47 protein-coding genes (1 of these 47 running past the window's edge) are annotated in these 57671 nt (G+C 62.5%); 26 read left to right on the forward strand and 21 right to left on the reverse strand.

Translation table 11 applies throughout. The annotated features are described in order from the left end of the window. Window positions 1–325 precede the first annotated feature (325 nt). On the forward strand, window positions 326–1213 hold the full coding sequence (rhtA, locus tag HYE77_RS23605; protein ID WP_003210146.1) for a threonine/homoserine exporter RhtA: 888 nt from the start codon (window positions 326–328) through the stop codon (window positions 1211–1213). 167 nt (window positions 1214–1380) lie between these two features. Further along, complete coding sequence (locus HYE77_RS23610) at window positions 1381–1662, forward strand: hypothetical protein (RefSeq protein WP_003210144.1); 282 nt, start codon at window positions 1381–1383, stop codon at window positions 1660–1662. Between the two features lie 12 nt (window positions 1663–1674). On the opposite strand, the gene HYE77_RS23615 is transcribed toward HYE77_RS23610, so the two are convergent. Beyond that, the gene (locus HYE77_RS23615; protein ID WP_008430866.1) at window positions 1675–2235 is read right to left on the reverse strand and encodes a TetR/AcrR family transcriptional regulator; all 561 of its coding nucleotides are present in this window, start codon (window positions 2233–2235) and stop codon (window positions 1675–1677) included. Between the two features lie 89 nt (window positions 2236–2324). On the opposite strand from HYE77_RS23615, the gene HYE77_RS23620 reads away from it, so the two are divergent. After that, window positions 2325–3056 carry an SDR family oxidoreductase gene (locus tag HYE77_RS23620; RefSeq protein WP_003210139.1) on the forward strand — a complete coding sequence of 244 codons (732 nt, stop codon included), beginning with the start codon at window positions 2325–2327 and terminating at the stop codon, window positions 3054–3056. A gap of 35 nt (window positions 3057–3091) precedes the next feature. Further along, a complete protein-coding gene (locus HYE77_RS23625) occupies window positions 3092–3682 on the forward strand; it encodes a 2-hydroxychromene-2-carboxylate isomerase (RefSeq protein ID WP_177028803.1) in 591 nt (196 codons plus the stop codon). On the opposite strand, the gene HYE77_RS23630 is transcribed toward HYE77_RS23625, so the two are convergent. The 3 genes from HYE77_RS23630 to HYE77_RS23640 all read right to left on the reverse strand — a co-directional run bounded on the left by HYE77_RS23630 (window position 3679) and on the right by HYE77_RS23640 (window position 7182). Continuing rightward, window positions 3679–5487, reverse strand: a complete 1809-nt coding sequence (locus HYE77_RS23630; protein WP_177069474.1) for an aminopeptidase P family protein — start codon at window positions 5485–5487, stop codon at window positions 3679–3681. The genes HYE77_RS23625 and HYE77_RS23630 overlap by 4 nt on opposite strands. A 36-nt stretch (window positions 5488–5523) precedes the next feature. Beyond that, window positions 5524–6684 (reverse strand): cysteine desulfurase family protein, encoded by a 1161-nt coding sequence (locus tag HYE77_RS23635; protein WP_087695274.1) that lies wholly within the window; start codon window positions 6682–6684, stop codon window positions 5524–5526. Between the two features lie 228 nt (window positions 6685–6912). Continuing rightward, complete coding sequence (locus HYE77_RS23640; RefSeq protein WP_003210133.1) at window positions 6913–7182, reverse strand: hypothetical protein; 270 nt, start codon at window positions 7180–7182, stop codon at window positions 6913–6915. Between the two features lie 397 nt (window positions 7183–7579). Here HYE77_RS23640 and msuE point away from each other — a divergent pair, with 397 nt between their 5' ends. Genes msuE through HYE77_RS23660 form a run of 4 tightly spaced genes read left to right on the forward strand, consistent with a single transcriptional unit; the run spans window position 7580 to window position 11648 of the window. After that, window positions 7580–8143, forward strand: a complete 564-nt coding sequence (gene msuE, locus HYE77_RS23645; RefSeq protein WP_003210131.1) for an FMN reductase — start codon at window positions 7580–7582, stop codon at window positions 8141–8143. A 9-nt stretch (window positions 8144–8152) separates the two neighbouring features. Further along, window positions 8153–9298 carry an FMNH2-dependent alkanesulfonate monooxygenase gene (gene ssuD, locus HYE77_RS23650; protein WP_177069475.1) on the forward strand — a complete coding sequence of 382 codons (1146 nt, stop codon included), beginning with the start codon at window positions 8153–8155 and terminating at the stop codon, window positions 9296–9298. Window positions 9299–9345: 47 nt separating this feature from the next. Beyond that, on the forward strand, window positions 9346–10533 hold the full coding sequence (locus HYE77_RS23655; RefSeq protein ID WP_003210129.1) for an acyl-CoA dehydrogenase family protein: 1188 nt from the start codon (window positions 9346–9348) through the stop codon (window positions 10531–10533). Between the two features lie 11 nt (window positions 10534–10544). Continuing rightward, a complete protein-coding gene (locus HYE77_RS23660) occupies window positions 10545–11648 on the forward strand; it encodes a sigma-54-dependent Fis family transcriptional regulator (RefSeq protein ID WP_003210127.1) in 1104 nt (367 codons plus the stop codon). Here HYE77_RS23660 and HYE77_RS23665 read toward each other — a convergent pair. Then, window positions 11640–12008: an antibiotic biosynthesis monooxygenase gene (locus HYE77_RS23665; RefSeq protein ID WP_371321566.1), complete on the reverse strand. Its 369-nt coding sequence runs from the start codon at window positions 12006–12008 to the stop codon at window positions 11640–11642. The genes HYE77_RS23660 and HYE77_RS23665 overlap by 9 nt on opposite strands. Before the next feature lie 84 nt (window positions 12009–12092). On the opposite strand from HYE77_RS23665, the gene soxR reads away from it, so the two are divergent. Beyond that, window positions 12093–12536 carry a redox-sensitive transcriptional activator SoxR gene (gene soxR / locus HYE77_RS23670; RefSeq protein ID WP_008430848.1) on the forward strand — a complete coding sequence of 148 codons (444 nt, stop codon included), beginning with the start codon at window positions 12093–12095 and terminating at the stop codon, window positions 12534–12536. A 146-nt stretch (window positions 12537–12682) separates the two neighbouring features. Here soxR and HYE77_RS23675 read toward each other — a convergent pair whose 3' ends face one another. Genes HYE77_RS23675 through HYE77_RS23685 form a run of 3 tightly spaced genes read right to left on the reverse strand, consistent with a single transcriptional unit; the run spans window position 12683 to window position 15375 of the window. Continuing rightward, window positions 12683–13453, reverse strand: coding sequence for a MetQ/NlpA family ABC transporter substrate-binding protein (locus tag HYE77_RS23675; RefSeq protein WP_102369600.1), 771 nt, complete (start codon window positions 13451–13453; stop codon window positions 12683–12685). Window positions 13454–13482: 29 nt separating this feature from the next. Continuing rightward, window positions 13483–14148: a methionine ABC transporter permease gene (locus HYE77_RS23680; RefSeq protein ID WP_008430846.1), complete on the reverse strand. Its 666-nt coding sequence runs from the start codon at window positions 14146–14148 to the stop codon at window positions 13483–13485. 3 nt (window positions 14149–14151) lie between these two features. After that, window positions 14152–15375, reverse strand: coding sequence for an SfnB family sulfur acquisition oxidoreductase (locus HYE77_RS23685; protein WP_087695269.1), 1224 nt, complete (start codon window positions 15373–15375; stop codon window positions 14152–14154). 235 nt (window positions 15376–15610) lie between these two features. On the opposite strand from HYE77_RS23685, the gene HYE77_RS23690 reads away from it, so the two are divergent. The 4 genes from HYE77_RS23690 (at window position 15611) to HYE77_RS23705 (ending at window position 19695) form a co-directional block, all read left to right on the forward strand. Next, window positions 15611–16072 (forward strand): VOC family protein, encoded by a 462-nt coding sequence (locus HYE77_RS23690; protein WP_003210114.1) that lies wholly within the window; start codon window positions 15611–15613, stop codon window positions 16070–16072. Between the two features lie 238 nt (window positions 16073–16310). Then, window positions 16311–17186 carry an alpha/beta fold hydrolase gene (locus HYE77_RS23695; RefSeq protein WP_177069477.1) on the forward strand — a complete coding sequence of 292 codons (876 nt, stop codon included), beginning with the start codon at window positions 16311–16313 and terminating at the stop codon, window positions 17184–17186. 98 nt (window positions 17187–17284) lie between these two features. Further along, a complete protein-coding gene (dctA, locus tag HYE77_RS23700; protein ID WP_003207293.1) occupies window positions 17285–18589 on the forward strand; it encodes a C4-dicarboxylate transporter DctA in 1305 nt (434 codons plus the stop codon). Between the two features lie 191 nt (window positions 18590–18780). Then, window positions 18781–19695 carry a LysR substrate-binding domain-containing protein gene (locus tag HYE77_RS23705; RefSeq protein WP_177047776.1) on the forward strand — a complete coding sequence of 305 codons (915 nt, stop codon included), beginning with the start codon at window positions 18781–18783 and terminating at the stop codon, window positions 19693–19695. Between the two features lie 353 nt (window positions 19696–20048). On the opposite strand, the gene leuD is transcribed toward HYE77_RS23705, so the two are convergent. Beyond that, entirely contained in the window at window positions 20049–20663 is a 615-nt protein-coding gene (gene leuD, locus HYE77_RS23710) for a 3-isopropylmalate dehydratase small subunit (RefSeq protein ID WP_003208984.1), read from the reverse strand. Continuing rightward, a complete protein-coding gene (leuC, locus tag HYE77_RS23715) occupies window positions 20660–22081 on the reverse strand; it encodes a 3-isopropylmalate dehydratase large subunit (RefSeq protein WP_177069478.1) in 1422 nt (473 codons plus the stop codon). Before leuC ends, leuD begins: the two co-directional genes overlap by 4 nt. Window positions 22082–22332: 251 nt before the next feature. Between leuC and HYE77_RS23720 the strand changes: the two genes are divergently transcribed. The 8 genes from HYE77_RS23720 to HYE77_RS23755 are packed head-to-tail and all read left to right on the forward strand — an operon-like array spanning window position 22333 to window position 28487. Next, window positions 22333–23535 (forward strand): PepSY domain-containing protein, encoded by a 1203-nt coding sequence (locus HYE77_RS23720; protein WP_087695105.1) that lies wholly within the window; start codon window positions 22333–22335, stop codon window positions 23533–23535. Next, window positions 23532–24071 (forward strand): hypothetical protein, encoded by a 540-nt coding sequence (locus HYE77_RS23725; protein WP_008431660.1) that lies wholly within the window; start codon window positions 23532–23534, stop codon window positions 24069–24071. Before HYE77_RS23720 ends, HYE77_RS23725 begins: the two co-directional genes overlap by 4 nt. Next, window positions 24068–24397, forward strand: a complete 330-nt coding sequence (locus HYE77_RS23730) for a hypothetical protein (protein ID WP_003208992.1) — start codon at window positions 24068–24070, stop codon at window positions 24395–24397. Before HYE77_RS23725 ends, HYE77_RS23730 begins: the two co-directional genes overlap by 4 nt. Then, window positions 24394–24954 carry a DUF6162 family protein gene (locus HYE77_RS23735; RefSeq protein WP_102605703.1) on the forward strand — a complete coding sequence of 187 codons (561 nt, stop codon included), beginning with the start codon at window positions 24394–24396 and terminating at the stop codon, window positions 24952–24954. Before HYE77_RS23730 ends, HYE77_RS23735 begins: the two co-directional genes overlap by 4 nt. A 26-nt stretch (window positions 24955–24980) precedes the next feature. Continuing rightward, complete coding sequence (locus tag HYE77_RS23740; protein WP_023659272.1) at window positions 24981–25901, forward strand: metal ABC transporter substrate-binding protein; 921 nt, start codon at window positions 24981–24983, stop codon at window positions 25899–25901. After that, a complete protein-coding gene (locus HYE77_RS23745; protein WP_177069479.1) occupies window positions 25898–26644 on the forward strand; it encodes a metal ABC transporter ATP-binding protein in 747 nt (248 codons plus the stop codon). The genes HYE77_RS23740 and HYE77_RS23745 overlap by 4 nt, the downstream gene beginning before the upstream one ends. Continuing rightward, window positions 26641–27540, forward strand: coding sequence for a metal ABC transporter permease (locus HYE77_RS23750; RefSeq protein WP_003208998.1), 900 nt, complete (start codon window positions 26641–26643; stop codon window positions 27538–27540). The genes HYE77_RS23745 and HYE77_RS23750 overlap by 4 nt, the downstream gene beginning before the upstream one ends. Continuing rightward, the gene (locus tag HYE77_RS23755; protein ID WP_177069481.1) at window positions 27540–28487 is read left to right on the forward strand and encodes a metal ABC transporter solute-binding protein, Zn/Mn family; all 948 of its coding nucleotides are present in this window, start codon (window positions 27540–27542) and stop codon (window positions 28485–28487) included. The genes HYE77_RS23750 and HYE77_RS23755 overlap by 1 nt, the downstream gene beginning before the upstream one ends. A 149-nt stretch (window positions 28488–28636) precedes the next feature. Here the strand turns inward: HYE77_RS23755 and HYE77_RS23760 are convergent, their stop codons facing one another. From HYE77_RS23760 to HYE77_RS23780, 5 genes are all read right to left on the reverse strand, one after another. After that, window positions 28637–28861 (reverse strand): MbtH family protein, encoded by a 225-nt coding sequence (locus HYE77_RS23760; RefSeq protein WP_003209001.1) that lies wholly within the window; start codon window positions 28859–28861, stop codon window positions 28637–28639. An 80-nt stretch (window positions 28862–28941) separates the two neighbouring features. Continuing rightward, a complete protein-coding gene (locus HYE77_RS23765; RefSeq protein WP_003209003.1) occupies window positions 28942–30342 on the reverse strand; it encodes an aspartate aminotransferase family protein in 1401 nt (466 codons plus the stop codon). A 150-nt stretch (window positions 30343–30492) separates the two neighbouring features. After that, window positions 30493–31266, reverse strand: coding sequence for an N-acetylmuramoyl-L-alanine amidase (locus tag HYE77_RS23770; protein WP_177069482.1), 774 nt, complete (start codon window positions 31264–31266; stop codon window positions 30493–30495). 123 nt (window positions 31267–31389) lie between these two features. After that, window positions 31390–32709, reverse strand: coding sequence for an ATP-binding protein (locus HYE77_RS23775; RefSeq protein WP_102369606.1), 1320 nt, complete (start codon window positions 32707–32709; stop codon window positions 31390–31392). After that, complete coding sequence (locus tag HYE77_RS23780) at window positions 32709–33389, reverse strand: response regulator (RefSeq protein WP_003209011.1); 681 nt, start codon at window positions 33387–33389, stop codon at window positions 32709–32711. The genes HYE77_RS23775 and HYE77_RS23780 overlap by 1 nt, the downstream gene beginning before the upstream one ends. A gap of 175 nt (window positions 33390–33564) precedes the next feature. Here HYE77_RS23780 and dsbD point away from each other — a divergent pair, with 175 nt between their 5' ends. The 3 genes from dsbD to dsbG are packed head-to-tail and all read left to right on the forward strand — an operon-like array spanning window position 33565 to window position 36901. Beyond that, window positions 33565–35295 carry a protein-disulfide reductase DsbD gene (dsbD, locus tag HYE77_RS23785; RefSeq protein ID WP_177069483.1) on the forward strand — a complete coding sequence of 577 codons (1731 nt, stop codon included), beginning with the start codon at window positions 33565–33567 and terminating at the stop codon, window positions 35293–35295. Continuing rightward, window positions 35295–36164 carry a TlpA disulfide reductase family protein gene (locus HYE77_RS23790; RefSeq protein ID WP_087695093.1) on the forward strand — a complete coding sequence of 290 codons (870 nt, stop codon included), beginning with the start codon at window positions 35295–35297 and terminating at the stop codon, window positions 36162–36164. The genes dsbD and HYE77_RS23790 overlap by 1 nt, the downstream gene beginning before the upstream one ends. Beyond that, window positions 36140–36901 carry a thiol:disulfide interchange protein DsbG gene (dsbG, locus tag HYE77_RS23795; RefSeq protein WP_003209017.1) on the forward strand — a complete coding sequence of 254 codons (762 nt, stop codon included), beginning with the start codon at window positions 36140–36142 and terminating at the stop codon, window positions 36899–36901. Before HYE77_RS23790 ends, dsbG begins: the two co-directional genes overlap by 25 nt. A 61-nt stretch (window positions 36902–36962) precedes the next feature. Here dsbG and HYE77_RS23800 read toward each other — a convergent pair whose 3' ends face one another. The 3 genes from HYE77_RS23800 to HYE77_RS23810 form a co-directional block, all read right to left on the reverse strand. Continuing rightward, entirely contained in the window at window positions 36963–39551 is a 2589-nt protein-coding gene (locus HYE77_RS23800) for a hypothetical protein (protein WP_177069484.1), read from the reverse strand. A gap of 132 nt (window positions 39552–39683) precedes the next feature. Continuing rightward, the gene (locus HYE77_RS23805) at window positions 39684–52622 is read right to left on the reverse strand and encodes a non-ribosomal peptide synthetase (protein ID WP_177069485.1); all 12939 of its coding nucleotides are present in this window, start codon (window positions 52620–52622) and stop codon (window positions 39684–39686) included. A 60-nt stretch (window positions 52623–52682) separates the two neighbouring features. Next, entirely contained in the window at window positions 52683–53441 is a 759-nt protein-coding gene (locus HYE77_RS23810; protein WP_177023348.1) for a thioesterase II family protein, read from the reverse strand. A gap of 278 nt (window positions 53442–53719) precedes the next feature. On the opposite strand from HYE77_RS23810, the gene HYE77_RS23815 reads away from it, so the two are divergent. After that, a complete protein-coding gene (locus HYE77_RS23815) occupies window positions 53720–54271 on the forward strand; it encodes an RNA polymerase factor sigma-70 (RefSeq protein ID WP_003209024.1) in 552 nt (183 codons plus the stop codon). Window positions 54272–54409: 138 nt separating this feature from the next. Here HYE77_RS23815 and HYE77_RS23820 read toward each other — a convergent pair whose 3' ends face one another. The 3 genes from HYE77_RS23820 to HYE77_RS23830 all read right to left on the reverse strand — a co-directional run bounded on the left by HYE77_RS23820 (window position 54410) and on the right by HYE77_RS23830 (window position 57001). Continuing rightward, window positions 54410–55423, reverse strand: coding sequence for a GNAT family N-acetyltransferase (locus HYE77_RS23820; protein ID WP_003209026.1), 1014 nt, complete (start codon window positions 55421–55423; stop codon window positions 54410–54412). Window positions 55424–55489: 66 nt separating this feature from the next. Next, the gene (locus HYE77_RS23825; RefSeq protein WP_083853176.1) at window positions 55490–56278 is read right to left on the reverse strand and encodes an ABC transporter substrate-binding protein; all 789 of its coding nucleotides are present in this window, start codon (window positions 56276–56278) and stop codon (window positions 55490–55492) included. Window positions 56279–56377: 99 nt separating this feature from the next. Beyond that, entirely contained in the window at window positions 56378–57001 is a 624-nt protein-coding gene (locus tag HYE77_RS23830) for a TetR/AcrR family transcriptional regulator (RefSeq protein ID WP_177069486.1), read from the reverse strand. Between the two features lie 154 nt (window positions 57002–57155). Here HYE77_RS23830 and HYE77_RS23835 point away from each other — a divergent pair, with 154 nt between their 5' ends. Further along, window positions 57156–57671, forward strand: partial view of an acyclic terpene utilization AtuA family protein gene (locus tag HYE77_RS23835; RefSeq protein WP_102369611.1) — the beginning only. It continues 1263 nt past the right edge of the window; 516 of the gene's 1779 nt are visible here — the first part of the coding sequence; it begins with the start codon at window positions 57156–57158; its stop codon lies off the right edge, out of view.

A 57671-nucleotide genomic window follows, 5' to 3' on the forward strand; every position in this document is an offset into this window, starting at 1 on the left:
GTTAATAGAGCCAAACAACACTGCCTTACTAACTCCTTCTGGGCTTCGATAATCTGAAGCAACCCGCTGTCGAAACCTACATAACTCTTTGTTTACCAAGGAGTTTTCCGTTTCGACTGCGCCGGAAGTGGGGCGAATTATAGACTTCCAGAATCTGCCGTCAACCCTTAATTCAGCTTTTCTATCAATCCATCCCGACAATCACGGAATTCGTCTATATAGGAAGGAACCGTTAACTAATTGAGCAATATATTGCCCAACGCTCAACAGTTAAGCATCATAGCCAATCGGTTTCTTTCAATACGACCTCGGACGAATACCCTCAATGACCACTTCCCCGCGTAGCCTGGCTTCGACACTGTTTCCGGTCGGCCTGCTACTCATTGCCATGGCCTCTATTCAATCAGGCGCCTCACTCGCCAAAAGCATGTTCCCCATCGTGGGCGCCCAGGGCACCACCACCCTGCGCCTGATTTTCGCCAGTGTGATCATGCTGCTCCTTTTACGCCCATGGCGCGCCAAGCTGACAGCCAAGTCGTTGCAGACGGTGATCGTCTACGGGATGGCGCTGGGGGGAATGAACTTCCTCTTCTATATGTCGCTGCGCACCGTTCCGCTGGGAATTGCAGTAGCCCTCGAATTCACCGGCCCACTGGCAGTCGCCATCTACGCTTCGCGACGCGCCGTAGACTTTCTCTGGATAGCCTTGGCGATTGTCGGACTTCTGCTATTGATCCCAGTGGGCGAAGCCAGCAGCGGCATTGACCTCACAGGCGCCGCCTATGCACTCGGCGCAGGTGCGTGCTGGGCACTCTACATTCTGTTTGGCCAAAAGGCCGGCGCCGACAATGGCGTTCAGACTGCGGCCCTCGGCGTAATGATTGCAGCGTTGTTTGTTGCACCGATAGGTATCGTCCACGCGGGCGCCGCACTCCTCACACCCTCGCTGATCCCAATCGCCATTGGTGTCGCGGTTTTATCCACCGCCCTGCCCTACACCCTGGAGATGGTCGCCCTGACTCGCCTGCCAGCCCGCACGTTCGGAACCCTGATGAGTATCGAACCCGCGTTCGGCGCCCTGTCCGGGCTGTTTTTCCTTCAAGAGCACTTGTCCCTGGCGCAATGGCTGGCCATCACCTGCATTATCCTGGCCTCGGTGGGTGCAACCCTGACCATGCGTAACGAATCAAAACCACTCGTTCCAGCCGATTGATTCAGGATTTGACGTAGCTATGGCATTTGCCGCTCAATTAGGCCATGTTTAGGTCGTAACCCAGTGTCATTCATGGAGATTTTCGATAAGGACATCATGAACGCTACACTCGAGAGCGAGCAAAGCCAGCTTCGTGCACTTAAGCGAGGCGGCTATTAAGGATAGTAATGAAGCGAATTTTGATGCTGTTCATGATTGTGGCAATCGCAGGTTGTGCCGCGACCACCAAGACCGAAGTAAAACGGGGAAAGAAGGGCCTGCATATCAACTGCTCAGGCCTGTCCTCTTCCTGGGACCAGTGCTACGCCAGTGCAGCTAATTCGTGTGGCGCCAAAGGCTATAAAGTCATCGCCAAGTCGGGGGACAACGCCGAAGACCCAGGCGACTACCCGTTCGGTCTTAACCCCGCCGGCTACACAAGCCGAAGCATGATTGTCATCTGCAAGTAACTGTCGATGACCTCACAGCCTCGACAGCTGCTGGCTGAGCACCTCGTAGTTCGATGACAGGACCTGTGCCTGCACCTGCGGGTCGACCATCATCCGCGCCACCACCAGGGCGCCGATGCATTGCGACAGAATCGACCACGCCAGGGCCTCGCTGCCCAGTGTTGCTGCCCACCCCACCTGCAATCGGCAAATCCAGTCCTGCGCCTGTTGACGAACGGCCACATCAGATCGCGCAATCTCCGCCCCCAGGCTCGGCAACGCACATCCGGCTTCGGATTGCTCCACATGGGCCATGCTCAGGTAGAACTTCAAACAGCGATCCAGCCGCTCACGGCTTTGCACCCCGTCGCCATTCAATCGCTCAAGGCTGTGGCTCAATTCACGCTCGACAATCGAACTGAACAATTCATCCTTCGAAGCGAAGTGGCTATAAAACGCACCGCCACTCAAGCCAATGGCCTTCATCAAGCCATCCACCCCGACACTGGCAAAACCCTCTTTCTTCGCCAGTGCCGCACTGCTGTTCAGAAGCTTTTCCCTGGTTTGCTGCTTGTGACTAGCCGAATATCGCATCGCTTCCTCCACTGTGCTGTCAGCTTGACGCCTGCTGAATCGTAGCATAACGTTCGTTTGGCAAACGATCGTTTACTAAAGGATCTCCCATGACGAACAACAAGAAAATCGTACTGGTAGTGGGTGCCGGCGATGCCACAGGTGGTGCCATCGCCAAGCGTTTCGCCCGTGAGGGTTACGTCGCCTGCGTCACCCGGCGCAGCGCCGATAAACTGCAACCCTTGGTGGATAGCATCCACGCAGCAGGTGGCGAGGCGCATGGCTTTGCCTGCGATGCCCGCAAGGAAGAAGACGTTATCGCGCTGATCGAGCGGATTGAAACCGAGCTGGGCCCCATCGAAGCCTTCGTGTTCAACATCGGCGCCAATGTGCCGTGCAGCATCCTGGAAGAAACCGCCCGCAAGTACTTCAAGATTTGGGAGATGGCCTGTTTCTCAGGCTTCCTCAACGCGCGGGAAGTGGCCAAGCGCATGGTCACCCGTAACCGCGGCACCATCCTGTTTACCGGTGCCACGGCAGGGTTGCGTGGAGCCGCCGGCTTTGCCGCGTTCGCTGGAGCCAAACACGGGATCCGTGCACTGGCGCAAAGCATGGCTCGCGAACTGGGCCCACGGAATATCCACGTCGCCCACGTCGTCGTGGATGGCGCCATCGACACCGACTTCATCCGCGACAACTTCCCGCAAAAATACGCCCTCAAGGATCAGGACGGCATTCTCAATCCGGACCACATCGCCGATAACTATTGGTACCTGCACAGCCAGCCCCGGGACGCCTGGACCTTCGAGCTGGACCTGCGCCCCTGGAATGAACCCTGGTAAGCGCGCCCCATAACAATAAACTGCGAGTATCCAGCATGAGTAAAACAGTAGAATTTTTCTTCGACCTCGGCAGCCCTGCCACCTATCTGGCCTACACCCAACTTCCAGGCCTGTGCGCTGCAACCGGCACCCAGCTGATTTACAAGCCAATGCTGCTGGGCGGGGTGTTCAAGGCCACCGGCAATGCATCACCGGCCACCGTTCCCGCCAAAGGTCGCTACATGTTCCAGGACCTGGCACGCTACGCCCAGCGCTACCACGTTCCGCTCAAGTTCAATTCGCACTTTCCCATCAACACATTAATGCTGATGCGTGCGGTCACCGGCGTCCAAATGCGCCAGCCCGAACGCTTTCTCGACTTCATCGACTGCCTGTTCCACGCACTGTGGGTCGAAGGCCGACACATGGGAGACCTGTCTGTGGTAGCCGCAGTGCTGACCGAACACGGCTTTGATCCTGAAGCAGTCCTGGCGCTGACCAACGATGACGAAGTCAAGACAACCCTCAAGGACAACACCGAACACGCGATTCAGCGTGGCGTATTCGGTGCCCCCAGTATGTTCGTCGGCGACCAGTTGTTCTTTGGCCAGGATCGCCTGGACTTTGTGCGCGAAGCGCTGGGCTAGATCGCAGCCGTGCGCACCTGCAACCACTCCAGCGCTGCACCGCTGAGCAGCGGGCTCAGGCGCTCACGGACGTGTGCGTGGTAATCGTTGAACCACTGGCGCTCCTCCACCGTCAGCAATAACGGCTCCAGGCAACGGGTGTCGATCGGGCACAGGGTGAGTGTCTCGAACTTGAGGAACTCGCCAAACTCGGTCTTGCCCGCTTCACGGTTCAACACCAGGTTCTCGATGCGCACACCCCAACGCCCCGGACGGTAAGTGCCGGGCTCGATGGACGTAATCATGCCGGCCTGCATCGCGGTTTGCGGTGCGGCGACGGCTTGATAGGCGATCACCTGCGGGCCTTCATGCACATTGAGGAAATAGCCGACGCCATGACCGGTACCGTGGCCGTAGTCCACACCCTCGGCCCAGATCGGCGCACGGGCGATGGAATCCAGCAGCGGCGAAAGAATGCCCTTGGGGAAATGCGCGCGGGACAAGGCAATCACACCTTTGAGCACCCGCGTGCAGTCGCGCTTCTGCTCTTCGCTTGGCGTCCCGATAGGCATCATCCGCGTGATATCGGTCGTGCCACCCAGGTACTGGCCACCGGAGTCGATCAGCAGCAAGCCATCGCCTTCGATCAGCGCGTGTTCTTCTTCGGTCGCGTGATAGTGCGGCATCGCGCCATTGGCGTTGAATGCGGCAATCGTATTGAAGCTCAGCGACACATAACCCGGACGACGGGTACGCGCTGCCGTCAGGTGCTCATCAATGGTCAGTTCGGTGATGCGCTCACGGCCCAACGCGCTGTCGAGCCAGGCGAAGAATTCACACAGGGCCGCGCCATCCTGCTCCATGGCCTGGCGAATGTGCTCGGCGTCCGCCAGGCTCTTGCGCGATTTGGCCAAGGTGGTCGGGTTAAGCCCCTCGATCAGCGTGACGCCACTGCCCAGGTTTTCCAGCAAGCCGGCGGTCACCCGGGCCGGGTCGACCTGCACACTCGCGCCCGAAGGAATGTCCTTCAACGCCGCTGCGACTTCGCTGTAATCGCGCAGGGTCACGCCATCCTGTTCCAGCACCGCGCGAAGCTCGGCGTCGACTTTGCTCAGGGCCACAAACAGCGTCGCCTGCTGCTGGCCGATCAAGGCAAACGAGACAAACACCGGGTTGAACGAAACGTCGCCACCCCGCAGGTTAAACAGCCAGGCAATGTCATCCAGGGTCGCGATGAAATGCCAGTCGGCCCCCTTTTCCGTCAAGCTGGCACGCAGGGCTGCGAGCTTCTCGCCACGGCTGACGGTGGCCTGGGGTGGCAGATGTTGATAGATCGGTTGGTTCGGCAAGGTTGGACGGTCTTGCCAGACTTCATTCAACAAGTCGATATCCGTGCGCAAGCGTGCACCACGTGCCTCCAGCTTGCTGCCCAGGGTGCGCGCCGAGGCCACGGCCATGACCGCACCATCAACGGCCACCACGCCGCCTTCCGGCGTTTGCTCCGCGAGCCATTCCAGCGGCCCGGGCTGGCCGGGTTGCAGCTTGACCAACTCGATGCCACTGCCCTTGAGCTCCTTGGTCGCCTGTTCCCAATAGCGGCTGTCTGCCCATACACCGGCAAAATCCGCAGTAACAATCAGCGTGCCCACCGACCCATGGAAACCCGACAACCACTGACGGCCCTGCCAGTAACCCGGCAGGTATTCGGACAAGTGCGGGTCCGCCGACGGCACCAACAGGGCATGAATGCCCTCGCGGCTCATCAGTTCGCGGGTGTGCGCCAGGCGCTGGGGAACCGTTCCATGGGTCAAAGGCTGTGTGCTCATCGTGTCTCCTGCTAACCACTAATAATTGTTATGGGGTCAAACGGCCCAGAAAGCCGGTGCGCTGGCCAGTGCGGCCTTGATCAGCTGTACCGCCTGATCGATATCCTGCTCGGTGGTAAACCGCCCGAGGCTCAAGCGAATGGTGCGACCTGCGCTACGGGCATCATGGCCCAGCGCCAGAAGCACATGGGACGGTGCATTGCTCGCCGAATTGCAGGCCGAAGTGGCCGAGAAGGCAATGCCCGCGCTCAAGGCGGCGGAATTGAACTCGCCTTCGCTGAACGTCAGGCTCAGGGTGTGGGGAATGCGTTGGGTAAGGCTGCCATTAAGGCGCACCCCGGCAATTGTATTCAGCTGTTCCAGCAGGCGCTCGCGCAAGGCAACGATGGTCGCCTTTTCTTCAGCAAAGGACGCTGCCGCCAGGGCAAACGCGGTACCCATGCCGGCAATCTGGTGAGTTGCCAGGGTGCCCGAACGCAAACCACCTTCATGGCCACCGCCGTGAATCTGCGCCAGCACTTTCTGCTGCGCACGTGGGCCGACGTACAACGCGCCGATACCCTTGGGACCATAGAGTTTGTGTGCGGAAAATGACATGAGGTCCACTGGCCATTCGGCCAGGTCAATCTCGACCTTGCCTGCGCCCTGCGCCGCATCCACGTGAAACAGCGCGCCATGCTCGCGCACGCGTGCGCCAATCGCCCGGATATCGTTAAGAGTGCCCAGCTCGTTGTTCACCAGCATCAGCGACACCAGGAAGGTGTCCTCACGCAATGCTTCGCTCACCGCCTCGACACTGATCAAACCCTCGGCGTCCGGCACCAGGTACGTCACGGCAACCCCGGCTTCCTGCAACTGGCGAGCGGTGTCGAGCGTGGCCTTGTGTTCAATCTGGCTGGTGATGATGTGCCCGCCGGCCACGCCGCGCGCCTGGGCAACGCCCTTGATGGCGAGGTTGTTGGACTCGGTGGCACCGGAGGTCCAGACAATCTGTGCCGGCTCGGCGCCGACCAACTCAGCCACCTGGCCCCGTGCCTGCTCAACCGTTTGCCGGGCCTGTTGGCCGAACGCGTGGGAACTGGACGCAGGGTTGCCGAAGTTGGCATTGAAGCCCAGACACTCAACCATCACCTGGATGACCCGCTCATCCACCGGCGTGGTGGCGGCGTAGTCGAAATACAGCGGACGTTTATTCATGACGTTAAAGACTCGCAGAGCAGGTTCCCGAGAACAACGTCTCAGGGGCCGCAATCAGGAAGGAAGATGGTTTACCTGATCCCGTGCCGTTAAAGAAAGACCACTTTATTTAAAAGTGCGTAGGAACGCTCCTGAAATTCAGCTTAACAGGCTCCGGGAAACGGATGGCAAACAAAAAGCCCGAGGTTCCTGTGGGAAACCTCGGGCTTTTCAGACCTCGCCACTGACTCAACTGGGGCGACCGTGCAGCGTCATGCTGCGCTCGGCATTCATCTCGCCCTGACGGTCGAAACCGAAGGTGTTCTGTGGCCGGCCGGTCAGTTCGGCTTTCTTCTGTTGGTATTCATCAAATGACAGGCCTCGACGGCTCAGGGCTTCAAGCGCCAGTTCCTTGCTCTCCTCGGCCGAGTAGCCACGCAGTTCGGGCGACGAATGTGTCGCACAACCGGCAAGGACTGAGGTGACAAGCAATACGGAAATGGCGAGAAAACGGTTCATGGCGAAGGTCCTGCGAAACGGGCTGAAGTCAATGAGTACAGGCTACTCCCGCCCCTGCACGGTGAAAAATCATCAGCCGTGATAGTCGCTATCAACCTTTGCGACACTTCTGATAGTCGCGCCTTATATTCCATGTAGATCTATAAATATGGAAATACGTTCATTTACGGAATAAACACAACCCTCTATAAATGGCCTCAACACTCACGCCACTGTTCGCCTGGCAACTGTTGCCCAGGCAACAGTCATTCAACAAAACACCAGGCAGACAACACCACCATTTTCCAACACCTGGCACAGAGGCCACGCCAGTCAAGGGCTGCACAGCTTGGTACAGCTCTTGCTCAAGCCCTGCTACTGCTCTTGCCCTGAGCCACTGTTGAAAAAGGAACTGTTGATGACCCGTCCACTGAATGTCGTTGCCCTCTCCGGCGGAACCTGGCGTCCGTCCCGCACCCTGGTGTTGACCCAGGCGGTGCTGGCCGAACTGGCCGATCAATTGCCGATCCAGGCCACCCTGATCGAACTGGGCGACATTGCCCGGCCGCTGGGCGGCGCACTGTCCCGCCAGGAATTGCCCGCCGACGTCGAAGCGCAACTGCAGGCCATCGAACAGGCCGACTTGCTGATCGTTGCCGCGCCGGTGTATCGCGGCTCCTACCCCGGCCTGCTCAAGCACCTGTTCGACCTGGTCGACCTCAACGCCCTGATCAACACCCCGGTGTTGCTGGCGGCCACCGGCGGCAGCGAACGCCACGCCCTGGTACTCGATCACCAGTTGCGCCCGCTGTTCAGTTTCTTCCAGGCCCTGACCTTGCCCATTGGCGTGTACGCCACCGAGGCCGATTTCACCGATTACCACATAACCAGTGAGCCCTTGAAGGCCCGCATTCGCCTTGCTGCAGAACGCGCCGCGCCGTTGTTTGCCGCGCATCCCACCTCTCTGCTGAAAATCGCTTAAGGATTTGTCATGGATGTTTTCTGGTTTCTGCCTACACACGGTGACGGCCACTACCTGGGCACCACCCAGGGCGCTCGCCCGGTCACCGTCAACTATTTGAAACAAGTCGCCCAGGCCGCCGACAACCTCGGCTACCACGGCGTGCTGATTCCCACCGGCCGCTCCTGCGAAGACTCCTGGGTGATTGCCTCGGCGCTGGTGCCGTTGACCGAACGCCTGCGTTACCTGGTGGCGATTCGTCCGGGGATCATCTCGCCAACCGTCTCGGCCCGCATGGCCGCCACCCTCGACCGGCTGTCCAATGGCCGCCTGTTGATCAACGTGGTGACCGGCGGCGACCCCGACGAAAACCGCGGCGACGGCAGCTTCCTCGATCACAGCGAACGCTACGAAGTGACCGACGAATTCCTCAAGATCTGGCGCCGCGTGCTGCAAGGCGAATCGGTGGATTTCGAAGGCAAACACCTGCGCGTGCAGAACGCCAAGGCACTTTACCCACCGGTGCAGAAGCCATATCCACCGCTGTACTTCGGCGGTTCCTCGGACGCTGCCCACGACCTCGCCGCCGAACAAGTCGACGTGTACCTGACCTGGGGCGAACCACCGGCTGCCGTCGCCGAGAAACTCGCCGACGTGCGTGAGCGCGCCGCCCGCCACGGGCGCACCGTCAAATTCGGGATTCGCCTGCATGTGATCGTGCGTGAAACCGAAGAAGACGCCTGGAAAGCCGCGGCCAAACTGATCGAGCACATCAGCGACGAAACCATCGCCGCCGCGCAAAAATCCTTCTCGCGCTTTGACTCCGAAGGCCAGCGGCGCATGGCCGCCCTGCACGACGGGCGCCGCGACAACCTTGAGATCGCCCCCAACCTGTGGGCCGGCGTCGGCCTGGTACGTGGCGGCGCGGGCACGGCCCTGGTGGGCAACCCTCAGCAAGTCGCCGAGCGCATCAAGGAATACGCAGAGCTGGGCATCGAAAGCTTCATCTTCTCCGGCTACCCGCACCTGGAAGAGGCGTATCGCTTTGCCGAACTGGTGTTCCCGCTGCTGCCGGAACCCTACGCCAGCCTGGCCGGGCGCGGCGTCACCAACCTCACCGGGCCGTTCGGCGAAATGATTGCCAACGACGTCCTGCCGGCAAAAGCCAAGGCCTGACCTGCCGTCTGCCGGGGCACGCCCCGGCACACCATGAGGAATACCGCGTGACAGCCAAACCCAACAGCGTCCTGCCCTCACCCTTGCAGACCGCCAAACTGCTGGCCGCCGAATTTGCCCTCACTGCCGTCGAACGCGACGAGCGCGGCGGCACACCGAAGACCGAACGTGACGCCCTGCGCCAAAGCGGCTTGCTGGCCCTGAGCATTCCCACCCAATACGGCGGCCTCGGCGCCCGCTGGAGCGAAACCCTGGAGATCGTGCGCGAATTCGCCAAGGTCGACAGCTCTATCGCCCACGTCTTCGGTTTTCATCACCTGATGCTCGCCACCGTTCGCCTGTTCTCGCGCCCGGAGCAATGGCAACCCTGGTTCGAACAAACCGCGCGCAAGAACTGGTTCTGGGGCAACGCCCTCAACCCCTTGGACACGCGCACAGTGGTCAAGGCCTACAACGGCTGGCGCGAATTCTCCGGCAAGAAGAGCTTTTGCTCCGGTGCCAGCGACTCGGAAATGCTGATCGCCTCGGCGGTGGATGAAAGCGCCGGCGGCAAGCTGCTGATTGCGGCCATCCCCAGCGGGCGCAGTGGCATCACCCTGCACAATGACTGGAACAACATCGGCCAGCGTCAGACTGACAGCGGCAGCGCCAGCTTCGAACGGGTACGCGTGGAAGAGTCGGAATTGCTCCTCGATCCCGGCCCGCTGAGTACGCCCTTCGCCTGCCTGCGCCCGCTGATCGCTCAACTGACCTTCACCCATATGTTCCTCGGCATCGCCGAAGGCGCGTTTGCCGAAGCCCGGAATTACACCCTGACCGAAACCCGGCCCTGGCATAAATCCACGGTGCAGGACATTCGCCAGGACCCGTACGTGCTCAACCACTACGGCGAATTCTGGGTCGCGCTGGAAGGCGTGCGCCTGCTGGTGGAACGCGCCGCCGAACTGCTGGACCAGGCCTGGGCCAAGGGCCCGAGCCTCAGTGAAAGCGAGCGCGGCGAGCTGGCCATCGCCATCGCCACGGCCAAGGTCGCTGCCACCCGCAACGGCCTGGAGCTGTGCAGCCGCCTGTTCGAAGTCACCGGCGCGCGCTCCACCCACGCCTCGCTGCGCCTGGACCGGCACTGGCGCAACCTGCGCACGCAAACCTTGCACGACCCGGTGGACTACAAGCTCCACGAACTGGGGGACTGGGCGTTGAACCAGTCCCTGCCGATTCCCACGTTCTACTCCTAGAAGAGGTGCCCATGCAGCTTTTAACCTTACCGCCCTCGCCCGCTCTTGCGACCTCGATCCGCGCCACGGCCCAGGTCTTCGAAGACCCCAAATCCCAGGCGCTGCTGGCGCACATCCAGCAAGTCGCGCCCAGCGAAGCCAGCGTGTTGATCATCGGCGAAACCGGCACCGGTAAAGAGCTGGTGGCGCGCCATATCCACAACCTCAGCGCCCGGCGCAACCGGCCCTTCGTGGCCGTGAACTGCGGCGCGTTTTCCGAATCCCTGGTGGAAGCCGAGCTGTTCGGCCATGAAAAAGGCGCCTTCACCGGCGCCCTCAGTGCCAAGGCCGGCTGGTTCGAAGAGGCGGACGGCGGCACCTTGTTCCTCGATGAAATCGGCGACTTGCCGATGGCGATCCAGGTCAAGCTGCTACGGGTACTGCAGGAACGCGAAGTGGTGCGCCTGGGCTCACGCAAAAGCATTCCCATCGACGTGCGGGTATTGGCGGCCACCAACGTTCAGTTGGAGAAAGCCATCAATGCCGGGCATTTCCGCGAAGACCTGTACTACCGCCTAGACGTGGTCAGCCTCGAACTCAGCCCCCTGCGGGATCGGCCCGGTGACATCCTGCCACTGACCCGGCATTTCATCGAAGCCTACAGCCAGCGCCTGGGTTACGGCCCGATCACCATCAGCCGCGAGGCCGAGCAAAAGCTCAAAAGCTACAGCTGGCCGGGCAACATCCGCGAGCTGGAAAACGTGATCCACCACACCCTGCTGATCTGCCGCAACGGGGTGATCGAGCGCGACGACCTGCGCCTGTCGAACATGCGCATCGAGCGTCAGGACGACAGCCAGCACGGCACCGACAACAGCGCCGAAGCCCTGCTGGAACGCGCCTTTCAAAAGCTCTTCGAGGAACAGGCCGGGGCCCTGCATGAAAAGGTCGAGGATGCGCTGCTGCGCGCCGCCTACCGCTTCAGCCATTACAACCAGGTGCACACCGCCAACCTGCTGGGCCTGAGCCGCAACGTGACCCGTACCCGTTTGATCAAGATCGGCGAGCTGGCGGTGAACAAGCGACGCCCCGGCGAAAACGTACAGGGCGAGCGCATGCTGCACCTGTCAATTTAAGCGGCAGTGCAGAGCGTTGTCATGGCTGCGCTCGATGCTGCGCAGCACCTGGAACGAACCGAAGGTCACCGCCGTGGCCTGGTGGGCGCGTATCAGCGTCCAGAAATCTTCCTCACCGTGCTCAAAACACTTGAAGGCCGCTTCCCCCTCCTCGCGGGAGCGCCATTGCAGGTAGCTGAGCACCCGGCGTCCATCATCACTGACCTGCACGCTGGCATTGATGAAGCCGCCATGGCCCTGGGCCAGGCGCTCGCTCTGGGATGACAGGGCCGCCACCAAAGCCGATTGCTGCTGAGGCTCGATGTGGAATTCGACCATCTGGGTAAAACTCAGACTCTTCTCTAATACCCGCATGAACATTCCCCTCTCACTGTAGGCACAATCTTGCGATTCGATGCCACGCAGGGTAAAACCTCTAGTTAAGTCAAGGTCAAGGGCTTTTTCATGGTCACCAAAGAACTCACCGTCGGCCAATTGGCAGCCCGCAGTGGCGTGGCGGTTACCGCGCTGCACTTTTATGAAACCAAGGGATTGATCAAGAGCCACCGCAACGCTGGCAACCAGCGGCGCTATCCGCGGGATGTGTTGCGCCGGGTGGTGGTGATCAAGATTGCCCAGCGTTTGGGCATTCCCCTGGCGACGATCCATGACGCGCTGCAAACCTTGCCCGATGGCCGCACGCCCAACGCTGCCGATTGGGAGCGCCTGTCTGCGCTATGGCGTGAGGACCTGGACCAGCGCATCGAAAAACTGATGTTGCTGCGGGACAAACTCAACGGCTGTATTGGCTGCGGGTGCCTGTCGCTGGAGGCGTGCCCGCTGCGCAATCACGACGACGTACTGGGTGAGCGCGGGCCTGGGGCACAACTCTTGGAGCCGTCCACATAATGGCGGGGTAAAACTCGATCAATGTGGGAGCGGGCTTGCTCGCGAAAGCGGGGTGTCAGTCGCCAGATGCAGTGGCTGATCCACCGCCCTCGCGAGCAAGCCCGCTCCCACACAAGCCCGCTCCCACATTTTGATCGCCGTCAGACTTAGAATCCCGGGGCAATCTGGCCTTTATAGCGGGTCAGGATGAACTGGCGCACTTCATCGGAGTTCAACGCCTTGGCCAGTTTCTGGATGCCAGGGTCATTGATGTTGTCCGGGCGCGCGACCAGGTACTCCACGTACAGGCTCTTGCCCTTCTCGACGATCAACGCGCTGTTGGTGTCGATCCCCGCTTCCAGGGCGTAGTTGGCAAACACGAACGCCAGGTCCACCTGGCTCACCGAGCGGGCCAGCAACGCACCTTCCAGTTCACGAATTTTCAGGTGCTTGGGGTTTTCAACGATATCCCGCGGCGTGGCCAGGGTGTTGCTCGGGTCCTTGAGCTTGATCAGGCCGGCTTCGTCCAGCAGCACCAAGGCGCGGCCAGTGTTGACCGGGTCGTTGGGGATCGACACTGTCGCGCCGTCTTTCAACTCCGAGATATTTTTGATCTTGGTCGAGTACGCGCCGAAAGGCTCGATGTGCACACCGACCACCGGCACCAGGTTGGTATTCCGGGTCTTGTTGTAGTCATCCAGGAATGGCCGGTACTGGTAGTAGTTGGCGTCGATGTTCTTCAGCGCCAGTTGCTGGTTGGGCTGGATGAAATCGGTGAAGACCTTGATTTGCAGGTCCACACCTTCCTTGGCCAGCACCGGCTTTACGAACTCGAGGATCTCGGCGTGAGGCACGGGCGTGGCGCCGACGACCAGCGTCTCGTTGGCAACGGCATTGAAGGACAAGACAGCGGCCAAGATGGCCAGGGATTTTTTCATGGTTGCTCCGAAGGCATTAGTTATAGGAATCAACGGCGGCTGTAATGCGCCACCAAACGGTCACCGGTCATCTGCAGGGCCTGCACCAGCACCAACAGCAGCAACACGGTGACCACCATCACGTCGGTCTGGAAACGCTGATAGCCGTAGCGGATAGCCAGGTCGCCCAGGCCACCGCCACCGATCACCCCGGCCATGGCGGTGTAGTCCACCAGCACAATCGCGGTGACAGTGACCGCTGCCAGCAGCCCGCCCCGGGCTTCCGGCAACAACGTGTGGCGGATCACCTGCCAGGTGCTGGCGCCCATGGATTGGGTGGCCTCCACCACGCCACGGTCGACTTCGCGCAAGGCGGTTTCCACCAGCCGCGCGAAGAACGGCGTACAGCCCACCACCAACGGCGGAATGGTGCCGGCCACGCCCAGGGAGGTGCCCACCAGCAAGGTGGTCACCGGGATCAGCACAATCAGCAGGATGATGAACGGCAGCGAGCGCAGCACGTTGACCACCACCGACAGCGCCCGATACACCACCAGGGTTTCGTGCAACTGGCGCTTGCCGGTGAGGAACAACAGCACCCCCAGCGGCAACCCCAGCAGCACGGTAAAACCCAGGGCCGCGCTGAGCATGCTCAGGGTTTCCAGGCAGGCTTGGCCGATGTCGGCCCAATAGATGTTTTTAAACAGCTCGGCCATGGGTCAAGACCAATCGTGACGCGGTGGCTTGGCGCCGTTGAGCAGCCAGTTGCCCACCACGTGATACTTCCAGCGCACCGGGTCATGCAGGGTATGCACCCGTGCATTGCGCCAGTGACGGTCGAAGTTGTGCTTCTTCAGGGTGGAGCGGGTGCCGCCGAGTTCGAAGAGCTTGTTGCTGGCTTCAATGGCGATTTCAGTGGTCAGTACCTTGGCTCGCGCGACAGCCAGGGAGGCGTGGGCAACGTTGTCTTCATCGGGTGCCGGGCGCGCGGCGTCCAGGGCCTTTCCGGCCCGCTCCAGCAAGGCTTCCGCCGCTTCCAGGCGAATATCCAGCGCGCCGACCTGGATGATAGTCAGCGGGTCTTCACTGGCGTTTTCCACCCCGGCATCGATCCATGGACGGGCGAATTGCCGGACGAACTGCACCGTGTCACGCAACGCGGCACGGGCGATGCCGGCGTCGATGGCGGCGGTGGTCAATTGGGCGAAAGGCCCGGCCAGGGTCGGCGAATCGTAGGAGCGATGGGTAGGAAACAGATTGAACGCCGGCACCTTCAAGCCTTCGGCCAGCACCGTGCCGCTGGAGGTGGTGCGTTGGCCCATGCTGTCCCAGTCGTCGACCACCACCAGGCCTGCGGTGCCGCGCGGCACGAACGCCAATTGCGCATTCTGCTGTTCATCCAGCGCCAGCACCGCCAGCCAGTGGGCATACAGCGAACCGGTGCAATAACCCTTGCGACCGTTGATCACATAGCCATCGCCTTGCCGGCGAATGGTCGCCTGGATGTCCTGGACGTTCTTGCCGCCGGTTTCCGACAGCGCATTGGCAAACCGATGCCCTTCCAGCGCCAGGCCAAAAAAGTACGCCTGCTGCTCGGGCGTGCCTTGCAGGCGGATATCTTCCAGCAGGCAGTAATGGTTCTGCGGGATTTGCCCCAGCGAAGGGTCGGCCGCCGAGATAATCGCAATCACCTGGGCCAACACCGCGTAGGACACCTGGGCACCACCAAACTCGCGGGGCACGCTGATGCCCCATAGGCCGCTGTTGGAATACAGGTCGACGACCTCCGCGGGCACCTGGCGGGTGCGATCGCGCTCGGCGTCCTGCTCCAGCAACACGGCAGCGACTCGGCGGGCAACGGCCAGTGCGTGGGCCTCGTCGCGGATCAACTCGGCGTGGGGCGTGTGAATCGGGTAATCGGCAGATACAGGCAGTACAGACATACAACGCTCTCGGGCGAATGGTTTGCCAGAGGCATTGCAGCTTCTGTGCCTGAGGCGCCTGGCCTTCAAACACAAGGGTTTGCTCCCGATATACGCGCGGCAGACCGCCCTTGGCGCAGCAAACTGCCGGTTTGCTGTTGCCTGGGCAACACCTCGTCGGCTGCCCGCAAGCCACGGCGCACGTGGCCTATAGTGAAAAAGCCGTCCCTCCACTACCACCATCAAGGAGAACGATATGAGCGTTAAACCCATTCCCGAGGGCTACCACAGCATCACGCCGTACCTGGGCATCGACAAAGCCGCTGAAGCCATCGAGTTCTACAAACGAGCCTTTGGTGCCACCGAAGTCATGCGCCTGGACATGCCCGACGGCAAGATCGGCCATGCCGAACTGCGCATTGGCGATTCGGCGATCATGATGGCCTCGCCCTGTGGCGAAATGTCGTTCGGCAGTCCGGGAAAAGAACACCCCAGCGTGTGCCTGCATCTCTATGTGCAAGATGTCGACCAACAGTTCGCCCAGGCCATCAAGGCCGGCGGCACGGCGATTTCAGAACCCAAGGATCAGTTTTACGGTGACCGTTCCGGGACGCTGAAAGACCCCTTCGGGCATGTGTGGTTCCTGGCCACTCGCAAGGAGGACTTGACCGAGGCGCAAGTTCGCCAGCGGGCCGAGGCGTTGTTCAAGCAAGGATGAAGTCGCCTGGGCGACACAACCCAACGGTAGGAACTGGCTTGCCTGGGATGGCATCACCTCGGTGCGACTGATACATCGAGTTGCCTGCATCGCAGGCAAGCCAGCTCCCACCGTTGAACTGCACTGCCTGAAAGATCGGGCTTCAACACACTTCATGAACAACCCCTCCACGCTTTCCCCCTTGCCCCGGGCGCCGTGTGATTTCAGGATGCAAGCAATCATCACAAGGAGTCATTCCATGTTCGCCGGATTCCAAAAAGACCAGCGCCACGTCAACGGTGTGGACATCAGCTACCGCAAAGGCGGCGCGGGTCCCGGCCTGCTCCTGCTGCACGGGCACCCGCAGACCCACGTCATCTGGCACAAGGTCGCCGAGCAACTGGCCGAACACTTCACCGTGGTCGCCGCCGACCTGCGCGGTTATGGCGACAGCAGCAAGCCCGCCGCCATTGACCATCACACCAATTATTCAAAACGTGAAATGGCCCGCGACGGCGTCGAGCTGATGAAAGCCCTGGGCTTCGACGAGTTCTCGGTGCTGGCCCACGACCGTGGCGCCCGCGTCGCCCATCGCCTGGCCCTGGACCACCCCAAGGCCGTGCAGCGCATGGTGCTGCTGGACATCGCACCAACCCTGTCCATGTACGCCCAGACCGACGAAGCCTTTGCCCGCGCCTACTGGCACTGGTTCTTCCTGATCCGCCCGGCGCCGTTGCCCGAGAGCCTGATTGAAGGCAACCCGGAACTCTACCTGCGCAGCGTCATGGGCAGCCGCAGTGCCGGGCTCAAGCCGTTCACCGATGAAGCCTTCGCCGAATACCTGCGTTGCCTGAAACTGCCGGGCACCGCCACCGGGATCTGCGAGGACTATCGCGCCGCCGCCGGCATCGACCTTGAGCACGACCGCGCCGATATCGACAAGGGCAACCACCTGGAGTTGCCGCTGCTGGTGATGTGGGGCGCCGAAGGCACCGTCGGGCGCTGCTTCGAACCCCTCAAGGAATGGCAGAAAGTCGCGACCGACGTACGTGGCAAGGCCCTGCCGGCCGGCCACTACATCGCAGAAGAAATCCCTGAAGTGCTGCTCGGCGAAGCCCTGACCTTCCTTCGCTGAGCCTTTATGAACCGCTGACCTGACCGATCCCGCCCCGCAGGCTTGAAACAGCCTGCGACGGGATCTGCTTGCCCAAAAAACGTCTCGAGATAATAAAAATGACAATCAGAAAACTGCTGGGAACCCTGTATGTGCAGGTGATCATCGCCATTGTGCTGGGCGTGTTGATCGGCAACCACTGGCCTCAGGTGGGCATCGACCTCAAGCCGTTGGGCGACGGGTTTATCAAGCTGATCAAGATGATCATCGGCCCGATCATCTTCTGCACCGTGGTCTCCGGCATCACCAGCATGCACGACGTGAAGCAGGTGGGCCGCGTCGGCGGCAAGGCGCTGCTGTACTTTGAGATCGTCTCCAGCATCGCCCTGGTAATCGGCATCCTCGCCGCGCACCTGCTGCACCCCGGCGTGGGTTTCAATATCGACGTGAAGACCCTCGATACCTCCGCCATCGCCGGCTTTGTCGGCCAGGCCGAACACGGCGAAGGCGTCACCGGGTTCCTGATGCATGTGATCCCCACTACCTTCTTCGACGCCTTCTCCAAAGGCGAAATCCTCCCGGTACTGTTTGTGTCGGTGCTGTTTGGCCTCGGGCTGGTGATGATCGGCGAGAAGGGCCGGCCCCTGGTCGGCGTGATCAACCAGGCCAGCGAAGTGTTCTTCCGCATCGTCGGGATGATCAGCCGCGTCGCGCCGATCGGGGCCTTCGGGGCCATCGCCTTCACCATCGGCAAATACGGCCTGGGCTCGCTGCTGCCGCTGTTGAAACTGGTGGGCACGTTCTATGTCACCGCGTTTTTCTTCGTCGCCGTGGTGCTGGGCAGCATCGCCCGGTATGTGGGGTTCAGCATCTTCAAGCTGCTGACGTACATCAAGGCTGAACTGTTGATCGTGCTGGGCACCAGCTCCTCCGAATCGGCCCTGCCGCAACTGATCCAGAAACTTGAAAGCCTTGGCGCGTCCAAAGGCGTGGTGGGGATCGTGGTGCCCACCGGCTACACCTTCAACCTGGACGGCACCAACATCTATATGACCCTGGCGGTGCTGTTCCTGGCCCAGGCGACCAATATCGACCTGACGCTGGAGCAACAACTGACCCTGCTGGCGGTGGCGATGCTTACCTCAAAAGGCGCCGGTGCGGTGGTGGGCGCAGGTTTTGTCGCGCTGGCCGCCAGCCTCGCGGTGGTGCCGACGGTGCCGGTGGCGGCGATGGTGCTGATCCTGGGTGTGGACCGGTTCATGGCTGAATGCCGCTCACTGACCAACATCATCGGCAATGCCGTGGCGGCGCTGGTGGTGGCGGCGTGGGAAGGTGAACTGGATCGCGAGAAAATGGCGCCCATCGCCCTCAAGCACGGCCGCCATGCACGGGCCGCCGCCCAGGCGAAGATCGCCGCCGAGTAACCCTTAAACACCAATCCCCTGTGGCGAGGGAGCTTGCTCCCGCTGGGCTGCGCAGCGGCCCCAAGATCTTTGGGAGCGCTACGCACTCCAGCGGGAGCAAGCTCCCTTGCCACAGCAAGCGCCCTCACCACAGAAACTCCTTCGCCATACCGGTGCTATTCTGGCGGTTCATGCCGCCATGCCTGTTTCTGATGAACAACAAGAAAGATACCGTGCCCCTACCTGAAGACCTGCGGGTATTCCTGACCGTGATCCGCAAGGCCGGCTTTGCTGCGGCTGCCGACGAGCTGGGTTTGTCCCCGGCCTACGTCAGCAAGCGTATCCAGATTCTCGAAACCACCCTCGCCACCCGCCTGCTGCACCGCACCAGCCGCCGTATCGCCCTGACCGAAGACGGTGAGCGCGTGCAGCGCTGGGCCGTGCGGATTCTCGAAGACTTCCAGCAGTTGTCCGACGAGCTTTCCGACGCCCACGACAGCCCGCGCGGCCACCTGCATTTGTGCAGCAGCTTCGGTTTCGGTCGTAACCATGTGGCACCGGCCTTGTCGCTATTGGCCGAACAATACCCGGACCTGGAGATTCGCCTGGACCTGTTCGACCGGGTGGTGGATATCGTCAGCGAGGGTTTCGACCTGGAGATTCGCGTGGGCGACGACATCCCCGGGCAACACATCGGTCGCCGGCTGGTGAGTAACCGGCGGGTGCTGTGTGCGGCGCCCGCCTACCTCGAACGCCGTGGTGTGCCGCAGCACTTGAGCGACCTGGAACAGCACGACTGCCTGGTGCTCAAGGAGCGCGACAACGCGTTTGGCATCTGGCACCTGGAGCGCGATGGCGTGCAGGAAAGCGTGCGCGTGCGCGGGCCGTTGTCGTCGAATAACGGCGAGATCGTCTTGCAATGGGCCCTGGACGGGCGCGGCGTGTTGCTGCGTTCGATGTGGGATGTGAAGCCGCTGCTGGAGCAAGGGAAACTGGTGCAGGTGCTGCACGACTACACCCAGAGCGCCAACGTGTGGGCGGTGTACCCGACGCGGCTGGCCTACTCCGGGAAGTTGCGGGCGTGTGTGGAGTTTTTGCAGGAGCACTTCAAGGGGTTGTCGATTTAGCGTGCCGGGTTTGAGTACATATCCGTTGCTGCGGTAACGGCCGCTGACGGTTCTGCTCTTACAGCGGCCTACCGGCCGGCTTGAGTGTTGTAGAGGAAAAAGCCAAATCAAAAGCGGGCACGGTCCAAATATGGGAGCGGGCTTGCTCGCGAAGATCGTTAACGATGATGCTGGCATTCTGGATGAACGCGGCGCTCTCAGGTTTTTCGCGAGCAAGCCCGCGCCCACAGAAAAGCAGATCTGTNNAAGCCGGCCGGGAGGCCGCTGGGCTCTTGATTTTGATCTGACTGCCCCATTCAGCCCGAGGCCGAACGCAGGCAGTGCGGAGCAGCCAACCTGCAACTACAGCCCCATCACCCGAGCCAGGGATTGGCCGCCAAATGCTCACGCTCAAACGCCTTGATCTGCTCACTGCGCTGCAACGTCGTGCCAATAGCATCCAACCCCAACAACAACGCAGTCTTGCGCAACGTATCGATCTGGAACGCAATCACCTGCCCGTCCGCCAAAAGGATCTCCTGCGCCTCCAGGTCCACACTGATCTGCGCCTGCTCAGGCTGACTCACCATCTGCCCCAACCGCTGCAACACCGCCTCCTCCAGCGTGATCAACAACACCCCGTTACGCTGGCAGTTGTCATAGAAAATCCCCGCAAAGCTGCTGCCGATCAACGCGCGAATGCCCATCTGCTTCAGGCCCCACACCGCATGCTCCCGGCTGGACCCACAGCCGAAGTTCGGCCCCACTACCATAAAGCTCGCGCCCTGCCAGGCCGGCTGGTTCAGCACAAATTGCGGGTCAGGCTCACCCGAGGGCAAAAAGCGCAAATCAAAGAACAACCCGCGATCCAGCCCGTTGCGGTCGATGCCCTTGAGAAACTGCTTGGGCATGATCACGTCGGTGTCGATATTGGCCGCCAGCATCGGCGCCGCCTTGCCGGTGATCCGAGTGAAGGGTTGCAAGCTCATGTGCGGTCTCCAAAGTGGCGAATATCCGTCAGCCGGCCAGTGATGGCCGCAGCGGCGACCATGGCCGGGCTCATCAGGTGCGTGCGGGCACCCGCGCCCTGGCGGCCTTCGAAATTGCGGTTGGTGCTGGAGGCGCAGCGGTCGCCCGGCTCCAGCACGTCGTCGTTCATCGCCAGGCACATCGAGCAGCCCGACTGGCGCCATTCAAACCCGGCGTCGATAAAGATCGCGGCAAGGCCTTCGGCTTCGGCCTGGTCACGCACTTCGGTGGAGCCCGGAACGATCATCGCCCGCACATGGTCGGCCACGTGCTTGCCGCGCACCACGCTGGCGGCGTCGCGCAGGTCTTCGATGCGGGCGTTGGTGCAGGAGCCGATAAACGCGTGGCTGATCACAATGTCGCTCAACGGCATGCCCGCTTCCAGGCCCATGTAGTTCAAGGCACGGCGCATGTCCTGGCGCAGGATCAGGTCGCTGATGTCTTGCGGGTCCGGCACGCGGGCACCGATGGGCGCGGCCTGGTCGGGGCTGGTGCCCCAGGTGACCATCGGTTCAAGGGCGCTGGCATCCAGCTGCACTTCGAGGTCGAACACCGCGTCGGCATCCGAGTGCAGTTGGCGCCAGCCCACCAGGGCGCGTTCCCACAACTCGCCCTTCGGCGCGCGTGGCTTGCCCTTGAGGTAGGCGAAGACCTTTTCGTCCGGCGCCATGAAGGCTCCACGTGCACCGGCTTCCACCGCCATGTTGCAGATGGTCATGCGCGCCTCGACGCTCAGGGCATCGATGGTCGACCCACAAAACTCAATGGCGTAGCCGGTGGCACCCGAGGCACCGATCTTGCCGATCAGCGCCATGATCACGTCCTTGGAGGTCAGCCCACGGGCCAGTTCGCCGTCCACGGTCACACGCAGGCTTTTCAGACGCTTGTAGACCAGGGTTTGCGAGGCCAGCAAATGCTCGATTTCCGAAGTGCCAATGCCAAAGCCGAACGCGCCCAAGGCCCCGTAGGTGGTGGTGTGGCTGTCGCCGGCGGCGATCACCATGCCCGGCAGGATAAAACCCTGCTCCGGGGCGATCACGTGTTCGATGCCCTGGCGCTTGTCGAGGATATCCAACAGCTCGATCCCGAAATCCCGGCAGTTTTCCGCCAGGTACGACACCTGGCGCGCGCCGCCCGCATCCGGCATGGTCGCGATGCGCTTGGGCGTGGTGGGGTTCACATGGTCGACCACCGCAAACGCCGTACCGGGCCGCCACACACCACGGCCCGCCTCGCGCAAGCCGCTGAAAGCTTGCGGGCTGGTGTATTCATTGATCACCTGGCGGTCGATGTACAGCAGCACATGGCCCTGGTCATCCAGGCGGCACACCGTGTGGGAATCGATGTGTTTGTCGTAGAGGGTTCTGGCAGAAGTCATTATGGGGCTCGCTCAACGGTATGACCCCATCATAGGCAGCGCCCCCGCCCCATCAATCCCGCCTTGGTGATGGCTCGGAACATGTTTCGTGTTGCATGAATGCGTATCTGAAACATTTACTTTCATATCCGCCTTAGGGTTTTGTGTTTCTCATCCGTCTTAACTTAGATACAGCCGCTCGCGTCAGCAAAAGCTACGGGTGGCGTTTTCCGGGCCTTTACCGCCTCCCTCCGATCAAGACCCTCATTCACATGTCGAAGAAGTCACGCTCAAAACTCTGGTTTCTCGTGCACAGCTGGCTGGCATTGCCCATCTGGTTCTTTGTGCTGATCGTCTGCGTCACCGGCACCCTGGCGGTGGTCAGCCAGGAGATCGTCTGGCTGGCCAACCCGGACATCCGCGCCAGCAAGCCGTCGGACGATGCCGAACCGCTCACCTACGACCAGGTGATCGGCGCCATCAAGCGCGCCGAACCCCAGGTGATCGTCGAATCCCTGAGCCGCCCGGACGAATCGCACTTCGCCCTCAGCGCCGACCTCAGCTACCCCGACGGGCGCTCGCTGGAGGTCTACGTCAACCCATACACCGGGGTGATCCAGGGCATCAGCCCATCGTTCAACTTCCAGCAATTTACCCGTGCCCTGCATGGCTGGTGGCTGGTGCCTTTCACCAATGGCTACAGCTGGGGCTGGTACCTGGTCTCGCTGCTGGGCTTGCCGCTGCTGGCCTCGCTGGTCACCGGCCTCGTGGTCTACAAGCGTTTCTGGAAAGGTTTTTTCAGGCCGACCCTGCGCATTCGTCACGGTGCGCGGATTTTCTGGGGCGACTTCCACCGGTTGAGCGGCATCTGGTCGATCTGGTTTATCGCGGTGATCTCGATCACCGGCACCTGGTTCCTGATCCAGGCGATCCTGGGTGATAACCAGATCACCATTTCCAGCGAGCCGATCGTCCCGGCGATTGCCCGCGACAAAGTGCCGATGTCCGCCCCGGGCGTACCGGCGCCCATGATTCCCCTGGACGAGGCGATCAACATCGCCACCCAGCGCATTCCCGGGCTTGAGGCCAGCTTCGTGAGCCTGCCCAGCAACGCCTACAGCCACCTGCGCATCGGCGGGCGTGGCTGGTACCCGCTGATGTTCCAGACCGCGGAAATCAACCCGTACAACGGCGAAATCGCCGCCTCGCACCTGCTGTCCGACCGTTCGGCCCTGGAGTTCGTCACCGAATCCATGCGCCCGTTGCACACCGGGGACTTTGGCGGGATCTGGATCAAGCTGATCTGGGCCTTCTTCGGCCTGGTGCTGAGCATGATGGTCTTGAGCGGCTTGCTGATCTGGACCAAACGCACGGCTCTGGCCACCCTCAATGCGCTGAAACGCGAAGCCAAGGCAGCCCGTCAACCGGCGAAAACCCAGGCCTTGCAGGCTGAGACCACGGAGGCCAACCCATGAACAAGGCCATGACGGTTCAACCCCCCTCGCCCCTGCGGGCCTTCTGGCTCAAATGGCGCTTCCACATCAATATCCTGCTGTTGCTGGTGCCCCTGGGCTTCATGCCCAAGTACTTTGCCGACGCGGCACTGTTTCGCGGCGACAGCGGCCTGGGCGAACGGGAGATCGGCGAAGTACAGGTCGGCCCCTGGAGCCTGAAGCTCGCCGAGCTACGCAACGAGCCGCCGCGCCCGGACCCGGCAGGCCCGATGAAATCCTTCAACGCTGCCCTGTGTGCCACGTGCATCGACCAGGTCAAGGCGACCTACCTGCGTATCGGCAAGCCCCGCAGCCTGCGGGCGGCCGGGGTGATTTTCTTTGGCACCCCATACCGCATGGGCGCCGCGTTGCCGATCCCTGAGCGCACCCCGCTGGACGCCGAAGTGTGGATCACCATGGAAGGCTGGGACGGCGCCATGCACCAGGCCTCCATTCCCTTGAGCCAGGCATCGCCGGCCACCATCGACTGGCTGAAAAAACGAGGAGTTAAACCATGACTTTGCCGCAACTGGCCCGCACCGTTGGCGCGCTGATCCTCAGTGCCGGTTTCAGTACCGTCGCCCTCGCCCACAACCCGATGTGCGAATGCAAGGAAATCGCCGGCGAGCAGATCCAGTGCACCGGTGGTTTCTCCGATGGCAGCGGTGCCCCCGGCGTGACCCTGGATGTGATCGGCTACGACGAGACCATCCTGGTGCCCGGCAAGCTGGGAGAAGACTCGAAGCTGACCTTCAAGAAACCCTCCGCCGAGTTCTACGTGTTGTTTGATGCCGGCCCCGGCCACGTGGTGGAAATCGACCAAGCGGATATCCAGCCCCAATGAGCCGTACAACCCAAGTCGTGCGCCCGGCCGGTGCCGGGCACGAAACCCTGTATGTCCTGCTGTTGTGCCTGATCATCCTCGCCGTTGCCGGCACGGTGGTGGCCTTGCGCGGTGAAAGCCAGGAGATCGCCGCCGTGCCCAGCCACCAACTGGACGCCCGCCGCGACCTCAGCGCCGCCGAGCAAGGCATCTACGCCGACCTGCGGGTGACCCTGGATGAAATCCACTTGCTGCAGGAGGAACACAGCGCTCTGCCGACGCCTGAACAGCTGGCCGAAGAGGGCTTCGCGCCCTTTGCCCAGGACGCCAGTTCGGTGAGCCGTGGCGACCACCGCTGGCAGTTGCTGGACGCGGCCTATCTGGGCCTGAGCCAGACGCCGGACCTCAGCGGTTCGCTGTTGATGCGCATCCGCGGCGCCGAGCCGGATATCTGGCTCAACCGCAGCGCCCACCTCACCGCCCCCACCGACCTCACTGACCAGGCGCTGATCAGCGCGGGCTGGCAGCAGGTAGTCGCGCAATTCGATGCCGGTGTCACCCGCCAGCATCGTCACTGAATTCACGTTGCAGCCGAGAGAAGACCATGTCTATTTCATCTCCATTATTACGTCTGGTGCTGGTCGGCCTGATCACCGTGCTGCTGGCCCCGTTCGCCAGTGCCGACCCGGCAAAGCGCCTGCGCATCGGCATCACGCTGCACCCGTATTACAGCTACGTCGCCAATATCGTCGGCGACAAGGCTGAAGTTGTCCCGCTGATTCCGGCCGGTTTCAATCCCCATGCCTACGAACCCCGCGCCGAAGACATCAAACGCATCGGCACCCTTGATGTGATCGTGCTCAACGGCGTCGGCCATGACGATTTCGCCGACCGCATGATCGCCACCAGCGAGCGCCCGGACATCCCGGTGATCGAGGCCAACGCCAACGTGCCGCTGCTGGCCGCCACCGGCAACGCTGCGCGCGGTGCGGGCAAGGTGGTCAACCCGCACACCTTCCTGTCCATCAGCGCCTCGATTGCCCAGGTGAACAACATTGCCCGGGAACTGGGCAAGCTCGACCCGGACAACGCCAAGACCTACACCCAGAACGCCCGCGCCTACGGCAAGCGCCTGCGCCAGATGCGCGCCGACGCCCTGGCCAAGCTCACCAGCGCGCCCAACCCCGACCTGCGGGTGGCCACCGTGCACGCGGCATATGACTACCTGCTGCGGGAATTCGGCCTGGAAGTCACCGCCGTGGTGGAACCGGCCCACGGTATCGAGCCGAGCCCCAGCCAGTTGAAGAAAACCATCGACCAACTGCGGGAACTGGACGTGAAAGTGATCTTCTCGGAGATGGATTTCCCGTCCAGCTACGTCGACACCATCCAGCGTGAATCCGGGGTGAAGCTGTACCCGCTGTCGCATATTTCCTATGGCGACTACAGCGCGGAAAAATACGAAGTGGAAATGACCGGCAACCTCAACACCGTGGTGCGGGCGATTCAGGAGTCCGGGGCATGACGGCGGCTGAACACCTCAGTGTGGCCAGCATTGGCCCGACCCTCGACTTCGATAACGTCGCGCTGACCCTGGGCCGTGCGGTGATCCTCGATGCAGTGAGTTTCCAGGTGCAGCCCGGCAGCATCCATGCGCTGGTGGGCCCCAACGGCGGCGGCAAAAGCTCGCTGATCAAGACCCTGCTGGGGCAAACGCCGCACCAGGGCCAGTTGAGCCTGCATTGGCCGGATGCACCCGGCACCATCGGCTACGTGCCCCAGGCGCTGGAGTTCGACCGGGGCTTGCCGATGACCGTCGACGATTTCATGGCCGCGATGTGCCAGCGGCGTCCGGCGTTTCTCGGGCTGTCCAAACATTACGCCGCCGCGATTGGCGACGCACTGGAGCGAGTCGGCATGCAGGACAAGCGCAAGCGGCGCATGGGTGCCCTGTCTGGCGGTGAACGCCAGCGGGTGCTGCTGGCCCAGGGCTTGATCCCGGCACCGCACTTGCTGGTGCTGGACGAACCGATGTCGGCGCTGGACGAAGCCGGGATCCAGGTGTTCGAGCGGCTGCTGAACGACTGGCGCCAGGCCGGGATCACCGTGCTGTGGATCGAACACGACCTGGAAGCCGTCGGCCGCCTGGCCGATCGCGTCACCGGCCTGAACCGCCGTGTGCTGTTCGACGCCACGCCGAAAGAAGCACTGACCCCGGACCGCCTGCTGACCCTGTTCTCCACCCACCCACGGAGCCCGGCCTTATGAGCTATGAAGCCTTTCGCCTGATGGTCCAGGGCTGGGCGTCTTCCGGGTATCTGCCGGAAGCGCTGGCCTATGGATTTGTAGTCAACGCCCTGCTCGCCGGCCTGCTGATCGGCCCGGTGCTGGGCGGTTTGGGCACCCTGGTGGTGGTCAAGCGCTTTGCGTTCTTTTCCGAAGCCGTGGGCCATGCCGCACTGACCGGCGTGGCCGTGGGCATTCTGCTGGGGGAACCCTACACCGGGCCTTACGGCAGCCTGTTCGGCTACTGCCTGCTGTTCGGGATCCTGCTCAACTACCTGCGCAACCGCACCGGCCTGGCGCCGGACACGCTGATCGGCGTATTCCTCTCGGTGTCCCTGGCCCTGGGCGCGAGCCTGCTGCTGATTCTGGCGGGCAAGATCAACGTGCACATTCTCGAAAACGTGCTGTTCGGCTCGGTGCTGACCGTCAACGGCAATGACCTGTTGGTGCTGGCGATTGTCGGCGCATTGGTGATGGCCCTGGCCCTGCCGCTGTACAACCGCATCATGCTCGCCAGCTTCAACCCGCAGTTGGCGGCGGTGCGCGGGGTGGCGGTGAAGACCCTGGACTACCTGTTCGTGATCCTGGTGACCCTGATCACCGTGGCGGCGGTCAAGGTCATCGGCGCGATCCTGGTGGGTGCGTTGCTGGTGATTCCGGCGGCCGCCGCACGCCTGTTGAGCCAGTCGCTCAAGGGCTTCTTCTGGATCTCGGTGGTGATCGCCACCGTCAGCACCCTGTGCGGGATCCTGCTGCCGATCATCTTCGACCTGCCGATTCCGTCCGGTGCCGCGATCATTCTGGTAGCCGGTATCGCCTTCGCCCTCGCCGCCATCGCCCGCGGCACGGTCCCCAGCCTGAAAGGGAATCTTGGATAATGCGCCCGATGTTTCGACCACTGCTTCTGGCCCTGGCCATTGCCACACCGGCATTCGCCGCCGACGGCGTCAAGCCGCTACAGATCACCGCCAACCAAGGCGTTGGCCATGTTGCCTTGAACCAGGCCAAGGCGACAAAACCGGTAAAAGTCCTCGCCGCCTTGCCGATCACCTATGGCTTGGCGCAGGTGTTGCTCAAAGGCACTGACGTACAGCTTGAGCGCGCGGCACCGGCCAACCTGCCCGGCTCGCGGCAAGTCGCCTATTTCACCGGGCGCGGTGCGCAGGCGCTGAACACCCTGGCGCTGGACGCCGATGCAGCCATCGGCCTGCGCTCGCTGTGGCCCGACGACCCGCTGTACCCGGTGACCCGGCGCAGCAATATCCGCATCGTCGAAGTCGACGCCGCGCGCCCGGTGGACGGCGGCTTGCCGGGGATTGCCGTGCAGCCGGGCGCCACCGACGGCCTGAACAGCCAGCCGTGGCAAGCCAGCAACAACATGGGGCGCATGGCCGATGTGATGGCCGCCGACCTGAGCCGCCTGGCGCCCGAGGCCAAGCCGCAGATCGAAGCCAACCTGGCCGCGCTCAAGCAACGCCTGCTCAAGCTCACCGCCGACAGCGAAGCGCGACTGGCCAAGGCCGATAACCTGACGGTGGCCAGCTTGAGCGATCACTTTGCTTATCTCGTCAGTGGCTTGAACCTGGAGCTGGTCAGCACCGATGCAAGGGCGGATACCGAGTGGACACCCGAGGCGTTGCAGCAACTGAGCGAAGGCTTGAAGGAGAATGAGGTGGCCGTGGTGCTGCATCACCGCAAGCCAAGCGATGCAGTGCAGGCGGCGGTCACGGCGGGCGGGGCGAAGTTGCTGGTGCTGGGCACCGATGGCGCCGACCCGGTGGCGGAACTGGAAGGCAATGTGGATCAGGTGATCAAGGCGCTGTAACGCGCCTCTCACCGGCGAAACACAGTAAATGTGGGAGCGGGCTTGCTCGCGAATGCGGTGTGACAGTCAACACATACGGTGACTGAAACAACGCCTTCGCGAGCAAGCCCGCTCCCACATTTGAGTCGGTGTTATGCCCGAGGTCCGGGTCAGCCGGCAAGTGCCTGGCTATCCATCTTCTGGCGCAGGCTCAGCGGGCGCATGTCGGTCCACACTTCTTCGATGTAGGCCAGGCACTCTTTCTTCATCCCGCTCTTGCCCACGGTGCGCCAGCCTTCCGGCACGGCCTTGTAGTCGGGCCAGATGGAATATTGTTCTTCATGGTTGACCACTACCTGAAACAGGATGTCTTCGCGGTCGAATACTGAGGTCATTGCTGTTCTCCGTCGGTGTAAGGCTGGCTGCGCACCACGCACAGCTGATGTAAGAAGGAACGTGCCAGCCCGATAAAAAATTAGAGGCTGGTGACCGACGCCGCCAGGGCACGACCAAAAATCTCGGCCACACGGTCGATTTCTGCGGCAGTAATCACCAGCGGCGGCAGGAAACGCACGACGCTGCCGTGTCGCCCGCCCAGTTCGAGAATCAACCCGCGCTTGAGGCATTCACGCTGCACCAGCGGCGCCAGTTGGCGATGCACCGGCGGGTGGCCCTGGGCATCAGGCGCACCGGCGGGGTCCACCAATTCCACACCGAGCATCAGCCCACGGCCACGAATGTCTCCCAACTGCGGGAAGTCGCGCTGCAGGATGCGCAGGTGCTCGCCGAGGCGCTCGCCCATGGCGGCCGCGTGGGCGGGAATGTCGTGGTCCTTGAGGTAACGCATCACCGCCGAGCCGGCCGCCATGGCCATCTGATTGCCACGGAAGGTCCCGGCATGGGCGCCCGGCAACCAGGTGTCGAGCCAGTCGCGATACACCACCACCGCCAGTGGCAGGCTGCCGCCGATGGCTTTGGACAGCACGACCACGTCCGGGACAATGCCGGCATGTTCGAAGGCAAACATCTTGCCGGTGCGACCAAAGCCGCTCTGGATTTCGTCGACAATCAGCGCCACGCCAGCCTGCTCGGTAATGCGCCGCAGGCCGCGCAGCCAGTCGAGATCAGCCGGGATCACGCCGCCCTCGCCTTGCACCACCTCGACGATCACCGCCGCCGGCAGCAATACACCGGCCTCGGGATCGTTGAGCAGGTTTTCCAGATAATGCAGGTTGACCTTGACCCCTTCCGCGCCGCCCAGCCCGAACGGGCAACGGTAGTCGTACGGGAATGGCAGGAATTGCACGCCATTGCCGAGCAACGCGCCCAGTGGCTTCTTCGGCCCCAGGCTGCCCATCAGGCTCAGGGCGCCCTGGCTCATGCCGTGATAACCGCCCTGGAATGACAACACCGTGCTCCGCCCGGTGGCGGTGCGCACCAGTTTCAGCGCGGCTTCCACCGCATCGGTGCCGGTGGGGCCGCAGAACTGGATCTTGGCTTCCCGCGCCAGCGCCGGCGGCAGCAGGCCGAACAGGTCCTGCACGAATTGGTCCTTGACCGGCGTGGTCAGGTCCAGGGTGTGCAACGGCAATTCATCGCTCAGCACCTGGCGAATGGCATCGATCACCACCGGGTGGTTGTGCCCCAGCGCCAGGGTGCCGGCACCGGCCAGGCAATCGATAAAGCTGCGGCCTTCGACGTCCTCGACATAGATCCCTCGGGCGCGCTTGAGCGCCAGGGGAATGCGCCGTGGGTAGCTGCGGGCATTGGATTCCTGCTGGCGCTGGCGGGCCAGCAGCGGGGTTTCATCGAACTGGTAAAGCGTTTCCGCAGGGACCGCCTGGGTCTCTTCGATACGGCTGGTAGCGACTGACATCTCTCGATCCCTCAATACGCTGATGATGGTGACCAAACTGCCCACCCGTTGGCGCCAGGCCCAAGGGCCGCGCACGGATTTCCTGTTCTGGAAACGCATCAGCGAAGGGAGGATTTACACCTGTGGTCGTTAAAAACAGCTTTAGCGGATTTACCCGGCCACCCCGGTGTATTTTTCATTCAACGCATACAGGATCGCGCAGGTCTGCGCATCCAGCCGCCCACTGTAGTCAGAGGGCCGAAAATGCATCTGGAACGCACGGACACGTTGCTGGAAACCCAGGCGATTTTTCGCCGGGGCATAACCGTAGCGCTGGAACGCCCGCTCCACCTCAACCTCTGGCGGCAGGCCGATGTCGAACCGACGTTGATAGGCCATCTTGGCCACCTCTTCATACCAGGCCCCCACGCCCGCCTCGAACAGGCAGCGCCATGGCAAGCGGGGGCCGGGGTCGCTCTTGCGCCAATAGGCAATGTCGGAATGCCCGAGGATGTCGGTAGGACCGATCGCCGGGTAACGCACCTGAATGTCACGAATCAAGGCGATCAACACGTCAATCTGCTCTGCGCCATAGGCCGGGAAGGTCAACACACCGGCGTCATCCCGGGCCTGGTTGACGATTTCAATGCCGATGGAGCGGCTGTTGAGGTTATCGCGCCCGGCCCAGTGGCTGGTGCCGGCGTGCCAGGCGCGTTGCGCTTCGTCCACCAGGCGAAATACCCGCAACTCGTCATAGCCGGCGGCGCGGTAGCTGGCGTCATTGGGGTCGGCCAACAGGTAGTGGGCACTGAAACCGTCGCGGGTCAGTGCACGCAATGACGAGGCAAAGGGCGCGGCGGTGTAATGCACAATCACCTGGCGCACGGCCTGGCCATTGCGCTCATTGAAGTCGTTTGCGGGATACGTGGAATCGATAACCAACATAGGGGCTGTCCTTTTCAACACAGGCCGAGTCATTCAGCCGGTTCAAACACAAAAAAATGACCGCCATCCTGAAGCGTTGCGCTTGAGGATGGCGGTAGCTATGTGTGCTGTGAAAAGAAGGTTTCAGCGCCGCAACGGCATGCCCAGGTCGACGCGCATGCCATCGGCCTGGCTGTCGAATTTCAGGGAGCACGAGCAGCGCTGCACGATGGCCTGGACGATCGCCAACCCCAGGCCGCAACCCGGGCTGTTGCCGTTGCGCCAGAAGCGCTGGGTCAAGTGTTGCAAGTCTTCGCTGGAAATCGGCGCGCCATGGTCACGCACCCGGAACACCACGTTGTCACCCGTGCTGGACACACTCAGCTCCACCCGGGTATCGGCCGGGGTGTGGCGCAACGCGTTGTCCAGCAGGTTGCGCAGGGCGGCGACGGCCAGGCCCACCGGCATTTCCAAAGGTTTTTCGGACAAACCGTCTGCCAGGATCAGGTCAATACGCTGATTGTCGCCGCCGTTGGCATCCTGGATCGCCAGTTGCGCAACTTGCTCGGCACTCGATTGCAGGCCGTCATCAAACGACAGGCTGCCTTCGACCCGCGCCAGCAGCAGTAACTGCTCAAGGGTGCGGTGCAAGCGGTCGGCGCCCTCTTCAGCGTGGGCCAGGGACTGGTCACGGGCGGCGCCTTCGGTCATGCGCGCCACTTGCAGGTGGGTCTTGATCGCGGTCAACGGGCTGCGCAGTTCGTGGGCCGCGTCACCGGTCAAGCGGCGTTCGCGTTCGATGGTCTTGGCGATGCGCTGCAGCAACTGGTTCTGGGTGTCGAGCAGTGGCTTGAGTTCGCTGGGCAGCGGGCTGATCTGCAACGGTTCGAGGGAGTCGGCACTGCGGCGCATCAAGGCGTCACGCATGCGGTTGAGCGGCAACAGGCTCTGGCCGATCCCCAGCCACAACAGGCACAGGCAGCCCAACAATGCCACGCCCACCGGCACCGAGGCGGCCAGCAGGATCGACAGGTTCAACGCTTCACGCTCCACCTGCCGGTCGGCGGTGGTGATAAACAAATCGCCACGGGACAGGGTAAAGCTGCGCCAGCCCACGCCATCAATCATCTGGTCGCGAAAGCCGCTCTTGCGCGACTCCAGGCCCTGGTCCGGCGTGGTGTGGCTGCGGGCCAAAACCACGCCGCGCAAGGAACTGACCTGGCACGCCATACCGCCTGGCACGTTCAATTGTTCGGCGCTGAAGTGCGCGCCCTCCCCCGTGCTGGAAAGGCCGGGCATCTGCTCCATCAGGCCCGCCACCATGCGTGCCGACGCCACCAGGCGCTGGTCGAGGGAAAACATCATCTGGTTGCGCAGGTCGTTGAGCATCCACGCGGCGGCCAGGACCCAGATCAGCACGAAAGCTGCGCCGAGCTTGAAGGTCAGCCGCAGGCGCAGGCTCATCACGAAGCGTCCTCTCCACCGTCAGCCGGGCCCAGGCGATAGCCCAGGCCGCGCACGGTTTCGACGATGCCGTTGCCGAGTTTGCGCCGCAGGTGGTGGATGTGCACGTTGAGGGCGTTGCTTTCCAGTTCGTCGTTCAGGCCGTAGACGCTGTCCTTGAGCTGCTCGCTGGAGAGCACCCGACCACGGTTTTGCAACAGGGCTTGCAACAGCGCCTGCTCGCGGCGGGACAGGTCCACCGACTCACCGCCCAGCAACGTTTCGCGGCTGCTGGGGTTGTAGGTCAGGCGCCCGTGCTCGATCAGGTTGACGCTGCGCCCAGCCACCCGGCGCAACAGGGTGTGCAGGCGTGCGGCGAGTTCGCGCAGGTCGAAGGGTTTGAGCAGGTAGTCGTCGGCACCGGCCTGCAGGCCGTCGACGCGGTTGGTCACCGAATCCCGTGCGGTCAGGATCAGCACTGGAATCTCCAGGCCCTGGCTGCGCAGTTGCTGCAACAGCTTCAAGCCGTCTTCATCCGGCAGGCCGAGGTCGAGTACCATCACGTCGAATTCCGCCACCTTGAGCATCGCCCGGGCAGCCGCAGCCGTGCCGACGCGCTCGACCGTCAGGCCCTGGGCGCTGAGCCCGGCAACAATGCCGCTGGCGATCAGCTCGTCGTCTTCACAGACCAGTACGTGCATGGTGAACCCTTTGCAAAATGTGAGGGTGATTAAAAAGGCAGTGGATTAAGCGTGCATTATGCCGCCAACGCCAAGAATCCCGGATAATCGCTTCTTTCTAGGATAGCCCGGTTAATCATCGGTTAATCAACGCCACACATTGTGTGTCCCACTTGCTTCGAACTAAGGCTTGATCATGCGGCATCTGTTTATCTTTCTGCTGGTAGTGTTTGCTGGATTCGCCCAGGCCGCGCCTGGCAACAATCCATTCGAGACCAAACCCGACTTCCTCCCGGTAGGCAAAGCCTTCACCTTTACCTCCGAGCGTCTGGCCTCCGGCGAAACCCAGTTGTATTGGCAGATTGCCGACGGTTACTACCTGTACCAGCAGCGCATGAAATTCGATGGCCTGGCCGAAAAGCCGACGTTGCCCCAGGGCGAAGCCCACAGCGACGAGTTCTTCGGCGAGCAGCAAGTCTATCGCCAGGGCCTGGAAGTGAAGATTCCCGCTGGCGCCACCGGCCAGGTCAAGCTCGGCTGGCAAGGCTGCGCCGATGCCGGCCTGTGCTACCCGCCGCAATCGATCACCGTGGACCTGGGCGGCAACCCTGCCGTCGCCGCCACCGGCCAGGCCCAGGACCAAAGCCTGGCGAGCGGCCTGCAACAACGCAGCCTGGGCTGGAGCCTGCTGGTGTTCTTCGGCCTGGGCCTGCTGCTGGCCTTCGCCCCGTGTTCCCTGCCGATGTTGCCGATCCTCGCCGGCCTTGTGGTCGGCAGCGGCGCCAGCCCACGGCGCGGCTTTGCCCTGGCCGCCAGCTACGTGGTGTGCATGGCGCTGGTGTATGCCGCGCTCGGTGTATTGGCTGCGCTGCTCGGCGGCAACCTCGCCGCCCTGCTGCAAACCCCGTGGATCCTCGGCAGCTTCGCTGCGTTGTTTGTGATTCTCGCCCTGCCGATGTTCGGCTTCTTTGAACTGCAACTGCCGGCCTTCCTGCGCGATCGCCTGGACAACGTCAGCCGCAACCAAAGCGGCGGCAGCCTGGTAGGCGCCGGCGTGCTCGGCGCCCTGTCCGGCTTGCTGGTGGGCCCGTGCATGACCGCGCCCCTGGCCGGCGCGCTGCTCTACATCGCCCAAAGCGGCAACGCCTTGCACGGCGGCTTGATCCTGTTTGCCATGGGCATCGGCATCGGTGTGCCACTGTTGCTGCTGGTGACCGTGGGCAACCGCTTCCTGCCCAAGCCTGGCACCTGGATGAATATCCTCAAGGGCATCTTCGGCTTCCTGTTCCTCGCCACCGCCGTGCTGATGATTCGCCCGGTGGTCGGTGAAACCCTGTGGCTCGGCTTGTGGGGTGTGCTGGCGCTGGTCATGGCCTACTGCGGCTGGCGCCTGGCCCACGATTTCGGGCGTACCGCCATGCTGTTCGGTGCCGGTTCGCTGGTGCTGGGCCTCTGGGGCAGCGTATTGGTGATCGGCGCGGCCGGCGGCAGCGACGACCTGTGGCAACCGCTGAAGGTCTACAGCGGCTCGCGGGTAGCCGGTGCTCCCACCGCCCACGATGCCTTCATGACCATCAACGACCCGGCCGTGCTGCAAAGCCAGCTCGACAGCGCCAAGGCCCAGGGCCAATGGGTGCTGGTGGACTACTACGCCGACTGGTGCGTGTCGTGCAAGATCATGGAAAAACAGGTGTTCGGCAAACCCGAGGTACTGGACGCCCTCAAGGATGTGCGCCTGCTGCGCCTCGACGTCACCGCCGACAACGCCGCCAGCCGCGAGCTGCTGGGCCGCTACAAGGTCCCCGGCCCGCCGAGCTTCGTCTGGATCGGCCCCGACGGTGAAGAGCGCCGCGCCCAGCGCATCACCGGCGAAGTCGACGCCGCCGCCTTCCTGCAACGCTGGACCCAAGCCCGGGAAGCCCTCTGATGCTGACACTGACCATCGGCACCTTCGCCATCGCCCTGAATCACTTGCTGCTGATCACGGCGTTGATCCTCGCCACCCTGGTGGGCTGGCGGGTGGCCAAGCGCGGCGGCGAGAACCCCGAGTCGGTGCTGTTCACCCTGTTTCTGCTGGGTATGCTCGCCGCACGCGTCAGCTTCGTATTGATGTACTGGTCGTACTACCAGAATGACCCGCTGCAAATCGTCGACCTGCGCGACGGCGGTTTTCTCGCCTGGCCCGGCGTGATCGTGCTGATCATCGGCGCGCTGATCTACGGCTGGCGCCGCCCGCTGCTGCGCAAGCCGCTGAGCGCCGGCGTGATCACCGGCCTGGCGTTCTGGGCCCTGACCAGCCTGTCCCTGACCCTCTACGAAAAAGGCACGCACCTGCCGGACATTGCCCTGCGCAACGCCAATGGCGAAACCGTGCAACTGGCCGACTACAAGGGCGGCCCGCTGGTGATCAACCTGTGGGCCACCTGGTGCCCGCCGTGCCGGCGCGAAATGCCGGTACTGGAAAGTGCCCAGCGCCAGCGCCCGGACGTGACCTTCCTGTTCGTCAACCAGGCCGAAAGCATGCAAAGCGTCGCCACCTATCTGGCGACCCAGGGCCTGAACCTGGACAACGTGCTGTTCGACGCCAGCGGCCGCCTGGGCCAGGCCGTCGGCTCCATGGCCTTGCCCACCACCCTCTTCTACCAACCTGATGGTCGCCTGATCAACAGCCACCTGGGCGAACTCTCACAGGCCAGCCTGGCCCGCGCCATGGAGCGCTTCGAGCCGACCCCCGCCAAACCGGCCTTGCCGGCCACCACAAGGAATTCGCCATGCTCCGCCTCCGCCACCTGCTGACACTCCTGCCCCTGACCCTGGCCGCCAGCCTGGTCCACGCCGAAGACTGGCCGGCGCCGATCAAGAACATCGAAGCCAAGGGGGCCAAGATCATCGGCAAGTTCGATGCGCCCAGCGGCCTCACGGGTTATGCGGCGCAATACCAGAACCGTGGCATGGCGCTGTACCTGACTGCCGATGGCAAAAGCGTGATTGCCGGCAACCTGTACGACGCCGATGGCAATGACCTGAGCACCGCGCCGCTGGAGAAACTGGTGTATGCGCCGATGGCCAAGGAAGTCTGGGCCAAGATGGAACACAGCAACTGGATCCAGGACGGCAACAAGGACGCGCCGCGCATCGTGTACCTGTTCAGCGACCCGAACTGCCCGTACTGCAACATGTTCTGGGAACAGGCACGGCCGTGGGTGAAGTCGGGCAAGGTACAGTTGCGGCACATCATGGTGGGGATTATCCGTGAAGACAGCCCGGGCAAGTCGGCCGCGCTGTTTGCCGCCAAGGACCCGCAACAGGCCTTGGAAGCCCATGAGTCGGCCGGTAAAGGCAGCAAGTTGCAGGCGCTGGAAAAGATCCCGGCGGATATCCAGGCCAAGCTTGATTCGAATATGAAGCTGATGGACGAGCTGGAGTTGTCGGCCACGCCGGCAATTTTCTATCTGGATGACAAGGGTGGATTGCAGCAACAGCAAGGAGCGCCGTCGCCGGATAAGCTGGTGAAGATTCTCGGTCCGAAATAATCAGCCCTAGCCTGTAAAGACAATGCCCGCATCGAAGCGGGCATTGTCTTTTCAGCGCGGATTAAATCCCCTCTACCAGGAAATCATCCATGTACCAATCGTTGCCGCTCGTAGCGCCTTCATGGCTATAGATTTCCAGCAGCACGGGAGCGATGGTTGGCGTAAAGGTGAAGCTCAGTGTGTGCCAGTTCAGGTCAACCAACTCTTCCACCGGTGTTTGTTGAATGGAGTCTTTGCGCAACGATAACTTGGGCGTCGCGAACGCAACGCTGTACCGTCGAACCCGTACGGAAAACCGGTAAGTAAAACCGCTCTCCAAATCCAAGAAGCGCCGCTGCAGGATCGGGCCGAAACTGTTATTGGTAAATGTGAAATTCCTGACTGCGTAATCGGGCTTGCCGTCAGGTCCCGTCCCCATATATTCAATGCTGATATCCCTGGCATCGGGTGCGCCTGACCCTACGGTCCATAAACCCAAGGTCTGATCGTTGAAATCCGTCAGGTCTCTGTACTGCTTGCGCAACAGCAGCATCAGCACAGGGAACACAATTGCTTCGCTCACATGGGAGCTGCCGTCCGCCGTAACCTTGAACACGATGTTCAATACGGACCTGTGGCGAAACTTTTCCAGTTCCTCACGAGGCAGAACGTGCGACAACCCATGGTTTGCCTGCTCTTGCGTGATCGGCTCATTGACCAGCAGCTTGAGGGTATGGGACGACCCGTCGAGCAAGGTTCCCGTACATTCCAGCCAGCCCTTTTGCCCCGCCAGGATGAACCACCAGGCTTGCAGCGTAATCTCGGCATCCCCGGTAAAGGTGCGCAAGTCCAGTGTCCCCTGGCCACCGGGCAATTGAGTGGCCTGCGGCACCTCTGGCGCAGGCAAGCGCTGCGGGACACTGATCTGTAGCTCCAGGTCAGCTGACGTGACGTGCTTGCATGCGCTCGCGACGCTGTAACTGACGGGCACTGTTTTGCCGCTTCCAGCGATTACAGCCTCGCGGGGAATGGTGAAGTCAACGTACTTCGGATCAGTGTTACCCGGCTTGGGTGGCAACGGCAGGCAACTACCGTCCGATTGTGTCCAACACACGCTGATCTCGTCATGAGCACTGATGTGGTCATATTGCACCCGTGCCGTCACGCCATCACGGCCATTCCATACCGTCAACTGCGAGCCCACGGCCTCCCGAATGGTCAAGGGTTTCAGGACCAGGTCTTCCTGATGAATATCCAGGTGCAGCACAGGAAACGGCTCGGCGCTGGCTCTGTCGGACCGGCCATCGAAGTTCACCGCAAAATGCACGTCAAAGCGGCTGCAATCGGCCAGTTTTTGCAGGTCGCGCCGGGACAGCAGCGTACTGACACCCTCCTGCAGCCATTGCTCGGAGAGCGGCTCGCCGTCCAGCACATCGAAGCGATAAGGCGCGCCATCTTCCCGCTCACCCGTTACCCACATCCAGCAGGGCTGCCCCAAGGCGCCGTAGGCATAGGCCGCCACCGTCAGTTGCGCGTCCCCCTGAAACGTATTGAGGTCCAGCGTACTGCCCGTGGCCTGTTCCACCTGCGGCTTGGGCAGGCCGGAGATATTCAGGATTTTTACCGGTCGCGGCAGCGCCGACCAGGTTTGCCCTTCCCGTCGGACGGTGTAGCGGACCGACACCTGCTTATTGAAATTGGCGCTGATGGCTGACGCCGGCACATTAAAATCAACAACGTCCCGATTGTCGGCCTGCTTGCACTCGAGTACCGGAGTGCCTGCCCCGGCAGTCCCTTCCCAGAAGGCGCAAACCCAGTCGCAAGGGCACATATGCTCATAGCTGACCCGGATGGTCGCACCGTCCTGGGTATTGACCGGATTCAATACGAGATTTTCAGGTGTGATTTGCGTGGCTTCCACCACCGTGGGCGCTACGAGATCCAAATGAGGCTCGATGAGCAACGTCAACACCAAACCAGAAATCAGCCGATACACCGGCCTGGAACCCGCACGCGGCAAAAACTCAACGTAGAACGCAATATAAAGCTCACTGTCATGCTCGAGCGTGGCCAGCTCGGCACGGGACAACTTTCGGGTCCAGCCGTGGCGCACGTCCTCCTCTGTTACCGGTGCATCTTCATAAGGGTAGAGACTGGCCTTGGACCCATCAGGGTAAATCCCCCCGATATAGACCTGAGCCACTTGAACCGGGTCGATGAACGGCCAGGCGTCGACATGCAGAACCGGGTCTTCACCGCACAACAAGGACAGGTCCAGAACACCGCCTGAGGCTTGCAGAATCTGCAGTTGCGGCAAATTGGACGGCAGCTTGATGAACACGTCGGCAACGGGGGAAGGATGTTCCTCGCCATCGCGGGTAACGACATAGGAAAACAGCGCGAAGTTATCAATGCGCAGCCCTACGTAATACGGGGGTACGTGGAACTCGACCGAGCCCGCTTCGACGCCATCCTGGGAGGCAATCGGCGCGTATTCCCCCGGTGTCGACTGCCAGCGCAACACAATACTGTCGGTGCTGAGCATCCCTTCGTAGAACACCCGGACAGTAGCCCCCTCCAGCAACTGGAGCGGGTCAACCCGGGGCTCTCCCTCGGCCTCGATCAACTGTGGCTTGGGCAGATCAAGGGTCAACGGTGATGACTTGGGCATGATAGAACTCCATTTCAACGAGTGATGGTGTTGCCCATCACACGCCGAAATGCCCCCCTTGCCTACTGTCAGAATTCACAGTTCGAACCTTAACAACCGCGCCACCCGACGAGTGGCGCGTTGCGATCCGAGTTAAAAACCCTCCAGCTCCGCCATCAAATCACTCAACCGATCCACCTTCTCGGCGCTGATCTCATTCGCCGCCAGCCCGTCGATATACCCCGCCAACGCCTCCACCGTGCTGCACTCGAACATCGCCCGCAACGGCACATCTCGCTGCAGCGTCTTCTGCACCCGTGAAGCTATCTGCGTGGCCAGCAACGAATGCCCGCCCAGTTCGAAGAAGTTGTCCTGCACGCCGACGCGCTCGACCTTGAGCACCTCGGCCCAGATCCCGGCCAGCGTCTGCTCCAGCTCATTGCGCGGCGCCAGATATTCCTGGCTGTGCAACTGGCCGATCTCCAGTGCCGGCAAGGCCTTGCGGTCCAGCTTGCCGTTGGCGTTCAGCGGCAACCGGTCGAGCCACAACCAATGCAACGGCACCATGTATTCCGGCAGCTCGGCCCGCAGGCGTTGCTTGATGCGATCGAGGCGCTCACCCGGGTTGAGCTGCGCATCCGCCGCCACCAGGTAGCCCACCAGATGCTTGCCGTTGACGCCCTCCTGCACGCCCACCGCAGCATCCCGCACTTCAGGCTGCTCATGCAGGCGCGCTTCGATTTCACCCAGCTCGATCCGGTAACCGCGAATCTTCACCTGATGGTCGATGCGCCCGACGTACTCCAACACACCGTCGCTGCGACGGCGGGCCAAATCCCCTGTTCGATACAACCGGTCCGCACCCAATGGATTCGGCACAAACGCTTGCGCCGTGCGCAGCGGATCGCTGACATAACCACGACCCACGCCGGTCCCGGCCACGCACAACTCGCCGACGGCGCCTTGAGGCACCAGTTCCAGCGCACCGTCCAGCAGGTACAACCGGTTATTGTCGGTCGGCGTACCAATCGGCAGATAAGTGCCACGGGTCGACGCCAGGTCGACGCGGAAGAACGCCACGTCGTCCGAACATTCCGCCGGGCCATACGCGTTGACCAGGCCAATCTGCGGATAACGCAGCAACCACTGGTGCGCCAGTTCCGGCGGCATCGCTTCACCCGTCGGCAGCATCCAGCGCAAGCCATCCAGGCTCATGCGGTCCTGGGCGAGCATGCCCTGGATCAGTGACGGCACGCTTTCCAGCACGGTAATGCCCTGGGCCTGGACGTGAGCGAGCAAGCCTTGCGGATCATGGGCAATGGTATTCGGCACAATGTCCACCCGCGCCCCGAACAGCGGCGCCGCGAGGAACTGCCACACCGAGATATCGAAACTTTGCGAGGCGGTCTGGGCGATCACATCGTGCTCAGTCAGTTGCAGATACGGCACCTTGCTCAACTGGTTATTGAGCATGCCGCGCTGTTCGACCATCACGCCCTTGGGCAGGCCAGTGGAGCCCGAGGTGTAGATCACGTAGGCCAGGTTATCCGGCGCGCTGTAGATACCGGGGTTTTCCTGCGAGCCAGTCATCTCCTCCCACACCAGCAACTTCGGCCGGCCGCAGCAGGCAAACTCTTCCAGCAGCACCTGCGCCTGCTCACGGCACGCTTCGGTGCACACCAACAGCGGCGTGCGGCTCAAGTCGATAATCCGGCTCAAGCGCTGGGTCGGCAGCCCCGGATCCAGCGGCAAGTAACCCGCGCCGGCCTTGAAGCTGCCGATGATCATGCCCAGCAAATCCAGATTACGTTCAGCCAGCAACGCCACCGGTTGGTCCAGCCCGACACCCGCGGCAATCAGCGCATGACCCAGGCGGTTACTGCGCCGGTTCAGCTCAGAGTAGGTCCATTGCTGATCCAGGCAACTGGCGGCAATCCGCTGTGGATGCTGTGCCACCTGGGCTTCGAACAGCTCGATGTAACTGCGCTCCAGCGGATATTCATGCTCGCTCTGGTTGCAGCCGTCCACCAGGAACTCACGCTCCTGCTCGCCAATCAGCGGCAAGTCGGCCATGTCGCCATGGAAGCCCTGCACCAGCGCCAGCAGCAGCCGCTTGAATTCAGCGAGCATGCCTTGCACGGTGGTTTCATCGAAATAACGCTGGTCGTAGGACAGGTGCAAGCCCAGGTCATCGCCCGGGTAGCACACGGCCGTCAGCGGGAAGTTGGTGTGGGTGCGACCGGAATCCGAGGTGGCATTCAGGCTTTGCGCACGGTCCAGTACCGAGACTTCCACCGGGGCGTTCTCGAACACGAACAGGCTGTCGAACAGCGGCTGGCCTTTCGGCAGTTCGCTGTGCTCCTGGATGGTCACCAGCGGCAGGTACTCGTACTCGCGCAGTTGCATATTGCTGTCGAGCAGGCCGCTCAACCATTGGCGCACGCTGCACTGCTGATCGTCCTCCGGCAGCTTGACCCGCAAGGCGATACTGTTGATAAACAGCCCGACAGTGCGCTGCATCTCGGGCATTTCTACCGGGCGCCCTGCCACGGTGACGCCGAACAGCACGTCGCGATCGCCACTCAAGCGCCGCAGCACCAGGGCCCATGCCGCCTGGGCGAAGGTGTTCACCGTCAATTGATGAGCCTGGGCCAGCTCGCGCAATTGCGCGCCGTCGCGCACATCCAGGCGGGTGTAGCAGTCGCCTACCACCATGCCGCCGCTGTGGCCGGCATGCTCGCGCAGGAACGGCCGGTCGCTCGGAATCGGTGTGGTGCGTTCGAACCCTTGCAGGTTCTGCTGCCACCACTGGCGCGCCTCGGCGAGGTTCTGGCGTTGCAGCCAGGCGATGTAATCGCGGTAACGCGGTGGCGTCGCCAGTTGCGCTTCGCGACCTTCGCCGAGGGCCATGTAGATGTCGAAGAAATCGTTCATCAGCAGCGAGCGGCACCACGCATCGATCAGGATGTGGTGGTTGCTCATCATGAACCAGTAGCGGGCTTCGCCTACGCGGATCAGCCGCAGGTGGAAGGGCGCCTGGTTAAGCAGATCGAAACCGGCTTCACGCTCGCTTTTCAGCAACGCTTGCAGGCGCGGTTCCTGCTCGCTTTCCGGCTCCTGGCTCCAGTCGAGGTACTCGATCGGCGTGCTGCCGGGCTTGTGGATAACCTGCAACATGTCTTCGCCGACGTTCCAGCAGAACGAGGCGCGCAAGGCTTCATGACGGGCGATCACCGCCTGCCAGGCCTGGGCGAAACGCTCGGGGTCCAGGGCGCTGTTGATGCGGTAGCGGTCCTGCATGTAGTAGAGGCCGGTGCCCGGTTCCAGCAGGGTGTGCAGCAGCAAGCCTTCCTGCATCGGGGTCAGCGGGTACACGTCTTCGATGGCATTGGCCGGCACCGGCAGCGCATCGAGTTGCCCCTGGGTCAGGTGCGCCAGCGGGAAGTCCGACGGCGTAAGGCCGCCCGCGTCTGCCTTGAGGCAATGTTCGATCAGGCTTTGCAGTTCCGCCAGGTAAGCGTCCGCCAGTTCAGCGATGGTCTGGCTGTGGTGACGCTCGCGGCTGAAGGTCCAGCGCAGCACCAGCTCACCGCCGTACACCTGGCTGTCGACACTCAGCGCGTTGGGCAACGGCGCGTCCGGGTCGTGGGCGATCCCGGCGGACTCGTCCAGCGGGTGGAACAGTGCGTCGGCGCCAAAGCTCTGGTCGAACTGGCCGAGGTAGTTGAAGGTGATACTTGCGCTCGGCAACGCGGCCATGGTCTGGCGGCACAGGTCGTCGGCCAGGTAGCGCAGCACGCCATAACCCAACCCTTTGTGGGGCACGCCGCGCAGTTGCTCCTTGATCGCCTTGATCGAGGCGCCCTGCCCGGCGGCCTCTTCGATATGCAGCGGGGTCAGGCGCAGCGGGTAGGCGCTGGTGAACCAGCCGACGCTGCGGGTCAGGTCGATCTCGTCGAACAGGGTTTCGCGGCCGTGGCCTTCCAGCTGGATCAATGCGGATTCATGGCCACTCCAACGGCACAGCACACGGGCCAGGGCCGTCAGCAGCAAATCGTTGACCTGGGTGCGGTAGGCACTTGGTGCCTGCTGCAACAACTGGCGGGTGCGCTCGGCATCCAGGCGCACGCTGACGGTATCGGCGTCGCGATTGCGCAGCGAACCCTGTGGGCGATCCACCGGCAATTCAACGGCAGGGCCGGCCAACTGTTGCTGCCACACGTGCAGCTCCTCACGCAGGGATTCGCTGCCGGCATACGCCTGCAACCGCGCCGCCCAGTCGCGCAAGGCGCTGGTCTTGGCCGGCAGGTTGACCGGCTGGCCGTCGCTCAACTGGCGATACACGCTCTGCAAATCTTCCAGCAATACGCGCCAGGAAACGCCGTCCACCACCAGGTGATGGATCGCGATCAGCAGCCGGCGCTGGCCTTGCGGGCCGTCCACCAGCAACGCGCGCAACAACGGGCCATGGGCAAGGTTGAGGCTGCGCTGGGTGTCGGTGAACAGCGCGCTGCACTGCTCCATGTCCGCTACCTGGGCTTGCAACAGCAGGCCGCCTTCCGGCACCGCCAAGTGTTCGGCGTGCCATTGGGCGTCGCGCTGGGTGAAGCTCAGGCGCAGGGCGTCGTGATGTTCCAGCACCGCCAGCAACGCTTGCTCCAGGCGATGAGGTTCCAGGGCCTGAACCGGCTCCAGCAGCAATGCCTGGTTCCAGTGTTGGCGCTCCGGGATGTCGGTGTCGAAGAACCAGTGCTGGATCGGCGTCAGCCCGGACGCGCCGGTCAACACGCCTTGTTCGGCGCTGACCTGCTCGCTGCGGGTCGCCACGGCGGCCAGGGTTTGCACGGTCTGGTGCTGGAACAGATCACGCGGGCTGAAATGAATCCCCGCCTGCCGGGCCCGGCTGACCACCTGGATCGACAGGATCGAGTCGCCGCCCAACTCGAAGAAGTTGTCGTCAAGGCCTACCTGTTGCACGTTCAGTACCGCGCACCAGATGGCCGCCAGGGTTTGCTCCAGCTCGTTGCGCGGCGCCACGTACTGTTGACGATTCGCCTCGGGGTCCGGCTGCGGCAAGGCGCGGCGGTCGAGTTTGCCGTTGGCGGTCAGCGGCATGCTGTCGAGAACGATCAGGTGCGCGGGCACCATGTAGTCCGGCAGCTGCGCTTTCAGATGCGCCTTTAGGGATTCACGCAGCGCGCCCTGCTCCTGGTCGCTGACCAGATAGGCCACCAACTGCTTGCCGCTCGGAGAGTCCAGCGCCAACACCACCGCTTCACGCACCGCCTCGTGTTCCAGCAGGCGGGTTTCAATTTCTCCCAACTCGATGCGGAAACCACGAATCTTCACTTGATGGTCGATACGACCGAGGTATTCCACCAGGCCATCGGCACGCTGGCGCACCAGGTCACCGGTGCGATACAGGCGACCGCCATTCGTGGCAAACGGATCCGCGACAAAGCGCTCCGCGGTCATGCCCGGACGCTGGTGATACCCCTGGGCAAGGCCTGCACCGCCGACGTACAACTCGCCGGTCGCGCCTTGCGGCACCAGCGCCAGGTCCGCGTCAAGAATGTAGGCCACACGCGCGCCGATGATGCTGCCGATCGGCACGCTGCCGGCGCCCTCTTCCAGGGCTTCCGGGGCCAGGCTGGCCAACGGCATCACCACGGTTTCAGTCGGGCCATAGGCGTTGAAAAACAGCGCCGGCTTGAATGCCGCACGAATGCGCTGCAAGTGTTCGCCGGTCAGGGCCTCACCGCCGGTGATGCACATGCGCACCGCCAGGGTCTGGTCTTGCGTGGCCAGCCATTGCGCCAACTGGCTGCCATAGCTTGGGGTGAAGCCCAGGATATTGATGCGGTGCCGACGAATCAGCCCGCAGATTTCTTCCGCGTCCCACTGGCCCTGGGCCCGCAACACAACCTGCGCGCCACTGAGCAACGGCACCAGCAGACGCTCGGTGGCAGCGTCAAAGTTGATGGAATAGAAGTGCAGCTCGCAGTCATCCGGGCGCATGCCGAAGCGCTCGATCACCGCCTGGCAATGCATGGCAATTTCACCGTGGGACACCACCACGCCCTTAGGCTTGCCGGTGGAACCGGAGGTGTAGATCAAGTAGGCCTGATGTTGCGGCAGGCTGATGAAAGGCAACTCGCTCGCCGGGTAGTCCGCCAGGGTCGGCAGGTCATCTTCCAGGCACCAGCGGCCGACACTCTCAGGCAGTTCGCCCAATGCGTCGAACATCGCGGCATCGCTGAGCAACAGGCCGATGCCACTGTCTTCGATCATGTAGTGCAGGCGGTCCAGCGGGTATTCCGGGTCCAGCGGCACATAGGCGCCGCCGGCCTTGAGGATTGCCAGCAGGCCAACCACCATCTCCAGCGAACGCGGCAACGCCAGGCCGACCCGCACCTGCGGGCCCACGCCGCGCTCGCGGAGCATCCAGGCCAGGCGATTGGCACGGCTGTCGAGTTCGCTGTAGCTCAGGGTCTGCCCGGCAAAGGTCAACGCCGGTGCATCGGCACGGGCCAGGGCCTGCTCGCTGAACAGGTGATGGATGCACTGGTCGAGGCGATGCTCGCCAGCCTCAATGCCGAGGCTGTCTTGCAGGGCGCGCTGTTCGCCAGCCTCCAGCAACGGCAACTCACTCAGGCGCTGTTGCGGATCGCCGAGCAAGGCTTCCAGCAGGTTTTGCCAATGCGCCGCCATGCGCGCAATGCGCGGCTCGTCGAACAGGTCGGTGCTGTAGGTCAGGCAGCAACCCAGGCGATGATCGAGGTCGGTGACTTCCAGGTTGAGGTCGAACTTGGTGGCGCGGGCATCGTTGGCCAGGTATTCGACGGTCATCCCGGCCAGGGTGCGGCTCTGCTGGAATTCCCAGCGCTGCACGTTGCACATCACCTGGAACAGCGGGTTGTACGCCGCGCTGCGGGGTGGTTGCAGGGCCTCCACCAGATGGTCGAACGGCAGGTCCTGATGGGACTGGCCTTCGATCACGGTATGGCGAACCTGGTCAAACAGTTCGCCGACACTCATCTGCCCGTTGAGCTGGCAACGCAGCACCTGGGTGTTGAGAAATGCGCCGATCAGCCCTTCGCTTTCCGGGCGAATCCGGTTAGCCACCGGCGCACCGATGCGCAGGTCAGTCTGGCCGCTGTAGCGGTAGAGCAATACCGCGAGGGTGGCGGTCATGGTCATGAACAGGGTCAGGCCGCGTTCGGCGTTGAAGGCACGCACGCGGGCGGCGAGGTCGTCGCTCAAATCAAAACGGTACAGCTCGCCCTGGTGACTTTGCACCGGCGGCCGCGGACGGTCGGCCGGCAGTTCCAGCAGCGGATGTTCGGTGCCCAGTTGCGCGGTCCAGTAATCCAGTTGGCGCTGGCGTTCGCCGGACTCCAGCCACTGGCGCTGCCACACGCTGTAGTCGAGGTACTGCACCGGCAGTGGCGCCAGTGGCGATTCGCGGTCGTCGATGAACGCTTCATACAGCGCGCTGAGTTCACGGGCAAAGATGTCCATGGCCCAGCCTTCGGTGACGATATGGTGCAGGGTCAGCACCAGGTAATGTTCCTGCTCGCCGGTCTTGACCAGGCAGGCGCGCAGCAGTGGACCGGTTTCCAGATTGAACGGCGTGTGGGCTTCATGATCGGCCAGTTGCTGCACACGCCGTTGCCGCTCGGCCTCACTGAACGCCGAGAAATCCTGCCAATCCATGCGCACGCCGGTTTGCGCCGCAACCTTCTGCTGCGCCACGCCATTGATGCTCGGGAAAGTCGTGCGCAGGGTTTCATGACGCATGATCAAGGCCTGCAACGCCGCCTCGAAACGGCCCACGTCCAGCACCCCGCGAAAGCGCGCCATGCCGCCGACGTTATACGCCGGGCTGTCGGGCTCCATCTGCCAGAGGAACCACATGCGCTGCTGGGAATAGGACAGTGGCACCGGCTGGCTGCGGTCGACCTTGCCGATGGCCAGCTGTTGGTTACGTTGCCCGGCGGCCTGGATCAGCCGGACCTGCTCGGCGAAAGCCCCCAGCTCGCTGGCGTCGAACAGCGTGCGCAACGGCAGTTCGACGTCACAGGCCTGGCGGGTGCGGGAGATGATTTGCGTCGCCAGCAACGAATGGCCACCAAGGGCGAAGAAGTCGTCCCGCAGGCCGATGCGTGGCAGCGCCAGGACTTCACGCCAGATCGCGGCGATTTGCTGCTCCAGCGCTGTTTCAGGTTCGACGTGTTCACGTACCTGCCACACCGGTTCCGGCAAGGCGCGGCGATCCAGTTTGCCGCTTGGGCTCAGGGGCATCGCGTCCAGGCGCATCAATTGCGCCGGGACCATGTACTCCGGCAGCTCGGCGGCCAGGGCGGTTTTTACGTCCTGTTCATCCAACGGTTCGCTGGCGGTGTAGTAACCGATCAACTGCGCACCGGCTGCGGTTTCCCGCACCAGCACCACCGCTTGGGCGATGCCGTCGAGAGCCAGCAGGCGGGCTTCGATTTCTTCAGGCTCGACACGGAAGCCACGCAGTTTGACCTGCTGATCCAGGCGCCCGAGATATTCCAGCACACCGTCGGAGCTCCAGCGCACACGGTCACCGGTGCGATACAGGCGTGCGCCCGCCTCGCCCAGCGGGTCGGCGACAAAGCGTTCGGCGGTCAGCCCCGCACGCCCGAGGTAACCCCGGGCCAGGCCGATGCCGCCGATGCACAACTCACCCGGCACACCCGCCGGCAGCGGCTTGAACTGATCATCCAGCACCCGGCAAATCACATTGCCCAGCGGCCGGCCAATCGGCGAACGCTCGCCGTCCTCGGCCTGGCAATGCCAGTGCGTCACGTTGATCGCGGTTTCGGTGGGGCCATACCGATTGTGCAACTGCACCGCCGGCAACTGCGCCAGCACCCGGTTGCGCAACTCGGCAGGCAGCGCTTCACCGCCGGAGAACAGGCGACGCAGGCTGGTGCATTCGGCAGCCAACGGTTCGTCGACAAACAGCTGCAACAGCGGCGGCACAAAGTGCAGCGTGGTCACGCCGTGCTCCTGCACCAACTGCGCGATGCGATGGGGATCGCGATGCTCGCCGGGGCCGGCCAGCACCAGGCGGCAACCGGTGATCAGCGGCCAGAAACACTCCCACACCGACACGTCGAAACTGATGGGCGCCTTTTGCATCAGCACATCGGTTTCATCCAATTGGTAGGTGGCTTGCATCCACTGCAAGCGCTCGGCCAGCGCGGCATGGGTGTTGCCCACGCCCTTGGGCTGGCCGGTGGAGCCGGAGGTGTAGATCACGTAGGCGAGGTTGTCGCCATTGAGGTGCAAACCCGGCGCGTGGGTCGGCCAACTGTCGAGCTTGAGGCTGTCCATGGCGATGACGCACACGCCTTGCGCCGTGGGCAGTTGTTCCAGCAGTGAAGTCTGGGTCAGCAGCAGTTGCACGCCGCTGTCCTTAAGCATGTAGGCCAGGCGTTCGGCCGGGTAATCCGGATCCAGCGGCACATAGGCACCGCCGGCCTTGATGATTGCCAGCAGGCCGATCAGCAGTTGCGGCGAACGCTCGGCGGCGATGGCCACGCACACGTCCGGGCCGACGCCCTTGTCCCGCAGGTAATGGGCCAGGCGGTTGGCCTGGGTGTGCAATTGCGCGAAGGTCAGGCTGCCGTCCTGCCACACCACTGCGCTGCGTTCCGAGACGTGTTGGTTGAGTTGTTCCGGCAGCCAGCGCTGCGCCGGTGTGCACGGCGCAGCGCTCCACTGCTGTTGTTGGCGCTGCTCGTCGACGTGCAACAGCTTCAGGTCGCCGATGGCCTGTTGTGGTTGCTCGCAAATGGCTTGCAGCAGGTTGATGAAGTGCCCGGCCAGGCGCTCAATGGTGGCGGCGTCGAACAGCTCATCGGCGTAGTCGAACGACAGGCTCAGGCGCCCGTTGCGGTCTTCTTCAGTGTGCAGTTGCAGGTCGAACTTGGCTTCGCGGCTGTGCCATGCCAGCTCGTCGGCAAGCAGGCCCGGCAAGCGGCGCAAGGCGCCGAGGTCACGTTGCTGGTGGTTGAACATCACCTGGAACAGGCCTTGTTCCCGGGCTTGGGGGAAGGCTTCCAGCAGTTGTTCGAAAGGCAGGTCCTGATGGGCCTGGGCACCCAGCGCTGCGGTGCGGGTTGCCGTCAGCAACTCGGCGAAGGGCAGGCGCGCATCCAGTTCGGCGCGCAGTACGAGGGTGTTGATAAAGAACCCGATCAGGCCTTGGGTTTCCTGGCGCGGACGGTTGGCGTTGGGCACGCCGATGCGGATATCGCGCTGGCCGCTGTAGCGATAGAGCAGGCTCTGGAACGCCGCGAGCAACAGCATGAACGGCGTGGATTCGTGGCTTTGGGCAGTCTTGCGAATGGCTTCGCCGAGGCTCGCGCTCACACGCACACTGTGGCGCGAGGCACTGCGCAGGTGCTGCGCCGAACGCGGGTGATCGGTGGCCAGGCTCAGGGTTGGGTGCTCGTCGCCCAGTTGTTGTTTCCAGTAAGCCAGTTGCCGCTGGCCCTCGCCTTCGGCCAGCCACTGGCGCTGCCAACTTCCGTAGTCGGCGTATTGCAGGGCCAGCGCTGGCAGCTCCAGGGGTTGGCCCTGGGACGCAGCGGCGTACAGTCGCGAGAATTCGTCGATCAACACGTTCAGCGACCAGCCGTCCGCGATGATGTGGTGCATCGTCACCAGCAGTTGGTGGTCTTCGTCATCCAGGCGCACCAGCGTTACCCACAGCAGCGGGCCTTTCTCCAGGTCGAACTGGGTGCGGGCTTCGTCTTCACGAATCTGCTTGGCCCGGGCTTCCCGCTCGGCGGCAGGCAAATCGCTGAGGTCGATGACTTGCAGGTCGAAATCAGCCTTGGCGTCGACCCGCTGGAAGGCCTGGCCATCGCGCTCGAAGAAGCGCGTGCGCAGGGCTTCGTGGCGCTGGATCAATTGCTGGAAGCTTGAGCGCACCGCGTCTTCATCCAACTCGCCGCGCAACCGCAAGGCGCCGGGAATGGTGTAGGCGCTGCTGTGCGGGTCGAGTTGCCAGGTGATCCACAAGCGGTTTTGCGCGAGGGATTGCGGCAGGTCTTCCTGGCGCGACAACCCATGGATTGCGCCTTGGGCCACGCCGCCGTCCTGCTGCAATTGCCCGACGCTGGTGGCGAAGGCAGCCAGGGTGGGCGCTTCGAACAACAGGCGCAGGCTCAGTTCCAGGCCGAGGGTTTCCCGCAGCCGGGCGACGACCTGGGTGGCGCTGATGGAGTTGCCCCCCAGCAGGAAGAAGTGATCGTCGGCGGCGACCTGCGTCACCTGCAATTGCTCGCACCAGATCGCGGCAATCCGGCTTTGCAGCTCGGACGCCAGCACCGCATCACCCGCCTGCGCTTGCACGCCAGGGAACTGCGCATAACTGTCGAGGCTGCCGTCCGCCAGGCGTGTGCGGCAGGCCGAGCGCTGCACCTTGCCGCTGGACGTTTTCGGCAAGCCACCGGGGTTGAGCAACACCACCACGCTCGGCGCTTCCTGGCAGGCTTCGGCCACCGCCTGGCGAATCGCTTTGATCAGTGCCTCCGGCGGCAGGATTTTCTGCACGCTGCGGCTGATTTCGGCAGCAATACCGATGCCTTCCAGGCCCTGGTCATTCACCGCGAACGCAGCGACCCGCCCCTTGCGCACCACTTCCACTTCACGCTCGATGGATTGCTCGATGTCTTGGGGATACAGGTTGTGGCCCCGCACGATCAGCAGGTCTTTCAGCCGGCCGGTGATGAACACTTCACCTTCGCGGATAAACCCGAGGTCGCCGGTCCGCAGCCAGGTACGGCCTTCGTGCTGGACGAAGGTCTTGGCGGTGGCTTCAGGGTTGCGCCAATAACCATGGGCGATGCTCGGGCCGGTCGCCCAGATTTCACCGACGGCATTGTCGGGGAGCGTCGCCAGGGTGGCGGGGTCGGCAATCAGCACCGCGTGCTCGGGCTGGCTGGTGCCGCAACTCATGATCGCCGCGCCCTGCCCTGGCTCGGCGCGATTGGCGGCCAGAGCCTGTTCGTCCAGGCGCAGGGCCGGGATGCCGTGGCCACGGGTGCCGCCGGCAACGAACAAGGTGGCCTCCGCCAAGCCGTAGGAGGCGAAGAAATTGTTCGGGGTAAAACCGCAGGCGGCGAACTTCTCGGCGAAGCGTTCGAGGGTGTCGAGGCGGATCGGCTCGGAGCCGGAATACGCCACGCGCCATTTGCTCAGGTCCAGGCGATCCAATGCCGATTCGCTGACTCGCTCGCTGCACAAGCGATAGGCGAAGTCCGGCCCGCCGCTGATGGTGCCGCCGTATTCGCTGATCGCTTCGAGCCAGCGCAATGGCCGGCCAAGGAAGTACGCCGGCGACATCAATACGCACGGCACACCGCTGAAGATCGGCTGCAGCAGCCCGCCGATCAGGCCCATGTCGTGGTACAGCGGCAACCAGCTGACGATCACGTCGTCGGGGTTCAGGTCGATGCCGAAGCCGCGACGGATCAGCAATTCGTTGGCCACCAGGTTGCCGTGGGTCACTTGCACGCCCTTGGGCAACGCAGTGGAGCCGGAGGTGTATTGCAGGAAGGCGATGTCATCGTCCTGCAAGTTGGGCGCGATCCAATTGCCCGCGATTTCAACATGGAGACTGTCAACGCACAGCAACTGCGGCGCGCCTTCGAGTTGCGCCAGCGAATCACCGAGGCTGGACGTGGTCAGCAGCAACCGCGGCTCGGCGTCTGCAATGATCGACAGCAGCCGCTCCTGATGATGGCGGCGGGCGGACTCCGGCGGATAGGCCGGCACCGCGATGACCCCGGCGTACAGGCAACCAAAGAACGCCGCGACGTAATCCGGCCCGCTGGGGAACAGCAGCACCGCACGATCGCCCAGCCCGGCGTCGGCCTGTAAGGCGGCGGCAATGGTGCGGGCGCGCAGGTCGAGGTCGCGGTAACTGAGGACAACGCTCTGTTCGGCCGTCTCGGCAAGGAAGCGCAACGCCAGTCGATCCGGGGTTTGCGCGGCGCGGCGTTGAAGGGACTGAACCAGGGTGCGGGGAAGTTCGAAGGCGTCCATCATGGGGTTCCTGCCTGAAATCGGCTGACTGGGAAATCGGGGAATGTGTGGCCGGGGGCTTGTTCAGCCGGTCGCCCGGGCCATCTGCCGCGCGGCGTCGTTGCGCCAGCGGGCCAGGTGTTCGTCGGCGTAACGCCGCACACAGCGCAGTACGGAACTCTCGTGCTGCACCAGGAAGAAGTGGTGACCGTCGAACATGTCGAGGGAGAAACCGCTGGCGGTGTCTTGCTGCCAGTCCAGCAGTTGATCGGCGCGCACCGTGTCCTGCTTGCCGCCGAATACATGGATGGGCAGGCTCAGCGGCTCACGCTCGCCGTATTCGAAACTGCCGCACAGCAGGAAGTCGGCCCGCAGGATCGGCAGCATCAACTGCATCAGTTCGGCGTTGGCCAGCACGTCTTCGCCCGTGCCCTTGAGTTCCCGCAGGCGGGCGATCAGTTGCTCGTCGTTTTTCTCGATGGCGTATTCGCTGACATCGCGACAGGCCGGGCCGGCGGTACCCGAGGCAAACAGCGCCAATGGCGGCGGCGCGCCCCGTTCGCGCAGGGCATGGGCCAGTTCGAAGGCCAGCAGGCCGCCGAGGCTGTGGCCGAACAAGGCGTAGGGGCCGTCCAGCTCGGCGCGAATCTCATCAGCCAGTTGCCCGGCCAGTTTTTTGATATCGCGCTGCAACGGCTCGTCCATGCGCATGCCGCGCCCCGGCAACTCCAGCGGCCGCACCTGCAACCACTCCGGCAGCGCACGCCGCCAGCGGCTGTAGACCATGGCGCTGGCGCCGGAGTAAGGCAGGCAAAACAGGCGTAATCGAGCCGGCGTGTTCATTTCAGACCACTCCCGCTCACACGATAAAAACCCATTTTGTCCTCCTCCAGGCGCTGATCCTTGGCCGGTTTGTTAACTGGCCTTTCACCCATGAGAACGGATGGCACCGGGAAATAATTAGTCAGCGAGACGCCGTTCACACCTCTCGATAAAGCATAAGATTAGTTCGTCTTCTCATTTGACAATCATTATCATTAAGCATAATTTGTTGCCCGATGTGTAGGAGGCCTCAGCAAGGACGCCCTCCCCCAACCTTCTCTTGCAACAAGGTGATTTCCATGACGGAACAAGTATCCACAGGCAGGTGCGACTCACCCCTACTCCAGGCCTTCGTCGACAATCGACTGATCCTGGTCAAGATCGCAGCGCGTATTACCGGCTGCCGATCCCGCGCCGAAGACGTGGTGCAAGACGCCTACTTCCGGTTGCAATCGGCCCCCACCATCACGTCATCGTTCAAGGCGCAGCTCAGTTACCTGTTCCAGATCGTGCGCAACCTGGCTATTGATCACTACCGCAAGCAGGCGCTGGAGCTGAAATATTCCGGCACGGAAGAGGAAGGCTTGAATGTGGTTATTCACGGCGCTTCACCTGAGACCTCGCACATCAACTTTTCGACGCTGGAGAACATTGCCGACGCCTTGACCGAGTTGCCTCAGCGCACGCGTTATGCGTTTGAGATGTACCGGCTGCACGGGGTGCCGCAGAAGGATATTGCCAAGGAGCTGGGGGTTTCACCGACGTTGGTGAACTTTATGATTCGCGATGCGCTGGTGCATTGCCGGAAGGTTTCCGGGACCCATAGCGACACGTTTGCGCGGCGGGCCTGACGCGCCACACATCCCATGTGGGAGCGGGCTTGCTCGCGAAAGCGGTGGATCAGTCACACATGCATTGACTGACACTGCGCTTTCGCGAGCAAGCCCGCTCCCACATTTGATCTTCGTGCACTCAGATTTTTTGCTCAGTCAAACCAACCCACACCGCTCAAAAAACCGTTCCCGCCCCAGAATCATCAACGCCGCCCGCTTATGAGGAAAATCAAACTCCTTCTCACAGTGGAAACACTGATTCTGCATATGCCCAATCATCTTCCCGTTATCCGCCCGAGGCTCAGCCACCACACGCTGCGTACGCGGATCATCGAGAAACAAGTAATGCACCAGCGCCGACAACCAGCTCGCTACCTTGTGCGGACCACGGTGGTGCTCTTCGCCCACCAGCATATGAATCCCGCGATCGTAATCCGCCGCGTCATAAAACGGCGCAATCCGATCCTCCTTCGCCCAATACGCCTCGAAATAAGCAAACGGCTCATCATCGAAACAGCCAATTAACGTCAACGCATGGGGATCCGCTTCCAGCTTGTCCAGATACTCCCGATGCTGTTCCAGGCTGCCAGTTTCCTGCCAGAAATTCGCCACCCGCGCACTGTTCTGCCAACGATTGAAGCGCGCCAGATCAACATCAATCTCCACCGTACGCAGTGAAATCCACGCCCCCAGCCGCGCATCAAACCGCCGATACACCTCGCCCCGCGGCTTCGGCGCACGGGCAGGATGACGCTTGCCACCGCTGATGATCATCTGCTGCGGATAAGTCCCCGTGAGAGATTGCCCCAGCCACGGTTGCGGCAACTGCCAGAACAACGTGCGCTCGCAATGAAACTGCCCGGCAACCCCGGTCGCCACCAGCAACCCACTGCGCAAGGCATCTTCCGGCGCATGCTCAAGACACCAGACCAGTCGCTGACGCCCGGGCTCCCTGGCAAACAGCCAATAACACGCCGCCCACAAGGCACGGGCAGCCGGCACACTGGCGGGCTCCTGCAAATGCACCTGCACCTCATCACCCCGCTCAAGGCGCAGGCGAATCAGCGGCTGGCCCTCAAGGGTGAGGCTCAGGCGGCTATCAGTTTCATCAGCATTCAGGGCGGGTCCCGCCGGCAAGGGCAGCACAGACAGGTCATTCAGATTGGACATGGGATGGGCTCACGAATCGTCGACAGTTCAACAAGTGACGTGAGCCGAGGGCAAAAATTTAGACGATCACGGTACCGGCATTACATCGATGCGGTAAGGCTCGAAGATCTTCAGCAACTGGCCGTTGTCCCTCAGCTGCTTGAGCAGCCCGGCGAACGCCGGCCCCGTGATCGGCGCCTTGGGCCGCAGCAACGCATAGTGGTGGTACACCTGGTCGATCCGCTCGGACACCAGGAACTGCCCCGCCGTATCGGCATTGCGCACCAGGAAATCGCTGAGGTAGGAACGTGTCACCAGGGCAATGTCGGCCCGGCCCCGGGCGACCATCAGCAGGTTGCTGTCGTGGGAATAGGTCAAGGTGGCGTTGAAGTGCTCCGCCATGTACTTGGGGTCGGGGTTGAAGTTGGCGAACGCGTAGTGATAGCCGCTGAACACCGCCAGGCGCTTGCCGGTCAGGTCGGCGAAATACGATTGGTCGCGACCGGGCTCCTGCTGGGCCACGAAGATTTCCGCATCCTCCAGGCCCATGTCGACATCGGTGTGGGCAATATCCTGCCAGCCCCACTTGGGGTTTTCGAAGATCGCCATGTCCACCCGACCTTGCTGGAAGTCGCGAAAACGCCGGGGAATCGAGGTGGGTACCAGCACAAACTGGTAGTCGGTTTGCAGGGCGTTCAAGGCTTCCACCAGTTGCGGCAGCAACCCGGTGTCGGCACCCTGCTCCGGGCGCACGGTGTATGGCGGGAAATGCGCAGCACCGACCCTCACCAGTTGGGCGGCCGAGGCAGGCATCAGCCACAGTGCGCCAAGTGCCCATATTGAGAGTCCTGCAGCCAATCGCCAAGGCGAAAACATCAAGGCACACACCGTCGAAAACTTTGATCCCGCTAAGCTAGGCGTTTTTGTCTATCGAGACAACTTTCTGCCACACAATTAATAGCTTGCGCGAAAGGGCTAGTCAGCTTTCAACACCATCAGCAAGGCTTCGTCGGCCAGTTGCTCCAGGGTCATGCTGCCCTGGGCGCGAAACCAGGTGGTGGTCCAGGACAAGGCGCCCGTCAGGAAACGCCGCGTGATAAACACATCGCCCTTGATGTAACCGGCGTTTTTCGCCTCCCCCAGCAACTGCAACCAGATCTCTTCGTAGATATCGCGCAAGGCCAGCACCTGGGCCTGGCCCTCGGCCGACAGGGAACGCCATTCATACACCAGCACCGCCATGGCCTCGCCACTGCCGCCCATGATCGACTGCAATTCGCAACGAATCAGCGCCAGCACCTGCTCGCGCACGTTGCTCGCCTCGGCCAGGGAAGCGCGCATCAGGGCGGTGTTGTAGTGGATGGTTTCCTCCATCACCGCCCGCAGGATTTCGTCCTTGCTCTTGAAGTGATGAAAGATGCTGCCGGACTGGATCCCGACCGCGCCGGCCAGGTCACGCACGGTGGTGCGCTCAAAACCCTTGTTGCGAAACAGGTGGGCCGCGGTTTGCAGCAGCTTGCCACGGGCACTGTCGGGGTCGGTCAATTGGCCGGCGTCGACCATGGTGCGCATCACCCGCAGGGCTTTTTGCTCATCCATGCTGCTCTCCTTAACTTCTGGTTACGTCTTGGGCGGCAATTTAGGCCGTGGCAGCCAACCAAGCAAGCGCTTGGGGCAAAGTTATGACCAGAGTTTACAAACCAAGCGCTTGCTTGGTAGTGTGGGTGCCAGCAAACCAGAGGAAGGACGCCCCATGAACAAGACGGTACGCATCGGCTGCGCCAGCGCCTTCTGGGGCGACACCTGCACCGCCGCTGCGCAGTTGGTGCACGGCGGCACGCTGGATTACCTGGTGTTCGACTACCTGGCGGAAGTCACCCTGTCGATCCTCGCCGGGGCGCGAATGAAAGATCCCCAGGCCGGCTATGCCACGGACTTCGTCGAGGTGCTGACGCCGCTGCTGGCGGATATCCAGCGCCAGGGCATCCGCGTGATCAGCAACGCCGGCGGGATCAACCCCCAGGCCTGCGCCGCCGCGTTGCAGGCGGCCTGCGACCAGGCCCGAATCCCGTTGAAGATCGCCGTACTGCTGGGGGATGACCTGCAACCGCAGTTCAAGCAACTGCACGGCGTCACCGACATGTTCAGCGGCGCGCCCTTGCCGCCGATGTGCGTATCCACCAACGCCTACCTCGGCGCGCCCGGCATCGTGCAGGCGCTGGAGCTGGGTGCCGATATCGTGATAACCGGCCGTGTGGTGGACAGCGCG

It is taken from the genome of Pseudomonas sp. IPO3774 (genome assembly GCF_013386835.1).
GTDB lineage: Bacteria > Pseudomonadota > Gammaproteobacteria > Pseudomonadales > Pseudomonadaceae > Aquipseudomonas.

Excerpts from the sequence above, each read along its gene's own strand:
- HYE77_RS23675 (WP_102369600.1), bottom strand. The coding sequence starts at position 13,453 with ATGAAAAAATCCCTGGCCATCTTGGCCGCTGTCTTGTCCTTCAATGCC.
- HYE77_RS23685 (WP_087695269.1), bottom strand. The coding sequence starts at position 15,375 with ATGTCTGTACTGCCTGTATCTGCCGATTACCCGATTCACACGCCCCAC.
- dsbD (WP_177069483.1), top strand. The coding sequence starts at position 33,565 with ATGCGGCATCTGTTTATCTTTCTGCTGGTAGTGTTTGCTGGATTCGCC.
- HYE77_RS23640 (WP_003210133.1), bottom strand. The coding sequence starts at position 7,182 with ATGAACCGTTTTCTCGCCATTTCCGTATTGCTTGTCACCTCAGTCCTT.
- HYE77_RS23720 (WP_087695105.1), top strand. The coding sequence starts at position 22,333 with ATGTCGAAGAAGTCACGCTCAAAACTCTGGTTTCTCGTGCACAGCTGG.
- HYE77_RS23635 (WP_087695274.1), bottom strand. The coding sequence starts at position 6,684 with ATGAATAAACGTCCGCTGTATTTCGACTACGCCGCCACCACGCCGGTG.
- HYE77_RS23615 (WP_008430866.1), bottom strand. The coding sequence starts at position 2,235 with ATGCGATATTCGGCTAGTCACAAGCAGCAAACCAGGGAAAAGCTTCTG.
- HYE77_RS23610 (WP_003210144.1), top strand. The coding sequence starts at position 1,381 with ATGAAGCGAATTTTGATGCTGTTCATGATTGTGGCAATCGCAGGTTGT.
- HYE77_RS23765 (WP_003209003.1), bottom strand. The coding sequence starts at position 30,342 with ATGTCAGTCGCTACCAGCCGTATCGAAGAGACCCAGGCGGTCCCTGCG.
- HYE77_RS23665 (WP_371321566.1), bottom strand. The coding sequence starts at position 12,008 with ATGTTCATGCGGGTATTAGAGAAGAGTCTGAGTTTTACCCAGATGGTC.
- rhtA (WP_003210146.1), top strand. The coding sequence starts at position 326 with ATGACCACTTCCCCGCGTAGCCTGGCTTCGACACTGTTTCCGGTCGGC.
- msuE (WP_003210131.1), top strand. The coding sequence starts at position 7,580 with ATGACCCGTCCACTGAATGTCGTTGCCCTCTCCGGCGGAACCTGGCGT.
- leuD (WP_003208984.1), bottom strand. The coding sequence starts at position 20,663 with ATGAGCTTGCAACCCTTCACTCGGATCACCGGCAAGGCGGCGCCGATG.
- HYE77_RS23725 (WP_008431660.1), top strand. The coding sequence starts at position 23,532 with ATGAACAAGGCCATGACGGTTCAACCCCCCTCGCCCCTGCGGGCCTTC.
- HYE77_RS23830 (WP_177069486.1), bottom strand. The coding sequence starts at position 57,001 with ATGGATGAGCAAAAAGCCCTGCGGGTGATGCGCACCATGGTCGACGCC.
- HYE77_RS23820 (WP_003209026.1), bottom strand. The coding sequence starts at position 55,423 with ATGTCCAATCTGAATGACCTGTCTGTGCTGCCCTTGCCGGCGGGACCC.
- HYE77_RS23800 (WP_177069484.1), bottom strand. The coding sequence starts at position 39,551 with ATGCCCAAGTCATCACCGTTGACCCTTGATCTGCCCAAGCCACAGTTG.
- ssuD (WP_177069475.1), top strand. The coding sequence starts at position 8,153 with ATGGATGTTTTCTGGTTTCTGCCTACACACGGTGACGGCCACTACCTG.
- HYE77_RS23730 (WP_003208992.1), top strand. The coding sequence starts at position 24,068 with ATGACTTTGCCGCAACTGGCCCGCACCGTTGGCGCGCTGATCCTCAGT.
- dsbG (WP_003209017.1), top strand. The coding sequence starts at position 36,140 with ATGCTCCGCCTCCGCCACCTGCTGACACTCCTGCCCCTGACCCTGGCC.
- HYE77_RS23695 (WP_177069477.1), top strand. The coding sequence starts at position 16,311 with ATGTTCGCCGGATTCCAAAAAGACCAGCGCCACGTCAACGGTGTGGAC.
- HYE77_RS23780 (WP_003209011.1), bottom strand. The coding sequence starts at position 33,389 with ATGCACGTACTGGTCTGTGAAGACGACGAGCTGATCGCCAGCGGCATT.
- HYE77_RS23740 (WP_023659272.1), top strand. The coding sequence starts at position 24,981 with ATGTCTATTTCATCTCCATTATTACGTCTGGTGCTGGTCGGCCTGATC.
- HYE77_RS23620 (WP_003210139.1), top strand. The coding sequence starts at position 2,325 with ATGACGAACAACAAGAAAATCGTACTGGTAGTGGGTGCCGGCGATGCC.
- HYE77_RS23630 (WP_177069474.1), bottom strand. The coding sequence starts at position 5,487 with ATGAGCACACAGCCTTTGACCCATGGAACGGTTCCCCAGCGCCTGGCG.
- HYE77_RS23770 (WP_177069482.1), bottom strand. The coding sequence starts at position 31,266 with ATGTTGGTTATCGATTCCACGTATCCCGCAAACGACTTCAATGAGCGC.
- HYE77_RS23705 (WP_177047776.1), top strand. The coding sequence starts at position 18,781 with ATGAACAACAAGAAAGATACCGTGCCCCTACCTGAAGACCTGCGGGTA.
- HYE77_RS23755 (WP_177069481.1), top strand. The coding sequence starts at position 27,540 with ATGCGCCCGATGTTTCGACCACTGCTTCTGGCCCTGGCCATTGCCACA.
- HYE77_RS23805 (WP_177069485.1), bottom strand. The coding sequence starts at position 52,622 with ATGATGGACGCCTTCGAACTTCCCCGCACCCTGGTTCAGTCCCTTCAA.
- HYE77_RS23790 (WP_087695093.1), top strand. The coding sequence starts at position 35,295 with ATGCTGACACTGACCATCGGCACCTTCGCCATCGCCCTGAATCACTTG.
- HYE77_RS23680 (WP_008430846.1), bottom strand. The coding sequence starts at position 14,148 with ATGGCCGAGCTGTTTAAAAACATCTATTGGGCCGACATCGGCCAAGCC.
- HYE77_RS23745 (WP_177069479.1), top strand. The coding sequence starts at position 25,898 with ATGACGGCGGCTGAACACCTCAGTGTGGCCAGCATTGGCCCGACCCTC.
- HYE77_RS23750 (WP_003208998.1), top strand. The coding sequence starts at position 26,641 with ATGAGCTATGAAGCCTTTCGCCTGATGGTCCAGGGCTGGGCGTCTTCC.
- HYE77_RS23690 (WP_003210114.1), top strand. The coding sequence starts at position 15,611 with ATGAGCGTTAAACCCATTCCCGAGGGCTACCACAGCATCACGCCGTAC.
- HYE77_RS23775 (WP_102369606.1), bottom strand. The coding sequence starts at position 32,709 with ATGAGCCTGCGCCTGCGGCTGACCTTCAAGCTCGGCGCAGCTTTCGTG.
- HYE77_RS23810 (WP_177023348.1), bottom strand. The coding sequence starts at position 53,441 with ATGAACACGCCGGCTCGATTACGCCTGTTTTGCCTGCCTTACTCCGGC.
- HYE77_RS23815 (WP_003209024.1), top strand. The coding sequence starts at position 53,720 with ATGACGGAACAAGTATCCACAGGCAGGTGCGACTCACCCCTACTCCAG.
- soxR (WP_008430848.1), top strand. The coding sequence starts at position 12,093 with ATGGTCACCAAAGAACTCACCGTCGGCCAATTGGCAGCCCGCAGTGGC.
- HYE77_RS23625 (WP_177028803.1), top strand. The coding sequence starts at position 3,092 with ATGAGTAAAACAGTAGAATTTTTCTTCGACCTCGGCAGCCCTGCCACC.
- leuC (WP_177069478.1), bottom strand. The coding sequence starts at position 22,081 with ATGACTTCTGCCAGAACCCTCTACGACAAACACATCGATTCCCACACG.
- HYE77_RS23660 (WP_003210127.1), top strand. The coding sequence starts at position 10,545 with ATGCAGCTTTTAACCTTACCGCCCTCGCCCGCTCTTGCGACCTCGATC.
- HYE77_RS23760 (WP_003209001.1), bottom strand. The coding sequence starts at position 28,861 with ATGACCTCAGTATTCGACCGCGAAGACATCCTGTTTCAGGTAGTGGTC.
- HYE77_RS23825 (WP_083853176.1), bottom strand. The coding sequence starts at position 56,278 with ATGTTTTCGCCTTGGCGATTGGCTGCAGGACTCTCAATATGGGCACTT.
- dctA (WP_003207293.1), top strand. The coding sequence starts at position 17,285 with ATGACAATCAGAAAACTGCTGGGAACCCTGTATGTGCAGGTGATCATC.
- HYE77_RS23735 (WP_102605703.1), top strand. The coding sequence starts at position 24,394 with ATGAGCCGTACAACCCAAGTCGTGCGCCCGGCCGGTGCCGGGCACGAA.